The sequence below is a fragment of the Singulisphaera chitinilytica genome, assembly GCF_049331405.1.
Classification (GTDB): Bacteria; Planctomycetota; Planctomycetia; order Isosphaerales; family Isosphaeraceae; genus PoT.
Map to the genome: position 1 here is coordinate 2,587,439 of NZ_CP186274.1, position 57,671 is coordinate 2,645,109.

Consider the following 57,671-nt stretch of genomic DNA (forward strand, 5'->3'; position numbering starts at 1 on the left):
GCTCACTGTTTTCGTAAGCGTTGACGATGGCCTGGACCAGCGGGTGCCTCACGATATCCTTCTGATCGAGCCAGACGATCCCGACGCCCGGGACGTCGCGGAGTCGCTCGACCGCGTCGGCCAGGCCACTCTGCGTGGCCGGCGGCAGGTCGACCTGCGTCACGTCGCCCGTCACCACGATCCGGGCATTCTGCCCCATGCGCGTCAGGAACATCTTCATCTGCGGCACGGTGGCGTTCTGCCCCTCGTCGAGGATGATCACGGCGTCGTTCAAGGTCCGCCCACGCATGTAGGCGAGCGGAGCGATCTCGATCAGGTCGTTGCCCATGTAGCGACGGATCTGGTTGTAATCCATCAAATCATGCAAGGCATCGAGAAGCGGGCGTAGATAAGGATTGATTTTGGCTTCGAGGTCGCCGGGAAGGAAGCCCAGATGCTCCCCGGCCTCGACGGCTGGGCGGACGAGGACGATCTTCTTGATCTTGCCCCGGCGGATCTCCGAGACGGCCATGGCGACGGCAAGATAGGTCTTGCCCGTGCCGGCAGGGCCCACGCAGAAGACCAGTTCATGCTCGCGCAAGGCCCTGAGGTAACGGGCCTGGCCGTCGGTGCGGGGCCTGACCAGGCGGCTCCCTTCGCGGATTTCGACGTTCTCTAACCGGTCGGGGTCGTTCGAGCGTTGCATCGACTCGATGAGGTCGGCGACCTCTTCGGAGGAGATGACGCGTTTCTTGCGGTGACGAGCCCGGAGTTCCTCGAAGACCAGGCGAGCCTGTTCGACTCGGTCTTGTTCCCCTTCGACGCGGACCTCGCCATGGCGGGCGAGCACCTTGACGCCCAGCGAGTCGCGAATCTGCCGGAGGAATTGGTCGCGACTGCCGAAGACAGCCAGTTCTTCGTCCTGACCCTCGAGACTGATCGTAGCTTCCGACATGCCTCGCCTTTCGCCGACCTGAACCCTGACGGCCCGGTGATTCACATCCGTGAGACTGAGCAGAGCACCGAGTCGTCGGCCGGCAAGTTACTATTATGGAGCAGCGTGGCCGAAAAAGGCAATGTCCTCTCGCCTGACGAATCCACACACTGATCCGCAAATCCCACACCAATCCTTCATGGGGTTAGGGCCGACGGGTGCATCGGGCCTCGTCCCACACCGAAGAATTGAAGACACGTTCGCCGGGCGCAAGGTTCTCATCACGTCGAGGACGCCGGCTGAGGTCACATCACGACCGAGGCGAGACTCAGGGGCCGAAGGCCAGCCAGTAGGTGAAGGCGACTGGGGCGGCGAAAAGTAAGGAGTCGAGCACGTCGAGGACCCCGCCGAACCCGGGGACGGCGGAGGACGCATCCTTCTGGGCGCAATCCCGCTTGATCATCGACTCCATGAGGTCGCCGAGTTGGGCGGCCGTGCTCACGAGGAAGCCGAAGCCCGCCGCGGCCTGCCAGCTCAAGGTGGGGACCTGCAAAAGGTAGCGCGCAACCGCGGCGACGATCAGCGAGGCCCCGATCCCGGCGAAGAGTCCGCCGATCGCCCCCTCGATCGTCTTATTCGGGCTGATCTCGGGCCAGAGCTTGTGCCGACCCGCGATGCGGCCCACCGTGTAGGCGCCTGTGTCCGTCCCCTTGGCCGTGGCGATCATATAGGCGAGCGGGATGATCCCGTGATACTGGCCGTCGAACCAGCGCATCTGGATGATGAAGCTGCCGAGAATCCCCACATACGACACCGACAGGATGCTCCCCGCGATCGACGTCATCGTGCTGCCCGGCTTGCGGAACTGGACGCTCTGGATCAGAAATGCACCCATGATCACTCCTGCGTACGTAAGCAGCGGCCAGCCGATCGCGTTGATGGGCGTGAGCGGGTCGAACGTCAGCGGGGCGGGGAGTCGCGCGGGGTGGGTGAGTTGATGGGCGAGGTGAGGGGCCCAGTTCGCGATGATCAGGGCCATGATCCCGCCGAAGACCGTGTTCCCCGACGACCGCATCTCCGAGTTCGCCAGGAGCGCCACGAGCTCGAGCGAGGCGAGCCCGAGCGCGACGATCGCCAGCAGGAACCAGGCGGGATACCAGGGGAAGAACCACTCGTCGACGCAAAGGATGAAGAGGATCGCCCCGACCATGGTGAGGCCGATCGTCAGACGAGTGCTAAGCATGGTGGAGTGGCTCTTGGACGGAGGGGGACGCGTAATTGATGGTCGAGGCGGTTCGGCTCTGCGTCGAGGTCGTGTACATCTCCGGCGACCCGTCCATCAGACAGACAGCCTGCCTGACCGGCCGCCACTCGTTCGACATCCGAAGTCGTCCGCCAGTCGTCTTCGAGACTCAGTCGGACTGGGCCGTCAGCGAGGTCGCGGCGGCGGGCAGCCCTCCGAACTTGCGCTCTCGAGCCGCGAACGCCTGGCACCCCGCGAGCAGGTCGTCCCCCCGGAAGTCGGGCCAGAGGACGTCCGTCACCCAGATCTCGGAGTAGGAGACCTGCCAGAGGAGGAAGTTACTCAGTCTCATTTCGCTGGCGGTGCGGATCAAGAGGTCGGGATCCGACTGCCCGGCGGTCGACAGGTAAGAGGCGAAGAGGCTCTCGTCGACCGAGTCCGGCTGGACGACACCCGAGCGCACGTCCTCGGCAAGCTTGCGGGCGGCGTCGGCGATCTCCGTCCGGCCGCCATAATTGACGGCGAGGCAAAGGCACATCCCGGTGTTCCGGGACGTCTCGGCGGCCGTGCGATCGAACTCCTCGAGCACGTCCGGCGGCAGCCCCTCGCGCCGGCCGATCATGGTGAGGCGGACGTTCTGCTCCATGAGCTCCTGGCGTTCCACCACGAGGAAGTGGCGGAAGAGGCGGAGCAGGAACTTGAGCTCGCGCGGGGGCCGCTTCCAGTTCTCGACCGAGAGGCAGTAGAGCGTCAGTTGCTCGAGGCCGAGCCGGCAGCCTTCCTCGACCACCGCGCGGACGCTCTGGATCCCGCGACGATGGCCCACGATCCGGGGGAACCCTCGGTTCTGGGCCCAGCGGCCGTTCCCGTCCATGATGATGGCGACGTGCCTGGGCAGTTGCTCGGCCTTCAAACCGAGCGCAGCGATCCTCGCGCGACCTTCTTCGGTGATGGAGGCGTTCGTCATGGGCTCTCTGTCTATCCGTCGAAGAGGATTGGGCGGGGAATCGCCACACTTCGGGAAGGATCAGGTCACTTGCCGTCGCCTTCCTTCAGCACGATCGTCTGGCTCCGTTCCGGGCCGACGGAGACGATCGAGACCGGCACGCCGATCTGCTTGCCGAGGAACTTGACGTAGTTGCGGGCCGCTTCGGGCAAGTCCGACCACGAGCGGACGCCCGTCAGGTCGTCGTCCCAGCCGGGCATCGTCTCGAAGACCGGGCGGCAGCGCTCGAGGTTGGCGAGCTGGCCCGGCATGTCGTTGACGGCCTTGCCGTTCTCGTCCTCGTAGGCGACGGCCACGCGGACTTCTTTCAGGCCGCTGAGGACATCGAGCAGCATCACGGCGATCTCGGTCGAGCCGCTGACCCTGGCCGAGTAACGCGCCGCGACGGAGTCGAACCAGCCGCAACGGCGAGGACGCCCGGTCACGGTGCCGTACTCGCGGCCGATCCGCCGGATCCGCTCGCCGATTTCGTCATGCAGCTCGGTCGGGAAGGGCCCCCCGCCGACGCGAGTCGTGTAGGCCTTGACGATCCCGATCCAGCGGTCGATGTGGCGTGTCGGGATGCCCGAGCCGGCCGCGATCCCCGCCGCGCTGCTGTTCGAGCTGGTCACGTATGGATAGCTGCCGTGGTCGATGTCGAGGAGCGACCCCTGGGCCCCCTCGAAAAGCAGCCTTCGGTTGCTCTGGACCGCGTTGTGCAGCCAGCTCGTCGCGTCGCAGACATAAGGACGGAGCCGCTCGGCGTAGTCGAGATACTCATCCGCGACTGCATTCGCGTCCAACGGCTCGAAGTCGGGGAGCATCGCGGTGAGCAGGCGATTCTTGAACTCGACGATCCGCTCGAGGTGCTCGCGGAACTGGCGGGGATGGTAGAGGTCGCCGACCCTGACACCGTGGACCCGTCCCACCTTGTCGCGGTAGCAAGGCCCGATGCCGCGACGGGTCGTGCCGAGATGGTCCGCCGCCGAGGCCGACTCTTCCGTCAGACGTTCCTCGGCCAGGTGCCAGGGCATGATGACGTGGGCGCGGTCGCTGACGTGGAGCCGGTCGCCGAAGTCGACCCCTTGCTTCGACAGCGTCTCGACCTCGCGGAGCAGGGCGGGCGGATGAATGACCACGCCGTTGCCGATTACGCACGCGATGCCCGGCCGGAGGATCCCCGTAGGGATCAGCGAGAGCTTGTAGGTGATGGCGTCGACGACGACCGTATGGCCGGCGTTCGCGCCCCCCTGGTATCGAACCACGGTGTCATGCTGGTCACAGAGCAAGTCGACGATTTTGCCCTTGGCCTCGTCTCCCCATTGCAGTCCTACCACGCAAGTCGAAGCCACGGCGAGTCATCTCCAGGTCCGGGAACACGGCCGCGCTGACGACCGCTTTGGATTGCAAACTCAAAGTAACGAGCGATCAGGGCACCGTCAATCAGCGTGAAAGCTGAGACCCTGGGAAAAATGTAGCGACAATCAACCTAATAAACTTTGGTTGATCACTTCGAATCGAACCAACTTCACGGCGAGCAGAGTCGAGCAATGGAGCAAAAATAAGCCCGCTCCATCGCCAACGGCACGACCGACTTACGCCTCCGGACGGCTCTCAACCCATCAGGTTGCGGAACTCCTCGAAGAGGTAGTGGCTGTCATGCGGGCCCGCCGAAGCTTCCGGGTGATACTGCACGCTGAAAACAGGCAGCTTCGAGTGGCGGAGTCCTTCGAGCGTGTGGTCGTTCAGGTTCACGTGGCTCGCCACGACGTCACCGGGCAGGGTCGACGGATCGACGGCGAACCCGTGATTCTGCGTGGTGATCTCGACCCGACCACTCTGCTCGTTGCGGACCGGATGATTTGCGCCACGATGCCCGAACTTCAGCTTGAAAGTCTTGGCCCCGAAGGCCTGGCCAAGCAACTGGTGCCCCAGGCAGATGCCGAAGATGGGGGTCCCGTCCTTCTCTGCCGCCGACTTGATGAGGTGTCGGAGCGTCTCGGTTGCCTCGGCGAGTGCGCCGGGGTCGCCGGGGCCATTGGAGATGAAGATCCCGTCGGGATTGTGCTCGAGGATCGCTGCTGCAGGCGCGGAGCCCGGCATGACGGTGACCCGGCAGCCTTGGTCGACCAGGTGGCGCGGGATGTTCCACTTCATGCCGAAGTCGAGGGCCACGACGTGCGGAATCTTCTTGCCCTCGGCGGCCGTACGCCCCTTCGCGCTCTCGGGCGCGATGGCGTAGGTGACCTCGAGGCCCGGCTCCCAGGACTTCGATTCTTGCGGCATCACCTCGCGGGCGAGGTCGCGGCCGACAAGCCCAGGGCTCGCCTTGGCCTTGGCGACGAGGCTGGCGTCGTCGAGGTCCTTCGTCGACAGGATCCCCTTAAGGGCCCCGCGCTCACGCGTCAAGAGGACGAGCGCCCGGGTATCGATCCCCTCGATGCCGATGATCCCGTGTTCCTTGAGGTAGGACTGGAGCGAGGCCTGCGACCGATAGTTGCTCACCACTCGGCTCAGCTCTCGGATGACGAAGCCACGGACCCAGGGGTGGCTGCTCTCGGCATCCTCTGAGTTAACCCCGTAATTGCCGATCTGAGGGTAAGTCATGGCGACGATCTGACCGTGGTACGAAGGGTCTGTCAGGATCTCCTGATACCCGGTCATGCTCGTGTTGAAGACGACCTCGCCATCGATTTCACCCTTGGCCCCGAAGGCCCTGCCCGTAAAGACAGTGCCGTCTTCCAACGCAAGCTTCGCAAGTTCCATGGATGCGTCCAATTCTCCCCGGTGCAGAAGTCGAAATCGAAAGTGAGCCAGGATCGTCCTTTTTCAGGCGCAAAGCGCGCACGCCGAAACCCCTCGAATCTGCCTCTACTAGTATAGAGGAATACGAAGACGCGAAACTAGATTAGATCGAGGCCGAAGACCAAGTGAACGTGAAGAAATTCCCTACAAAGAGCCTCATAGGTGGATGCAAAAACTCCTACGAGATTCCGGGGAAGAGCGATAGAGGAAGCTCAGCGACCTTAATGCAAAGAAACAAAAAAAGCCGCCCCGGGTCACCTTTGGGGGTGACCGGGGCGGCTTGTGGGATTCCGGCGATGACCGACTTTCGCGCCAGGGGCACTATCATGGGCCTGACGGGCTTAACGGCCGTGTTCGGGATGGGAACGGGTGGGACCCCGTCAGTATGGTCGCCGGAAATTCATCCGCCCGGCGATGAAGCCGGACGGACGCGTTTCGGTGGATCGGGTCACGCGTCGAATGACTCGCAGCGGGCGGGCACACCCGAGGACCTCGACCACAGCGGATCCTTATAGATCCGTATGTCACATGGTCCGGGTGATGTGTGAAACACACTCCGGATCTCATCCTTCGCCTCCGACGCTCAACGTCGGGGGAGGCGGACGGATCGGGGTGGTCAAGCGGTCGGCTGTTAGGACCGGTCGGCTGCGGCGATCGCTCGCCGTGCACTCCCGGCCTATCGACCTGGTCGTCTTCCAGGAGCCTTCGCACTTTCGTGCCGGAAACCTCGTCTTGGAGGGGCTTCGCGCTTAGATGCCTTCAGCGCTTATCCGGTCCCGACCTGGCTACCCGGCGATGCCCCGAGCGGGACAGCCGGCACACCAGAGGTCGGTCCTCCCCAATCCTCTCGTACTAGGGGAGACGCTCCGCAAGTTTCCTACGCCCACGGCAGATAGGGACCGACCTGTCTCACGACGGTCTGAACCCAGCTCGCGTACCGCTTTCATTGGCGAACAGCCAAACCCTTGGGACCTTCTCCAGCCCCAGGATGCGATGAGCCGACATCGAGGTGCCAAACCTCCCCGCCGCTAGGGACGCTCGGGGGAGATCAGCCTGTTATCCCCGGAGTACCTTTTATCTGTTGAGCGACGGCCTTTCCATCCAGCACCGCCGGATCACTAACGCCGACTTTCGTCCCTGCTCGACTGATGGGTCTCGCAGTCAGGCACCCTTCTACGTTTGCGCTCGCGTTGCCCGATTGCCGACCGGGCCGAGGGTACCATTGCACTCCTCCGTTACTCTTTGGGAGGAGACCGCCCCAGTCAAACTGCCCGATGAGCATGGTCCCGGCCCGGGCTACGGACCGGTGAGGATCAGGGTCATTTCAGGGTGGTATTTCACCGATGGCTCACCGACGGCTGGCGCCGCCGTGTCGCAGCCTCCCACCTATGCTACACAGAAAGGACACTGACCCAATGCCAACCTGCAGTAAAGGTTCACGGGGTCTTTCCGTCTGACCGCGGGTACGTGGCATCTTCACCACGGCTACAGTTTCACCGGGTCCCTCGTGGAGACAGTGCTCCAGTCGTTACGCCATTCATGCAGGTCGGAACTTACCCGACAAGGAACTTCGCTACCTTAGGACCGTCATAGTTACGGCCGCCGTTTATCGGGGCTTCGGTCGGCAGCTTCGCTCTCGCTGACCGCCTTCCTCAACCTACCGACACCGAGCAGGCGTCAGACTCTATACGTCCTCTTGCGAGTTGGCAGAGTCCTGTGTTTTTGATAAACAGTCGCTAGAGCCGATTCTCTGCGGCTCACCTTGCGGTGAGCACCCCTTATACCGAAGGTACGGGGTCATTTTGCCGAGTTCCTTCACGAGGGTTCTCCCGAACGCCTTCGGATGCTCGCCTAGCACACCTGTGTCGGATTGCGGTACGGGCCGGTCATGTCGTCCCCGCGGGGCTTTTCGTGGCCGGGAATTCAAAGAGCTTCCAGATCGAATGCTGTCGGCCTTGCGGCACGGGGGTATCTAGCGCCCCGACTCTCCTCGTCCCGGCGTCCTCCGCGGCTCAACCTTCATGACGGGTGGCGGAATATTAACCGCCTGTCCATCGGCTACGCCCTTGGGCCTCGCCTTAGGTCCCGACTGACCCTGGGCGGATTGACCTTCCCCAGGAAACCTTGTGCTTTCGGCGGATGGGCTTCCCACCCATCTTATCGTTACTCGTTCCGGCATTCGCACTTGCCCGCGCTCCACCGGTCGTTTCCATCCGGCTTCGCGGCGGCGGGCAACGCTCTCCTACCATCGTTTCCGATCCGCGACTGCGGCGCGACGCTTAGTCCCCGTCATTTTCGGCGCGGGATGGCTCGACCGGTAAGCTGTTACGCACTTTTGAAATGGTGGCTGCTTCTAAGCCAACATCCCGGCTGTCACCGCGATCCCACTTCCTTTGCCACTGAGCGTCGACTTGGGGGCCTTGGTCGGCGGTCTGGGTTGTTTCCCTCTCGAACGTGAAGCTTATCCCCCACGTTCTGACTCCCGGGGTCCGCCCTGCGGTATTCGGAGTTGGGTTTCGGCGGGTAGGCGGGAAGCCCCCCGACCGAATTCCGTCGCTCTACCCCCGCAGGGTATGTCCCGAGGCTGGCCCTAAAGCCATTTCGGAGAGAACGAGCTATCTCCAGGTTTGATAAGACTTTGACTCCTCCCCACGGGTCCTCCCCCAGTTTTTCAACACTGGTGGGTTCGGTCCTCCACGGCCGGTTAGGGCCGCTTCAACCTGCCCATGGGTAGTTCACCTGGTTTCGCGTCTACTGCACTCGACTATGGCGCCCGATGAAGACTCGCTTTCGCTGCGGCTCCTCCCCTGAAGGGATTAACCTGGGGCCGAATACAGTAACTCGCCGGATCATTATGCAAAAGGCACGCGGTCAGGCTGGCCGAGGCCAATGCCCTCCCACCGCTCGTAGGCACGGGGTTTCAGGTTCAGTCTCCTCCCCTCATCGGGGTTCTTCCCACCGTTCGGTCGCCCTACTGGGTTCGCTATCGGTCGTCATCGAGTGCTTAGCCTTGCGGGATGGTCCCCGCCGATTCAGGCCGGGTTTCACGTGCCCGACCCTACTCGGGTACCGGATAGGGGAACTCGCATCGTCGCCTACGGGACTCTCACCCGCTACGGTGTCCAGTTCCAAGGAACTTCGGCTGACGCTCATTCATCCCACGACTCCGGCCCCACGACCCCGGGTGGTGTCCCACCCGGTTTAGGCTGGTCCCCGTTCGCTCGCCGCTACTGAGGGAGTCTCGGTTGATTTCCTTTCCTCCGGGTACTGAGATGTTTCAGTTCCCCGGGTCTCCTCGGGCATTCCGGGATCGACGCTCGTTCGGCAGCTCCCCCGGACATTTCGCAGCCTTCCACGCCCGAATCTCTGATGACGCCTAGGCATCCCCCCCGTGCCCTTAGGAGCTTGACCACGCCGATCCGGCCGCCGCACGGGTGCGACAGTCGATCCGGCATGGGTCACGTTCCCGCTTGGTGAGTCGGCGTCTCGCGACGCGGCTTCACCACCGTGTAACGATACTTGCGAGACCTGTCCGCCTCTCGGCGTGTCAGTCTCGCGATCCGTAAGGGTTCCACTGTTGTGGAGATACTTGGTATGCCACTACCATTGCTACGGTATTCTTGCGTGACCAAATCACCGAATTGTCAAGGAGCGATCGGCGCCCGGCAACCCGGGGCCTACCTGGCCGCTGGCCAGGGGGCGAAGCTGTCTGATGACAGCACCGCCCCGCACCCAGCGGGACTTCTGAATAAGCGATAGAGCAGAGGTGGGATGATCGCTCATCCCACCGTCACCCCATCAGATTTTCATCTGAGACGGTCGATCGTTCGTGGTGTTGCGTTACGGACCCGCGTGGGAAGCCGGCGTCAAGCGTCGAGAACTAGGGACGGTGCCGATGCGGCCTTTCCGACCGGACGACGCGAGATAACTCGCACCGCTTTGGCCCGGTCTCGGGCCGAGATTTTCCAAGGAAATCCTTAGAAAGGAGGTGATCCAACCGCAGGTTCCCCTACGGTTACCTTGTTACGACTTAGTCCCCATCACGGGTTTCATCTTCGGCGCTCGCCTTGCGGCTCCGGCGACTTCGGATGCCCCCCGCTTTGGTGGCTTGACGGGCGGTGTGTACAAGGCTCAGGAACACATTCACCGCGGCATGCTGATCCGCGATTACTAGCGATTCCAGCTTCATGCGGGCGGGTTGCAGCCCGCAATCCGAACTGAGGGGCGGTTTTTGCGATTAGCTTGTCCTTGCGAACTTGCGACGCTCTGTCCGCCCCATTGTAGTACGTGTGCAGCCCCAAGCATAAGGGCCATGAGGACTTGACGTCATCCCCGCCTTCCTCCGGCTTAACGCCGGCGGTCTGTCTAGAGTTCCCGCCATGACGCGCTGGCAACTAGACACAGGGGTTTCGCTCGTTAGGGGACTTAACCCAACACCTCACGGCACGAGCTGACGACAGCCATGCAGCACCTGTGCACGTTGTACCTTGCGGCCTCACCGGCGTTTCCGCCGGCTAATCCGTGCATGTCAAGCCTGGGATAAGGTTTTGCGCGTAGCCTCGAATTAAGCCACATACTCCACCGCTTGTGTGAGCCCCCGTCAATTCCTTTGAGTTTCAGCCTTGCGACCATACTCCCCAGGCGGGGCACTTCACGGTTTCCCTACGGCAGGGAGCCCATCGGCGAGCCCCCTACCCAGTGCCCATCGTTTACGGCCAGGACTACCGGGGTATCTAATCCCGTTCGCTCCCCTGGCTTTCGCGTCTCAGCGTCAGTAAACGTCCAGGACCTCGCTTTCGCCACGGGCGTTCCTTCCGATCTCAACGCATTTCACCGCTCCACCGGAAGTTCCAGGTCCCCCTACGTTCCTCCAGAAGAGTCGTATCCGCGCCCGTTCCACGGTTGAGCCGTGGGATTTCAGCGACGGACGTGCCCTCCCGCCTACACGCGCTTTAAGCCCAGTGATTCCGAATAACGTTCGCACGGTTCGTCTTACCGCGGCTGCTGGCACGAACTTAGCCCGTGCTTCCTCCAGGGTTCAGTCAACCTTTCGGCTTCTTCCCCCTCGACAGGAGTTTACAACCCGAAGGCCTTCGTCCTCCACGCGGCGTCGCTCGGTCAGGCTTGCGCCCATTGCCGAAGATTCTCGACTGCAGCCTCCCGTAGGAGTCTGGGCAGTGTCTCAGTCCCAGTGTGCCGGGCCACGCTCGCACGCCCGGTAGGCATCGCAGGCTTGGTGGGCCGTTACCCCGCCAACTACCTAATACCACGACGGCCCGTCCCGGAACGCCGGAGCTTTGGCGAGGCCTCGATGCCGAGTCCTCGCGTCGCTGGGGATTACCCGCAGTTTCCCGCGGCTATACCCATTTCCGGGGTTGGTTACCGTCGCCTTACTCACCCTGCGCCACTGGCCTTGCGGCCCGTACGACTTGCATGCCTAATCCACGCCGCCAACGTTCATTCTGAGCCAGGATCAAACCCTTCAAAATTGGTCCGATTCACCATCCGAAGATGGCGTCTCGATCCTCTCCCTTCGGGTCGAGGAAATAACTGACTGGTCGCAGACGATCCTCATTGGGATTTGCATCCCGGAATCGTATGCCGGTTGGTGCTGCCGTCCCTGCCGTACTCCTCCCCAACCGGGAGGGGACGACCCCGACGGCTTCACGCCGGCTTCCCTCGAGGGTCCACAACGATCCACCACGATCGACCGAATTGTCAAAGAGAGCCCCGACGATGTCAGCGGCCGGAGCGACCTGCCTCTTGGGGCGAGTCATTCCGGCCGAACACCAACGCAGGGATACGCGACCCACAGTTCAGTATCGATTGTCCGTTACCGTCCTGTCGGCCGGTCGTCGTCACCCGTGTTGTCACAGGCGACAGGGGTAATAGTACCGGGAAATCGTCCGGGGTCAACAGGCTACTAGGGAATTGGATGAGTTTTTTGCGAAGCCTCGATGTGGGGCGCTAATTCTTAACAGTGTGGATGCTCCACAAAGCCCTGTCATTTTCACTCGACTTGGTCGCCCAACTCTTCATCATTTTCGACTATAAGTCACCCCAGAGATTGATCTGCACATCGATCGGCTCTTCGATCCATGCTGCCACGGTTATTCGCGATCCCATTCATACCGCTGACCACTGGGAGGAGCGGCGAGGGGCGATTGGCCGGTGGAGCGGGCCTTGATGCTTCCCCGCTTGTTGTAAATCTGCTCCCTATTGGAATGCTTGCGATTCAATAGTGTTGTTATTGTTCCCTGCGACCTGAAAATGACCGAGCGTTCACCCGTCTCCGCGTCACGTCCTTCTTACTGACGCCACGAATACGGGTGAACGCTCGAGTTAACCGCCGATCATCCGACGCTGCCCGGATCAGTCTCGCCGCGAAATCCTGAGGACCTCAGCTCAGGCGAGGTCGAACAGCAGGACAGCCGAAGATTCCAGGCCCTCGACCTCGACGAGTTCCGTATCGCTGATCGCGAGGCCGTCACCCGCCTTCAACTCGACTCCGACCGCCTTCACCGATCCGGAGACAACCTGCAACCAAGCATGTCTCTCCTGACCCAACTCGTAACTGACCACTTCCGACGGATCCAGGAATGTCTGCGAGAGACTCGCGTCTTGGTGGATCGTCAGCGAGCCGTCACGAGCATCCCTTGAGGCGAGAGTCTGCCAACGGCCGCGAGCCTGCGTGCGGTCGAACTCCTTCTGCTCGTAGCTCGGAGTGATTCCCGCGCGGTCCGGGAAGATCCAGATCTGGAGCAGGTGGATCGGGTCCGTCTCCGAGGCGTTCGCCTCGCTGTGCAGGATGCCGGACCCGGCCGTCATCCTTTGCAGTTCGCCGGGACGGATCGTCGAGCCGTTCCCGAGGCTGTCCTGATGCTTCAGTTCCCCTTCGATCACGTAGGTGAGGATCTCCATGTCGCGATGGCCGTGCCTGGGGAATCCACCACCACCGGCGATGCGGTCCTCGTTGATAACTCGCAGCGATCGGAAACCCATGTGCCGCGGGTCGTGATACTCACTGAACGAGAACGTGTAGTGGGTATCCAGCCACTCATAGCGGGCATGACCACGTTCGGCCGACCTTCGGATGGCAAGCATCGGACATTCCTTTCAACTCGATCGCCTGAGGGGGCTTTCCCAATCGAGAAGGCACCTCGGACCCGTCACGCCGAGAGCAAGAGAAAGGGCTGATCGCCGTGTGATCGTCCTTACACCCTCGACTGAGATCATTGTAAGTCACAACGATTATTGTTGCAACAGGCAATCTACGAGATCTCGAAGGCGAATGTTCGTCGGCTTTCGGGTCCGACCGACGATCCCAACCTGGGGCCGGACGAATCATTCCCCAGACTCGACCTCGACATCGCCCGAGTGTGCTCGCCCGTGGGGTGGAAAACCAACGGGTCGGCGAACCAGTCGGAAATCCAAAATGAACCTGACTGCCCAGGTCATCTCATGAAAAATGAAGTCGATCAGAATGAAAATTCACATCTTTGATGCTGAGCAGCATGTTGCGATCATTTTTTCACCGAATGTGGCCATTCTTTCGACACTCGCCTGGTTGTTCATCCCTCACGGAAGTCTGCTCAAGGATCCGATGGTGGTTCGACATAAGTCATCGCATGATCAATCGGAATGAATCTTGCATTGAGGGGTGCGTCGCGCACTGCGGCCGACGATCCTGACTCCCGCTGCCGGGTCGTCGCGCGGAGGCTCGAACCTCTCCCGAACCGCGACGCTCGCGGCGTCCGCTTACGTCAGACTGGAAGCCGAGGCCGAGGCCCGGGTTCAATTCCCCCCCAAGAAACGAGTGTGACGATGTCGAGTCGACGACGTGGATTCACCCTGATCGAACTGCTGGTAGTCATCGCGATTATCGCCGTCCTGATTGCGCTCCTGCTGCCCGCCGTGCAGGCGGCTCGTGAAGCGGCCCGACGCATCCAGTGCACCAACAACATGAAGCAGTTGGGGCTCGCGATCCACAGCTACGAGCAGACGATCAACACGCTGCCGCCGCAGTTGCTCCTGACTGGCACGGGGACGACCGTGACCTGGTCGAACGGTTACGGGGCGCACGCCCGGATCATCCCGTTCGCGGAGCAGGGGCCGCTCTTCAACACCATCAACTTCGACGTGGACATGCAGACGCCCCCCAACACGTCGGTCGCCGCGGCGCTCATCGGCTTCCTCGTCTGCCCGAGCGAGGTGAAGCCGAGCACGCGAGCCCTGACCGATGGGACGCGCTACGGGATCGCCTCCTACGGCTTCGTCACGGGCGACTGGTTCGTCTGGGGCGGACTCGGCAGCAATCTGAAGGGGCGTTCGGCGTTCGGCCCGAATCTTTCCCGTCGCCTCTCCGAGTTCACCGACGGCCTCAGCAACACCCTCTTGATGTCAGAGGGCAAGGCCTTCGTGACCTACTACCGCGATTGTCCGACCCTCGCCAACATCCAAGATGCGTCGAACGTTCCCCCGCCCAACGCCGACCCCCACACGGTCGCGCCAGAGTACCTCGGAGGATGCGCCCTTCGCGTCGACGAGGGTCGCACACAGTGGTTCGAATCAGGCTCGCACCACACGGGGATCACGACCGCCTGGCCGCCGAACAAGCGGACCTCGGGAGGCCCCAACAAGCTGTACAGCGATGTCGACCTCACGAGCAGCCGCGAGAAGCTCGGCCGCCCGACCTTCGCGGCCGCCACGGCACGGAGCTACCACCCCGGCGGCGTCAACGCGCTGCTCGGCGACGGCTCCGTGCGGTTCATCAAGGATTCCATCAACGGCCTGAACTGGCGGGCGATCGGCACGGTGGCCGGCGGCGAAGTTCTGAGCTCGGACTCTTTCTGATCCGAGGCGGAAACTGGCTCGAAGAGGTGGGTTGGTCCACTCGATCGCTTCGGCCTGGATTGCGTCCCCATCCAGGCCGGAGTTCAAAGCCTCACTTCCTTGAGTCGCGGATCTGGTTGAGCGTCAGAAGGGCATAGGTGGTGATCATCACGGGGGAGGAGTGGGCCTGCTCGGGCGATTCCTGGGGATTCACCCAGCTGCCGTCTCCCTGCTGCCTGTCGGACAGCCTGAGGGCCAGTTCCTCGCGCCAGTCGTGTAGGACGCCCTGATCATCGCGGAAGTGATCAAGACCGAGCATCCTCATCAGCCTGGCGAATTCATAGTAATAGCGGTAGAGCCCCTGGTTCGTCGTGCTCATGCCGGGATGGACGTCGAGGCTGTAGTGACGCCTCAGCCATCCCAGCGCCCGCTGTATGCGCACGTCCTCGACGGCGACGCCCGAGCCAAGGAGGCTCGTCAGGCCCATGCAAGTGGCCACGCCATTCGGCTTCGTCTTCGTTGCTACCTCGCCCCGACCGGAAGCCTCTTTCAGAGCGGGCTCGACCAGGAATCCGCCCTCTTCCGGGTCATCATGCTTGGTCGACGCGTCGGGAGAGGAGGACTGGGATACTTTCTGGCAACGTGCGACGAACGTGATGGCCTTCTGCGCATAGGGATCGTCGGCGGGCAATCCGGCGGAGAGCAATACCTGGAGTGACTGCGCCGTGTGCAGCAGATCCGGGGCGGATCGTCCATCCTTGCCCGTCCCACCGAAGTAGCGATGCGAGTTGACGCAGCCTCGCGACTCGTTCCATTGCGACTCCCGCAGGATCGTCATGGTCTGCGACAGCCCCGGCTTATGACCTCCGGCCTGCGTGGGTTCGCCGATCGACAGCGCCATGCGGTGGACAGCGTCATCGGCTTCGCCACCATCTGTCGAACCGACGAAGGCCGCGGCCGATGGATCGGACTGAGGGGATCCGCCACACCCTGTGACAATCAAGGCGATGAGAAAGACGAGACTGGCGGACCGAGGCTGCCTTGGCGGAACGTCGCGCGTCATATCCATTGTCTCGTCTCCAGGCTTGAGCATCCCGAGGCCCAGCGAATCGGGCAACATGGCGGAATCGCTGGCTCTGCCTGAATTGACGACGGCGTGTCTTCCTATGCACCGCGAGCCAATGGGGGCAAAGCGGTCGCATCCCTATGCGAACGCCGTTCCCCGACTATTATCAAGGCGGATATCATTGGCAATAAGCAACTTACATCCAGGCGGCCTGGCCCGAAATGGACGTACTCGACGGCCAAAGAATCGTCGACCACGGACAATTTTCCGCCAACATGGGGTTATATCGAATGGCAGCACGGAGAGAGGGTTGTAGGGGGCTTTTTATCGCAACAATGATTTAGCTGTCGCCATGATAGCTTCAACCCGATCCGCACCCAGGCCAAACTAAACGGGATCGAGCACAAAAAAAAAGAGGACGGGAACAGAATCCCATCCTCCCAAAAACGCTCGGACAAGCCGACGAATTCACGGGCTCGTATCGGCGAAATCGCCCGTCGAGCCGTCGTTCTACCTCGATTGGGTAGAGTATGAATGAGAACAAATGCAATCATCAAGATGTGATGGCGTCGGAACACCTGGATCGGCGGTAGTAGACGCCTGCGGCGACGAACGCCATTCCGATGAGGATGGACGAAGGTTCCGGGACCGTATTCCCGTAGAAGCTGATCTCGTCGATGCTGAGGGTCGCCCCGCCCGTGAGCCCTCCGATGGGGGTGATCTTCACCGACGAGACAGGCGTGTTGGTGAAGGCCGAGAAGGACGAGAGATCGGACGCTCGGATGACCGAGTTGTCGGGGAGCGTCACGGGGGCCGGCACGATGTCGGCGGTCGCGATCAAGCTACCGGACTTGTCGAAGCCCTGGGCCTCGAACGCGCCGGAATTCGAGGCGGGAAGGTCCCCGTAGGAACCGTGAATCGGGAAGGTCATCGTCAGCCCGAGGGAAGGCTCGGCGAATTTGATCGTGATCGATTCCGTGGGGTCGATCGTCCCGCCGGTCCCGTCCATGCCGGGCAGTCCGCCGACCACGCTGAGCCCATTCTTTAAATCGAGGTTCAACGTTCCCGAGCCGGTGATGGTCGCCCCGTCGATACTGAGCGAGGAGACCTGCTCATTACCACGCGAGCTCAGGAACGTGTCAAACGCCGCAGCTTGTGCCTGCTCCGCCGTCCCGGCCAGGAGGATGAAGCCCGTAACGGCCAGCCACCTACGCCAATCCTTGGCCTTTTCATCCATGGAGAGTTTCAATCCTGAAGATCAATTTGTATGCAAGAGACGTACGAAATGGAGGTCAAACCTTAACGCGAGAAATCCTCGTCGTAAAGCGCAATCCTCAAACTCGAAATTTTCGGTTGTTCAATCGCAGTAACACGTTCGGATCGAGACGTGCCGATTACTCCGGGACCGAAGGGATGACAGGCGGCGAGGTGTGAACCTGGAGAATTGAGGATCGGATTGCAATCCCTCGGACTTGCGTGTTGAAGCATGAAAACCATGGTCGCAAGTCTTCATTTTGATCAGAGACCTGATCCGCGACGATCAAAATACGATCGATGCGAAAGCCCGAACGTCGGGTTGGTATTTCACAAGGAATCAATGAAGGTCGAGCACATTTCGAGCGGTTTGGAGTAGATATGGCGCAACGTCCGATCGAGCAGGTCAGAGATCTGGAAAAACCTCTACCTTAGCAAGGAGTCAAAGCCCTAAAAGTTGGCTGGAAGCAGTAGGGTATCAGAAGAAATGTCAATGGACGATCGAAGTGCATCAACGCAAAAAGCCCTGACGAATCAGGGCTTTACGTCGTTCAGAGGCGCCGCCCGGATTCGAACCGGGGGTGGAGGTTTTGCAGACCTCTGCCTTACCACTTGGCTACGGCGCCGATTGGAGAGGGGACGATACTACCGGGTAGGGACTTCCCAAGCAAGAGGGATTTCTCATTTCCTTCGGAGGACGGTCGGATATCGCGAAGACGCGATGAAAGACCCGGGAATGACGAAAAATGACTGAAGGCGACTCATGACATCGAGCCGTCACCAACCGGACACAGCAGCGGCGGGAACTTGGGTTCGAGTTTTTCTGAAATTTATGTCTTGCAAACGGGCTCGATCGGCTGATAATACTGTCGTCTGTGGTCGAGATTGACCTTATCTTGGCTCGAAGTGTATTCGACATGGCGTCATTCCTCCATCTCATCTCCTGTATCGCCTTGCTGCTGCCCAGCATGGGTACGTGGGGAATGGACGCGCCTTTGAATTCGCACCCGAGCGAGTTACGTCTCTCTTCATCCCCGACTGGGGGTGAGCTCCTCTACTGTCCTGTCGAATATCCTTCACCTTCCACTCCGTTCGTCAAATCGATCGACGAGACGGCGTTTGAAGGGGAAGATACGGACGGAGAAGAGGATTCGACGCGCTTCGGTAGCTCGGCTCTCCTGTCCTGCAATTTCTCGGCTTTCCCGCTCTTCGTCACCAGTCCCACCTTTGTTCCGACCTCTCTCGGAACAGCCTCTCTGCAGCGGATCAATTCGCCTATTCTCCGCTGCTGAGTTTCCCTCCGACATCGATGCCCGCTTTCCCCTAGCATTCCCTCAGGTTATCCTGAGAATGCCATGAGGGTTGGCCGGGTACTCACCGTCTCACGCACAAGCGTGTCGGGGATGATCTCATCCGCTCTCGATGTATCGGCACTTGCTGGAGTCATCGAACTGTGATCGGTCGATCTCCAACTCGATACTCCTGTGCGCCAAGACGATCGATGACGTCGTTGTCGTCACGAATGGAATATTCGCGACGCGTGTCGGCTTCCGCATGGCGACCTGAGGATCCCAGCCTAGGTGTAGACCCATGTTCCCGGGGGGGAAGGCATTGGCCTACTTTAGGTTGGGATCCCCGGGCCGCCGGGGAAGATCGGCAGAGGGAGTTTCTTCGCGATGATCGCGGGGTCCGAGGATCCCGGCCTACTGTTCGCTTTGTGTTCCCGGGGGGGAAGACACGATTCAAACGTAGGCCGGGATCCCCGGATCTCGCGAAGGGCGAAGTCCTGATTAAGCTCGCTGGAGCCTGGAATATGGGGTGTCAGCGGTCTGAGGAACCCGGCCTGCGGAGGGTCGATGTTCCCGGGGGGGAAGACATCGTCCCTCTGCGGGGTGGGTTCCCCGGATCGCTCCACCCGGATGGGAGGGTCGCCGACTGATGTCCCGGTTCAAGTCGGTCCGAGGACCCCGGCCCAAGGTAAGTTCCACGCCCCCGGGGGGGAAGGCGTGGGGTTTGTCTGGGCCGGGGTCCCCGGGCCGCGGAGGACCGGCATCCGTCGAGGCCTTGGAGCTAGAGGATGGCTCGAGGACCCCAACCTGAGTGAAGGTTGATGTCCCCGGGGGGGAAGGCACCAGTCTTCTCTCGGGTGGGGGTCCCCGGGCCATCCTCGAACAATCCGCTCGGCTCCGACACCGTCGAGGTCGCTGAAGCTTTGCGGCCCGAGGTTCCCGGCCTACATGTAGGTTCATGTCCCCGGGGGGGAAGGCATGAATCAACTGTAGGCCGGGAGCCCCGGGCCGCTCTGTTTCACATCCTGAGACGAACCGATCACAGCCGACATGAAAACAATTTCATATCGTTGCTGAACACGGAAGTCACGCCTCAACACATGGAGCTGTTCCAGCTCCCGATCGTGGCGTCGTTATTCCCAGACTCCCTCATAGAGGGGTCGGTTCGTGCGGTCGGACTTCTCGAGGTGGAGGGCCTTGAGGAGGGCGGCGTGGGCGCGGGCGTCTTCGTGGGGGTCCAACTCCATGTCAAGGTCGTCGGAGGCTTCGCGACCGCCGATGAGGACTAACTCGGCGCCTTCGTAGTCGAGGAATTCGGGGGGCTCGGCCGGGGTCCAGCGTCGGTCGCCGAACCGTTCGAGTAGTTCCTCGGGGAAATCGGCTCGACGGCTGTCCTCCAACCCGGAGCCGGAAGGGGAGTCGGCGGCGGGATTCTTGACCGAGATCACGAACTGACCCTCGCGTTCGACGTGGAAGGCATGCTGGACCTCGCCCATCTCCTTGGGCAGGTCGAGGGCATAGGCGAGAACCGTGCTCCGGCCGTGTCGGGCGAGGGCGTAGATCCCCTCCCCGACGGGCCTAGCCCGGGGGAGCTGACGCTCGCCGAGGGTCTCGGTCTCATATCTGGCGCCGTCGAGAGTGTCGCGCAATTCGTCGGGCGAGTGGAAGACTCGCTCCACGAAGGCCCAATAGCTGCGGCCTTCCTCGGCGGCCTCGGGGAGTTGCTTCCGCCCGACGGTGATCAGCCTGAGGATATCCTTACCCTCGGGACGAAGGACCAGATGAAAGCGCCTGACATCGAGCAGTCCCTCGGGCGAGGTCTCGTCGACGTCCGGACGATAGAAGAAGAGGAGGTCGCCGCGTTCTAGCACGGTGGAGGTTCTTTCCTCCACGCTTCGAGCCTGAAGACTCGGCTTACTCGCCTTCTTCACCTTGGGTTTGGGGGCGGCTTGCTTCTTTCGGCCCTGCGGGGATCGGGTCGCCATGACGGCCTCGCTCCTGGTGAGTGACACATGGATTCGCAAGGATACTGAACTTTTGTATCCAGCAAGTCGCGTGCCCGGATTGCAGGATGCGAGGCATCGAATTCAGGCGGGGCAGAGTTGGGGAGGGACAGATGCGGGAGGCGTTGCGTTAACAGAGAGGGACACGTTCATCTGCCAAGGGATGGCGTGAGCGGGGTTGGAGAGGAAAAGACGGCGTCACTCGCCTTCGGCTTCGAGGGCCTCGACGGCTTCGCGCAATCCGTCGTTGTAAGGCTGGAGGCGGAGGGCGCGGCGGAAGGTCTTGAGGGCTTCGGGACGATGACCGAGGCGGAGCTGGCACTGGGCGAGGCCGGAGAGGGCGCCGAAGTGATACGGGTTGTGCTCAAGGACCAGGCGACAATCCTCCGCGCTCTCCTCGTAGCGTTCCTGGGCGAAGTGGGCGATCGCCCGCTGATTGTAGGCCTCGGCGAACTTGGGCGCCTTCTCCAGGAGCTTGGTGGCGAGTTCGACGGCCTGTGCATGACGCTGGCGGCCGATGAGCTGGCTTACTTCCTCAAGGACCTTGTTGTTCTCGGGGCTGTCGGCGCGGAACCAGATGGCCCAGAGGGCGTCGCCCGCGAGGCGGCGGACGGTCAGGTCGGTGTCCCGGAGGCCCTTCGCGACGGAGGCGTTGACCTCATACGAGCCGAAGAGGCCCAGGGCGAGGACGGCCGCGCGGCGGGCCTGCGTGTTGCCCGATTCGATCAGGCGGGCGAGGGTCCCCTCCGTGTAGCGGGCCGAGACGTGCTGCCGGAAGCTATCGATGTCCTGATCTCGGAGGAATGCCTCGTAGTAGTCGACGAGTAAGGACCCGGTGTGAGGTTCCAGCATGCCGGGGGCTCCGAAGCGGGGGGCGACGAGGGAGGTGCCTGCCTCGGCCGGATGATTGGTGGCCGCGGCCAGGCAAAGGACTAGGGGCAGGGTTCGGGCAAGTCTTCGGGAACGGATCGCGCCTCGCAGGGACCGAGACGCATGCGTGGAAGCAGTCAACTCGGCCTTGCCAGCCAGGGATCTCCGGACCGAGAGGCGATCCATGGGTTGGTCTCCGAAAGCAGGCGGGATGACCCCTCTGGCCCTGGAATCTGCGCCTTGGCGGAGCCCGGCAGAGGTGTCATTTCTGAGGCGAGTCTATCAGGAGCCAGGCGCGGAGGACAACAGTTTCGTCCGCATCTTGTTCGAATCTACCTCGAACGCTCGAACGAATAAACGCGATGGTCGTCGCCGAGGGCCAACTCTGCGGTTCATCCCCGAGTTTGATGGATCTGAACGGGCCGGGCGAGCCGCGTTCAGGCGGGGGGTGCGACGGCGTCGGGAGCCTGGCCGGCGAGCGCGTCGTCCTTGACGGCGAGGGAGAGGATCCGCTCACCGGGGAGCCGGATCGGCCCCGACGGGGAGTCGAGGGTGGCCCCAACCAGGAGGTCGAGGTCTTCGAGCCGGCCTTCGAATGTGCCGTCGGTGGTGTTCGCCCGGACGAGCCGGCCGAGGTGCTCGCTGCGATCGCGCCAGGGGCGGTTCAACGTCTCGGGCCCGGATTCGAGGCCGAGGCCGTACCAGTGATCCATGCGTCGGATCAGGTCGCGGGCGACCTCCGAACGATCGACAGTGCCGTTCGCGAGGATCCGGATCGAGGTGGCCGTGGTTTGCAAATCGAGGGGAAGATCCGAGGCGGCGAGGTTGACGTTGAGGCCGATCCCCACGACCGCGCCGAGGTTCCGCTCGACGAGGATCCCGGCGATCTTGCGGCCCGAGACGCGGACGTCGTTCGGCCACTTGATCTGCGCGGCCTGCCCCGTCCACTTCGCGACGACCTCGGCCGTCGCCACGGCGCCGAGTGCGGTCAGCCAGCCGGTCTCCGCGAGGCGAGCCGGAGGGAAGAGGAGGAACGAGATCAGGAGCGAGGTCGAAGGGGGGGCCGTCCAGACTCGGCCACGGCTCCCGCGCCCGGCCGTCTGCTCCTCGGCCATGATGACGAGCCCCTCGTTGGCCGTAGACGAGGCCGCCCGTGCGGCGAGGTCGTTGGTGCTCCCCACGCGGTTCCAGACCGTGATCCTGCGGCCGATGTGCACAGTCCCGAGTTCGTGCTCGATCTGGTCGGGGCAGAGCCGCCAGGCCGGCCCCCGATAGGCGACGCCTCGATAAGGGTGATGCTCCAGCGCGAAGCCGAAGCCCTCGAGTTCGGCCAACTCCTTGCGGACGAGGCCCACGTCGGCGCCGAGGGCTTCGAGCGGGACGAAATCCCCCTCGGCGGAACGGAGACGATGGAGCAGGCCAATATTCATCGTTGGGATGCTGGATCGACCTCGGGATGGGACTCGACGCGTCCTGAACTGGACCGTCCCGCTGAGAGATCGGTTCAGGCCGAATCGTCGCCGTAATCCAGACCAATGTCGAGCGCGGGGGCCGAGTGGGTCAAGGCGCCGACGCTGATTCGGTCGACGCCCGTCAGCGCGAGGGCCCCGACCGTCGCCAGCGTGATGCCCCCCGAGGCTTCGAGCAAGAGGCCCGGGCGCCGATCATTCCGACGCCGGACGGCCTCGGCCAGAACGTCGGGGCCCAGGTTGTCGACGAGGATGACGTCGGGGGCGCATTCGAGGGCCCGGTCGAACTGCTCGAGCGAGTCGACCTCGAGCACGACCATTGTGCCGGCCGGGGAGTGCTTGCGGGCCGCCTCGACCGCCACGCCGATCGGGTCGTGGCCCGAGGCGAGCCAGGCCAGGTGGTTGTCCTTGATCATGATCGCGTCGTAGAGCCCGAAGCGATGGTTGCGGCCGCCGCCGCAGCGCACGGCGTACTTCTCGAGGGAGCGCCAGCCGGGGGTCGTCTTCCTCGTGTCGAGGATCGCCGCGCGGGTCCCCGCGACGGCCTGGACGTAGCGCGAGGTCAAGGTCGCCACGCCGCTGAGGCGTTGGAGGAAGTTCAGGGCCGTCCGCTCCATCGCCAGGAGGGCCCGCATGGAGCCCTCGACCCGGGCGATCTCCGACTTCGGTTCCAGGCGATCGCCGTCGTGGAGCAGGCCTCGCCAGCCGCTGTGGAGGCCGAAGTGATGGGCGAGCAGCTCCACAACGGGCAGGCCGGCGAGGACCCCTTGCGACCTCGCGACGAAGCGGACCTTGCCCCGCGCCGACTCGGGGATCGTGGCGTTCCCCGTGAGGTCGCCGATCGTCCCCAGGTCCTCGTCCAGGGCCATGCGGATCAGGGCCTGGGCGTTGCCGATTTCAGCCGATCCGAATCCATGTGTTTGCATGAGTCTCGGTCACAGTCTCGCGGGTCGTGATGCGATGAGCGGCTTGCTTTGTCGAGTACGGCGGATCAGTTCGGCTTGGGGCGTCTCTGGCCTTTCTTCCCTCCGCCGGCCTTGGCCTTGTCGCGGGCGCTGGTGGCCTGCGGGCTCGCGGGGCCCCGGGCCTTGCCCCCGCCGGCGCCGGAACGCAACTGCATGATCCGGTCGCGGAGGGCGGCGGCACGCTCGAATTCGAGGTTCTCGGCGGCGACGAGCATCTCGGCCTCGAGTTCGTTGAGGTATTCCTCCGAGGCGTCGGTCTCCTCGTCGCGGCCGACGGCCTTGCGGGCCTCGGATTTGGCCTGGACCTCCTCCTCGATGCCGCGGCGGATCGCCTTCACGACCGACTCGGGCGTGATGTTATGTTCCTGGTTGTAGGCGAGCTGGAGGGCCCGTCGACGCAGGGTCTCGTCGAGCGCCTTCTGCATCGACTTCGTGACGTTGTCGGCATAGAGCACGACCTGGGCGTTGACGTGCCTCGCCGCGCGGCCGATCGTCTGGATCAGCGAGGTCTCGCTCCGCAGGAAGCCTTCCTTGTCGGCATCGAGGATGCAAACCATCGAGACTTCGGGCAGGTCGAGCCCTTCACGCAGGAGGTTCACGCCGACGAGTGCGTCGAACAAGCCTTCGCGAAGCTCTCGCAGGATCGTCACGCGCTCGATGGCATCGAGTTCGGAGTGGAGCCACTTGCAGCGTAGCCCTTGCTCCTTGAGGAACCGCGAGAGGTCCTCGGCCAGCCGCTTGGTCAGGGTGGTGATGAGGACGCGCTCGCCGATCTCGGCCCGCTTCCTCACCTCGGCGAGGAGCGCGGGGACCTGGCCCCGGGCCGGCTCGATGCGGACCTCGGGGTCGAGGAGGCCGGTCGGCCGGATGACCTGCTCGACGACCTCGCCCCCCGACATCTCGACCTCGTAGTCGCTGGGGGTCGCCGAGACGTAGAGCCGCTGGCCGAGCTTCTTCTCCCACTCGTCGAACCGCAGGGGGCGATTGTCGAGGGCACTCGGGAGGCGGAACCCGTGCTCGACCAGGGTGCTCTTGCGGCTGAAGTCCCCCGCGAACATCCCGCGCACCTGCGGGATCGAGACGTGCGACTCGTCGATGAAGAGCAGGCTCTTGGCCGGGAAGAAGTCGAGCAGGGTGTTCGGCGTCTCGCCGGGCTTCCGCCCCGAGAGGTGGCGGCTGTAGTTCTCGATCCCCGAGCAGTAGCCGGCCTCGAGCAGCATCTCGATGTCGTATCGGGTTCGGGCCTGGAGCCGCTGGGCCTCGAGCAATTTCCCCTGATCCTTGAGGGTCTTGAGCCGCTCGTCCAGCTCCTCCTGGATCGACTCGACCGCCCCCTTGATGCGCTCCTCCGGCAGGACGAAGTGCTTCGCCGGATAAATATACATATCCAGCTTCTTCTCGAGGACGGAGCCGGTCAGCGGGTCGATGACGGCGAGGGTCTCGATCTCGTCGCCGAAGAGCTCGATCCGGTAGGCGACTTCCTCGTAGGCCGCCCAGACCTCGACCACGTCGCCGCGGACCCGGAACTTCCCGCGCTCGAAGGCGACGTCGTTGCGGTCGTACTGGATGTCGACGAGCTTGAGCAGCATCTCGTCGCGGTCGATCGACTCCCCCACCTTGAGGGGGACCATCATCTTCTTGTAGTCCTCGGGCGAGCCGAGGCCGTAGATGCTCGACACGCTGGAGACCACGATGACGTCGTTGCGGCTGACCAGGGCGCTCGTCGTGGCGAGGCGGAGGCGCTCGATCTCGTCGTTGATCGACGCATCCTTCTCGATGTAGATGTCACGCTGGGGGATGTAGGCCTCGGGCTGGTAGTAGTCGTAATAGCTGACGAAGTAGCGGACGGCGTTGTGCGGGAAGAACTCCTTGAACTCCCCGTAGAGCTGGGCGGCGAGGGTCTTGTTGTGCGACATCACCAGCGTCGGCCGGTTGAGCCGGGCGATGACGTTGGCCATCGTGAAGGTCTTGCCCGAGCCGGTGACGCCGAGGAGCGTCTGATGGGGCCGCCCTTCGCGCAGGGCCTCGGTGAGTTGCTCGATGGCCTTGGGCTGATCGCCGGCCGGTTCGTACGGGGCTACCAATTGAAAGTCGGGCATATTCGAGCGGTCCGCTCAGCCTTCGTTCGGAGTCTCGCCGGGAGGGGTGGGGCCGGACGCAGGCTCCCTCTCCCCCTCGACGGTGTCGATCCGCAGATATGGGCGTAGTGTCTCGAGGGTCGCCGGCCCGATCCCTCGGACCCTCCCCTCGAGTTCGTCGACCGATCGGAACGGGCTTTCCTCGCGCGCCTCGAGGATTCTGGCCACGAGCGCGGGCCCGACCTTGGGCAGGGCACCGAGCACCTCGGGCCGCGCCGTGTTCGGATCCAGGACGAGGCCGCTCGGCAACTCCGCCGGAGGCTCGTCCCTCGGCGCGAGCGTCAACAATGCCAGGGTCCCGGACGCCGCCAGGACGATCAGGACGCCCCTGACGGCCGAGGTCCACCCCCAGTGGGAATGGGGCGAGATCGAGGGCATTGAAGTCCTCCCTGACACCCGGATTTGGGAGTCACGTGTTCACTCTAACCTCTAGGATAACCCAGCCCCGCCACCCCACTCAAGTGCGCAACCGCGATACCCGCCACCGCCATTCGGGGAGAAATTAGGCAAATTACATCAACTCGTTCTAGAGTTGGGTGCTGCTCATCCAGGACAAGGTACGAGGAAATCTCTGCGCGAATTTGCATTATTCTGATAAATTAGGTAATTTAGAGGACTGTTACGGCGGTATGTGACGAGTGAGTTCGTGCCGAAGGCGATAGCATCCGGATCAAGAATCCCGAGTGTTTCACGAACCTGGATGCGTAAAGATAAGCAAGGGGCCGATCTCGGCAGCCTGGCGAGCCTGCCCGTAACGTGGTGGTTCGAGGAGCGCATCGATGAAGCGGCTTGGGATGTGGATCATCGGTGGCCTCCTCCTGATCGGGGCCATCGGCTTCTTGCTCAAGAATTTCTCGGGGACGGGGAAGCCGATCGTCGTCGGCATCCTGCACTCGCAGACCGGCCCGATGGAGATCAGTGAGAAGTCGATGATCGACGCCGAGGTGATGGCGCTCGAGGAGATCAACGCCCAGGGGGGGCTCCTCGGGCGCAAGGTCGAGTGGGTCATCGCCGACGGGCGTTCGGACTGGCAGTACTACGCCCAGCAGGCCGAGAGGCTGATCAAGGAAGACCACGTGGCGGTGATCTTCGGCTGCTGGACCTCGGCCAGCCGGAAGATGGTGATGCCGGTGGTCGAGGCGAACAACCACCTCCTGATGTATCCGATGGCATACGAAGGGCTGGAGCAATCCCCCAACATCGTCTACACCGGCGCCGCCCCGAATCAGCAGATCATCCCGACGGTGAAGTGGAGCTACGACACGCTGAAGGCCAGGAAATTCTTCCTGGTCGGCTCCGACTACGTCTGGCCGCGCGCGGTGAACGCCATCGTCAAGGACCAGCTCAAGGCCCTGGGGGCAGAGCTCGTCGGCGAGGAATACATCTTCTTCGGCAGTTCCGACGTCGACGACGTCATCGCCAAGATCAAGGCGGCCAAGCCCGACGTGATCCTGAGCGCGGTGGTGGGCGAGACGAACCTGCCTTTCTATGACCACCTCCGACGCGCCGGCATCCGGCCCGAGCAGACCCCGGTGATCTCCTTCAGCATGGCCGAGGATGAGCTCCGGAAGATGTCGAAGAAGGACATGGTCGGGAACTACTCGGCCTGGAACTACTTCCAGAGCATCGAACGCAAGGAGAATCAGGAGTTCGTCAAGCGGTTCCAGAAGCGATATGGCGCCGACCGCGTGACGAGCGACGTGATCACGGCCGCCTACAATAGCGTGCTCCTCTGGGCCCAGGCCGTGCGAGAGGCGGAGACGGACGACATCAAGACCGTGCGTCGTTTCATCCTCCGCCAGAGCCTGAACGCCCCCGAGGGGGTCGTCTCAGTGGACCCCGAGACTCAGCACACCTGGCGGCCGGTCTACATCGCCAGGATCGGCTCCGACGGCCAGTTCGAGATCGTCTGGACCTCGGAGAAGCCGGTCCGCCCGATCCCCTATCCGATCTCCCGCTCGAAGTCGGAGTGGGAGCAGTTCCTGAACGACATGCATAAGGAATGGGGCGGTTGGGCCAACCCCAAGAAGTCTGTGAGCCCCTTGCCGGGTTCGACCCCAGCCCCGGCCTCGACGCCCCCGGCTACCTCGACTCCGCCCGCTCCGACGCCGGCGCCTGCCGGCTGATCGATCGGTTCACCATCGACCGCTCCAGACCCAGAACGACCCCCATGCTCTCGATGCGGTGGAACGAACACCCATGATGACTCCGCGGCAGTGGCTCACCCATCGTACGATCGTCGGCCGGCTCCTTTTCTGGTTCCTGGCGATCGCCCTGGTCCCCTGCGGCATCCTGACAGGGGTGCTCACCTGGCTCTCCAGCGGAGTGCTGGAACGCTCGATCCGCCGGGAACTCATGGTGATCTCCGAGGCGAGGGCCGCGTCCCTCGAGAGCTTCGCCGTCGAGCGGATCCGGGGCGTGACGGCGCTGGCCCGCTCGAGGACGATGCTCCTGGCGAGCACCGACTTCGCCGAGGCGATCAAGGGTGGGGTCAATTCCCCGGCCTATCAGAAGGTCGAGGCCGAATACCGGCCGGTCCTGACCTATATGGCTGATGCCTTCGAATATCCCAACTTCTACCTCTTCACCCCCGACGGCGACCTGCTCTTCCGGCTCCACGAGGACCTGGACGTCGGCCAGTCGCTCCGCACGGGCCCCTTGAAGGATACCGAGTTCGCCGCGGTCTTCGACCGCTCCCGGACCCTGCTCCAGTCGGACATGTCCGACTATCAGCAGTATCCCGGCCTGAAGGATCCGGCCATCTTCATCGCGAGCCCGGTGCTGGATCCTTCCGGCAAGGTCCTCGGTGTGATCGTCTATCAGATCAACAACGAGCAGATCTACCAGACGATGGATGACTACACCGGCCTGGGAGAGACCGGGGAATGCGTGGTCGCCACGCGGGCCGATAACGCGGTGACGATCGCCACACCGACCCGCTTCGACCGGGGCGCGGCCTTCCATCGAACCATCATCATGGGGGACGAAAAGTCCCAGGGCCTCCAGCTGGGGTCGCAAGGGCAGAGGGGCTACGGCCTCTCCATCGATTACCGGGGGGTCGAGACCGTGGCCGTCTGGACCTATATCCCCTCCTTCCGCTGGGGGATGGTCGTCAAGCAGGACCTGAGCGAGGCCTATCAGCCGATCGCCCGCCAGCGCGGGGCGGGGATCGCGCTGCTGATCATCGGCGGGCTCACGGTCATCTTCGTGGCCAGGTCCGTGGCCAGGACGCTCTCGAGGCCCGTCCAGGACGCCGCCCAGGTGGCGATCCGGGTCGCGGCCGGCGACCTGACCGCCCAGATCAGCGAGAAGGCCACGGGCGAGCCGGGGCAATTGCTCGAGGCCATCGACACCATGACCGAGTACCTGCGTTCGCTGATCGGCCGGATCCAGAAGTCGAGCGTAGGCCTGATGTCGACCGCGACCGAAATCGCGGCGACGTCGAGGCAGCAGGAGCAGACCGTCAACGAGTATGGCGCCTCGATGCACCAGGCGGTGGCGGCCGTCCGGCAGATCTCGGCGACGAGCCAGGAGCTGCTCAAGACGATGAACGCCGTCAGCTCGGTCGCCGAGCAAACCGCGGGGATGGCCTCTTCCGGCCAGGAAAGCCTATCCGGCATGGACAGGACGATGCGGAACCTCGCCGACTCGACCAGCTCGATCGGATCGAAGCTCTCGGTCATCAGCGAGCGGGCCGGGAACATCAACCTGGTGGTGACCACGATCACCAAGGTGGCCGACCAGACGAACCTCCTCTCCATCAATGCGGCGATCGAGGCCGAGAAGGCCGGCGAATATGGCCTAGGCTTCCTTGTCGTCGCCCGAGAAATCCGACGCCTGGCCGACCAGACGGCCGTCGCAACGCTCGACATCGAGCGTATGGTCAAGGAGATGCAGTACAGCGTCTCGGCCGGCGTGATGGAGATGGACAAGTTCAGCGAGCAGGTCCGGCAAGGCGTGGGAGAGGTGCATCACATCAGCGAGCAGCTCGGCCAGATCATTACGGCCGTCCAGGCGCTCACCTCCCGGTTCGACCAGGTGAACGAAGGGATGAGAGCCCAGTCGCAGGGGGCCGAGCAGATCCGCGAGGCGATGGTCCGCCTCAGCGAAGGTGCCAACCAGACCGCCAGCTCGCTCCGCGAGTTCAACGAGGCGAACGCGCATTTGCGGGAGGCGGTCCACGGTTTGAAAGAAGAAGTCTCCGGCTTCACGCTCCCCTCGAACGATTCCGGCCGGCCGTACGGGGACGAGAGCTGATCCGAGGATGAGCAGGGCAGGGCGGAGTGGTTACAAAGCCGCCGGACCGATCGGGATCGTCTTCATCGCGAGGATTGCATGCTCTTGCTGACCTTCCGAGTCGCCAAAGACGCCTACGCCGTCGACGCCTCGCAGGTCGTCGAGGTCGTGCCCAGGGTGAGCCTGCGGGCCGTACCGCATTCGCCCCCGTACCTCGCGGGCATGTTCCACTATCGAGACACGATCGCGCCGGTGGTCGACCTGAGCGTGCTCATGGGGGCGGGGCGTTGCTCCAACCGCCTGAGCACGCGGATCATCCTCGTCCAGGCCCCCGTGGCCGGGCGGGCCCAGGCACTGCTCGGCCTGATGGCAGAGCGGGTCGACGACCTGAGGTCGGTCACGAAGGAGCAGGCCGTCTTCCCGGCGATGCCCATGCCCGACGCCCCTTACCTCGGGCCGATCATCCAGTCGGACGACCTGCTCGTCCAGATGATTGCCGTCGATCGCGTCATCCCCGATACCCTTCGCAATGCGCTCGTCGTCGAGACGTCGGAGGCACGATGATGTGGCAGGAAGACTTCGAGGGGGTGTTGCGCGACGCGATCGGGCTAGACCCCGAGACCGTGGGCGCCGGCGTCATCCGCAAGGCGTATGAGACGCGGATGGCCGACCTGGGCCTCAAGGACGTCGGCAGCTACCTCACCCTCGTCCGACAGCCCGGGGATGAGCTCCAGGCCCTGATCGAGGAGGTAGTCATACCCGAGAGCTGGTTCTTCCGCGACAGCCAGCCATTCTCGCTCCTCCAGCGCCTCGCCAGGGAGCGCTGGCTCCATACACCGAACGCGGCGACCCTCCGGGTCCTCAGCCTCCCATGCGCGCGAGGGGAGGAACCCTACTCGGTCGCGATGGCCCTGCTCGAGATCGGGATGGAGCCGGGACGCTTCGAGATCGACGCCGTCGACGTCAGCCAGCGCAGCGTCGATCGCGCCCGACGCGGGATTTATGGGGTCAACGCCTTCCGGGGGAACGACCAGCCGTTCCGCAAGCGTTATTTCCGCCCGCTCGGCACAGGCTTCGAGATCGATCCAGCGGTCAAGGCGGCCGTCCGGTTCCACTGCGGCAACCTCGTCGATCCGCTGCTCCTGGGCGGCTGCGTCCCTTACGACTTCATCTTCTTCCGCAACCTCCTGATCTATCTCGACGTCCCGACCCGGAAGCAGGCGATCCGGACGCTCGACCGCCTGCTCGGGGCCTCGGGGATCCTCTTCTCGGGGCACGCCGAGTCCCTGTCCGGTTACTGGCCGGCGCTCGTCCCCATGGCCGACGTCGGGACGTTCGCCTATCGACGCATGACCGAGCAGGATCGCGTCGTCCCTTTCCATGACCTGCTCGATCCCCCTCGGATCAAGGCCATCCCCGCCCCGGCAAGGCCCCGAGAGATCCGCTTCACCCCGGGCCCGGCCCCCGTGGCGCCGCCGGCCGCCTTGACGTCGAGGCCGCACGTCGCGATCACGACCACCGCCCCACCAACCCCGGCCCGGCGGACGACCCCCGCGCCTTGCCCGCTCCTGGAGCGGGCGTCGGAGCTCGCCAATCAGAGGCAATACGACGCGGCGATCTCGCTCTGCGAGCGCGCCCAGCGTGAGTCGGGGCAGACGGCCGATTCTTACTACCTGATGGGCATGATCCAGCAGGCGGCGAGCCGTCCGGCCCTGGCAGAGGTCGCCTTCAACAAGGCGGTCTATCTCGACGGCCAGCACGACGAGGCGCTCCTGGCCCTGGCGCTGCTGGCCCAGCGCCGGGGGGATGTCGCCGCGGCCGAGGGCCTGCGCAAGCGGGCTGATCGCGCCTCGCAGAGGAAGGGCAAGTCATGAGCACGGCCAACGCCAACTCCCTGACCTCGCTGCCGATGGCGGACGACTGCTGGCGCAAGATCGGGATCAGCGGCGATCGATCATGCCCCGAGCTCCAGACCTACATCCACTGCCGGAGCTGCCCCGTCTATTCCAGGGCGGCGCGGACGTTCTTCGATCGCGAGGCCCCCGAGGGCTACCTCGAGGAGTGGACGCGCCTGCTCTCCCGCGAGAAGCAGGTCGTCGATTCCGACTCGCTATCCGTCCTGATCTTCCGGCTCTCGGGGGAATGGCTGGCGCTGCCGACTCGCCTGATGTCGGAGGTGACGCACCCCCGGCCCGTCCATCGGGTCCCGCATCGGAGCAACGAGAGCCTGCTCGGCCTGGTTAGCATCCGGGGCCAGTTGCAGCTCTGCGTCTCGATGCACGGCATGCTCGGCGTGGCCCCGCTTGCCGGCAATGAGGCCGACGCCTTGCCGGGCGACGTTACGGGCAAGATGATCCACCCCAGGCTGATCGTGCTCGAAAGAAAAGGACAGCGGTGGGTCTTCCCGGCCGATGATGTTCGTGGGGTCGCGAGGATCCCTCGCGGCGAGTTCCAGACCGTCCCGTCGACCCTGACCAGGGTGAGCAGCTTCAGTCAGGCCGTCTTCCCCTGGAACACGCATATCGTGGGCCTGCTGGACGACGAACGAGTCCTCTTGGCCCTCCGGAGCCTGGGATTGTGAGCGACGACCTCTCCGGCTTCTCGATGATGGAGCTGTTCCGAGCCGAGGTTGAAGGGCAGGCGTCCGTCCTATCGTCGGGCCTGCTCGCCCTCGAGAGCGGGGACAGCACCCCCTCGAACCTCGAAGGGATGATGCGCGCCGCCCACTCGATCAAGGGGGCCGCGCGGATCGTCGGGCTCGAGGCCGGCGTGCGCGTGGCCCACGTCCTCGAGGATTGCTTCGTCGCCGCCCAGAAGAGCAAGATCACGATCCTGCCGACGCACATCGACATCCTCCTCCGCGGCGTCGACCTGCTCGTGCGAAGCTCGGAGGTCTCCGAGTCGGAGGCGGAGGACTGGCTCCTCGCCAACGAATCCGAGATCGCCGCCCTCGTCGACGACATCAACGGGATCATCAGCGGGGAGACCCCCGTCCCGAAGGCCGAGGTCGTCGAGGCCAACGCCGCAGAGCCGGAAGCCGTCGTGATCCAGCCCTCGACCCCCGAGCCGGTCGGGGTGCCGACGCCCGCCCCGGAACCCGAGCCGGTTCCAGAGCCCGAGCCGGAACCGACGCCAAGAGCCGTTCCCGTTCCCGTCGCGAGCCAACCCGAGCCGCCGAAGCCCTCGCAGCCACCGGTTCCCCCGGCCGCCGTCGCGGACGTGTCGGAGCAGGTCGAGCGCGTGGTCCGGGTCACGGCCGACAGCCTGACGCAACTGATGGGCCTGGCCGGCGAGTCGCTCGTCGAGGCCAGGCGGTTCCGCCCCTTCCTCGACTCTCTGCTGGCGCTCAAGAAGAATCAGACGATGCTCTGGGAGAGCCTCCAGGCGATCGAGGACCGCTGGGGCGAGGCCCGCTCCGAGGTCTCGGCCCGAGAGCGAGAGGGGATCGTCCAGGCCAAGCAGCAGGCCGGGCGCTGCCGCCAGTTATTGAGCGACAAGCTCGAAGAGCTGGAAGACTTCGGCCGTCGGATCGAGGACCTCTCGGGACGCCTGCACCACGAGGTGCTCGCCAGCCGCGTCCGGCCACTGGCCGACGGGATGGCCGGGTTCCCCAGGCTGGTCCGCGACATCTCCAGGCAGCTCGGCAAGAAGGTCCGCTACGAGCTCCGCGGGGAGAAGACGGGGGTCGACCGCGACATCCTCGAGAAGCTCGAGGCCCCGATCAACCACCTGATCCGTAACTCGCTCGACCACGGCCTCGAGATGCCCGACGACCGGATCGCGGCGGGTAAGCCCGCGACGGGGACGATCCGGCTCGAAGGCCGACACCGGGCGGGCCGATTGCAGATCATGGTCTGGGACGACGGCCGCGGCATCAACCCCGACCGCGTCAAGCGCAGGATCGTCGAGCGAGGGCTCGTCACCGAGGCCATCGCCGAGCAGCTCAGCGAGGCCGAGATCCTCGAGTTTTTGTTCCTCCCCGGCTTCTCGACCAAGGACGAGGTGACCGACCTCTCCGGCCGGGGCGTCGGGCTGGACGTGGTGCAGAGCATGGTCCGCGAGGTCGGGGGCTCGGTGCGGGTCACGTCCCAACCCGGCCGCGAGACCTGCTTCATCCTCCACCTGCCGATCACCATGTCGGTGATCCGCGCCCTGCTCGTGCGGATCAGCGGCGAGCCCTACGCCTTCCCGCTGACCCGGATCGACCGCATCCTGATCCTCCATCGCTCGAATATCCAGGTGCTCGAAGGGAGGGAGCATTTCCTGCTCGACGGCCAGCCGGTGGGCCTGGTTTCGGCGAGCCAGGTCCTCGAACTCCCCTCGGATCGGAAGGAAGAATCGGAGGTCCCCGTCGTCGTCGTAAGCGACCGCGGCCAGCGGTTCGGCATGGTCGTCGACGAGTTCCTGGGAGAGCGTGACCTCCAGGTCCGGCCGCTCGACGCGAGGCTCGGCAAGGTCCCCGACGTCAGCAGCGCCTCGGTCCTGGAAGACGGCTGGCCGGTCCTCATCATCGACGTCGAGGATCTGGTGCGATCCATCGATAACCTCCTGGCGGGCAGGCGGCTCAAGCGTCTCGAGGCCGCGGGTACGAACGTCAAGCAGAAGGTCGTGAAGCGGATCCTCGTCGTCGACGACTCGATCACCGTCCGGGAGCTCGAGCGCCAGTTGCTCGAGAGCCGAGGCTACATGGTCGACACGGCCGTCGACGGCATGGATGGCTGGAATACCGTCCGCGCCGGGCGCTACGAGCTGATCGTGAGTGATGTGGACATGCCTCGCATGGATGGCATCGAATTCGTTCGACGCATCAAGCAGGACCCCTTGCTACGCGCCGTCCCCGTGGTCATCATCTCGTATAAGGATCGTGAAGAAGATCGAATGAGAGGCCTCGACGCCGGGGCGAACGCCTACCTCACCAAGAGTAGCTTCCACGATCAGACGTTCCTCACGACGGTTGTCGACCTGATCGGTGAGGCAGTGGAATGAGGATCGGGATCGTCAATGACATGCCGATGGCCCGGGAAGCCCTCCGCCGCGTGGTGGAAGCGGTCCCGGACAACCGGGTCTGCTGGATGGCCCGCGACGGCGAGGAAGCCGTCGCGCTCGCGCGGACCGACCCGGCCGACGTCATCCTGATGGACCTCATCATGCCGGGGACGGACGGCGCCGAGGCCACGCGCCGGATCATGAACGAGAGCCCCTGCGCGATCCTCGTCGTGACGGCCACCGTCAGCGGCCACATGAGCAAGGTGTATGAGGCCATGGGCCACGGGGCGCTCGACGCCGTCGACACCCCCGCGCTCGGCCCCAAAGGCCAGCTCAAGGGGGGCAACGCCCTCCTCGACAAGATCGCCACGATCAGCAAGCTGATCAGCAAGTCGAGCGGGTCCACTCGCGTCGCCCCTCCCGCGCCGAAGGAGGCCCCGCCGAGCAGCCCCGCGGGCAACCTCGTCCTCCTCGGCGCCTCGACCGGCGGCCCCAAGGCCCTGGCCGACATCCTGAGCGGCCTGCCGAAGAACTGGGAGGCGAGCGTCATCATCGTCCAGCACGTCGACGTGGCCTTCGCCCCGAGCATGGGCCACTGGCTGGGCGAACACACCGGCCTGAAGGTCGGCCTGATCCGGGAAGGGCAGAAGCCCGAGCCGGGGCAAGTCCTCCTCGCCGCCACGAATGATCTCTTGATCATGTCGGCCGACGGCAAGCTCCATTACACGGCCGAGCCTCGCGAGATCAATTACCGGCCCTCGCTCGACGTCTTCTACACGAGCGTCGCCGCGCACTGGCCAGACCGCGGGGTCGCCGTCCTGCTGACCGGCATGGGTCGCGACGGCGCCGAGGGGCTGCTCAGGCTCCGCCGCGCCGGCTGGCACACCATCGCCCAGGACGAGCGGACGAGCGTGGTCTGGGGGATGCCCAGGGTCGCCGCCGAGATCGGCGCGGCGGTCCGGGTCCTGCCCATCGGTCGAATTGCCGAGGAAATCACACGTCACGTCTCCGGGCCGGGTGGCCCGTTGAGGAGATCCGTCGGATGAGCACGCAGCCTGAATTGACCGAGCACAAGATCACGGTCCTCCTCATCGACGACCAGCCGATGATCGGCGAGGCCGTGAGGCGGATGCTCCTGGGAGAGACGGATCTCACCTTCCACTACTGCAGGGACGCGGCGAAGGCGGTCGAGACGGCGAACAACCTCGCCCCCACCGTCATCCTGCAAGACCTGGTCATGCCCGAGATCGACGGGCTCGACCTCGTCAATCACTTCCGGGCCAACGAAGCGACGAAAGAGACCCCCCTGATCGTCCTCTCCACCAAGGAAGAGCCGACGACCAAGGCCGAGGCCTTCTCCCGCGGAGCCAACGACTACCTCGTCAAGCTCCCCGATAAGCTCGAACTCGTCGCGCGTATCCGCTATCACTCCAAGGGCTATATCAACTTACTCCAGCGTAATGAAGCCTATCGGGCCCTCAAGGAAAGTCAGAGGGTCCTGGCCGAGGACGTAGCGCAGGCCGCGAAATATCTGCAATCGTTGCTCCCCGAAAAGCTCAAACGGGGTCCCGTCCGGGCCGACTGGCGGTTCATCCCGTCGGCGGCGCTCGGCGGCGACTGCTTCGGCTACCATGCCCTCGACGATGAGCACTTCGTCCTCTACCTGCTCGACGTCTGCGGCCACGGGGTCGGTGCGGCCCTGCTGTCCGTCTCGGCGCTCAACGCCCTGCGGTCGCAGTCCTTGCCGCAGACCGATTTCCGGAAGCCGGATCAGGTGCTCAACGCCCTGAACCGGGCCTTCCCGATGGAACAGCAGAACGGTAAGTTCTTCACGATTTGGTATGGAGTTTACAATACCAAGACCCGACAGCTCGACCACGCCGGCGGCGGCCACCCACCCGTCCTGCTCGTCAGCGGTCCGGCTGAAGACCAGCTCGAGGTGAAGCAACTCGAATCCCAGGGGCCGATGATCGGCGCCGTGGAAGACCTCGAGTTCCGCTCGGAGACGATCCAGGTTGGGCCCTGCGCCAAGCTCTTTCTCTATAGCGACGGCATCTACGAGATTGAGCAGAAGGACGGCCGGATGTGGCCGTTCGATGACTTCGTCAAGGTCTTGGGGGAAGGGGCCAGGCCCGGCACCTCCGACCTGGACCGATTCGTCGCCCAGGTCCGTTCAATCGGAGGTCGCGACGACTTCGTGGATGACTTCTCGATCGTCGAGTTCGACTTCCCCACGTCGAACTGAATTCGGTCGCTGACGACCTTCGAAACTCGAACGAGCGAGCCCGCGGAATACGCGTGGTCGCTCGTTCGTTTGGAATCTCGATCGAAATCTCGCGTCAGGCGATCACCACCACCGGGCACCTCGGCCACCATACCAACCCCGGTAGGGGCCGTACGGACGAGGTCCGTAGCCGAAGCCACCGTAACCGTAAGCGGGCCGGTAAACCGAGTAAGGCCTCACAACGGGGTAAGCCGGAACCACGGGGGCATATCCATAAGCAGGCGCATAACCGGGGAGCACTCCGTAGCCGTAGCTCGGGTAGAGACCGACCCCCGGAACACCGATGCCCACGGTGGTCCCCGGAGTACTCACAACGAGCTGAGCCTGGGCCTTGTTGGTCTCGGACAGGAAAAGAGTGACCGTCAGGGCGGCACCCACGAACGCCAATGTCCTCATTCTCGGTCGCATGGTTCAGTTCTTCCTTCTGCCTTTGCCCGCGGTCTCGATGGTTGGGACGCAACCTTGAGGGCTGGCCGGGCCGTATCGTGCTGGGCTCTCATCGAATGACGCTTCGCAATGGCGAGGGTTCCCGGCGTCCCGAGACGACCTTTCGGAAGTGTCCCCAGGCCAAAGCCTCTGGTTTCCTTACATGCGAAGACTGTGCCACGCGACGAGTTTCCCGATTCAACCCTGATGCGCATCCTCTTCCCGAAACTACGCGACAAGGCTGCCGACTGTTTGAACTTACCGAGAAACGCCTCGCCCAAGGTCGCATGAATGGGGGCTCGCCTGCTCGAGCGGGCCTCGGCGAGATGCACTCATGGTTGTCGACCCTAATCCAGTCGATGTCAGGGACTTGGCACGCCGACCGGCCGGAGGCTATAGTGGGATGACAGGAGTCGTAACGACTCTGACGAGCCAGGACCGACGATGGATTGAGGATGCCGACACGGAAGGGGGCATGGCAATGCGTAACACGAACCGGAATCGAGCCGCCTTGCTCTGCTCGGCTCTCGTGTTGTGCGGCTTCGGTGCGGCCTCGGCCTTCGCACAGACCGAGGCGGAATCCCTCTCCACGAGCTTCCGGACGGCCGCCAGGCGTGTCCTGCCCGGCGTGGTCAGCGTCCGGACGGTCGGGGGGCTCCGGGGCTTCGACGCCCCTCCCGTCATCAGGCCGTTCGGCTTCGGCAACCGCGACTTCAATCCCTCCGAGATGATGCCGAAGGCACCGCAATCGAGCGGCTCCGGTTTCGTCATCAATGCCTCCAAGGGGTTCATCCTGACCAACGACCACGTGGTCCAGGATGCGGCCCGCGTCGTGGTCGTGCTTCACGATGGGCGAGAGCGGCCGGTCTCGCAGATCAGGCGCGACCCCAAGAGCGACCTCGCCCTGCTGATCATCGACCCCAAGGGGCTCACGCAGGTCGACTGGGGCGATTCGAACGCCCTGGACACCGGCGACTGGGTCCTGGCGATCGGCCAGCCTTTCGGCCTCTCCGGCACGGTCACGGCCGGGATCGTCAGCGGCAAGGGACGCGAGATCGGCATGGCCATGTACGAGGACCTGATCCAGACCGACGCCGCCATCAACCCGGGGAACTCGGGCGGTCCGCTCGTGAACCTCAAGGGGGAGGTCGTCGGGATCAACACGGCCATGAAGTCGACCAAGGGGGGGAACGAGGGGATCGGCTTCGCCATCCCCGCCGCCCGCGCCCAGAGGGTCATGGCCGACCTCGCCGAGTCCGGCTCGGTCCGTCGCTCCTACATCGGCGTGAACATCGGGCCCCTCGATCGCCAGAGCGAGGGCCGGGTCGACCAGCCCGGCGCGGTGATGGTGACCGGCCTGAGCGAGAATAGCCCCGCCACGGAAGCCGGCCTGCGCGTCGGCGACATCCTGCTCCAGCTCGACGGCAAGCCGATCGAGGGCTCGAACTGGCTCCAGAGCACCATCGAGATCACGCCGGTCGGGCAGCCCGTGACATTGAGCATCGACCGCGGCGGCGAACGCCTCGACGTGAAGGTCGTCCCCAAGGCCCAGCCCGAATTCTTCGGCCTCCCCAACCGCGAGCCGTTCCCGGGGTTCCGGCCCTTCCGGGACGGCCGCCAGATCCTCCCGCCGGGCATGCCCAGGCAGCCCGCCCCGCCCGACGAACCCGCCCTCGAATCCACGGAGAACTTGCGAGAGACCTCGCTCCGGACGACGGATGTCTGGTTCCCGCAACTCGGCCTGAGGCTTAGTGAGCCCTCTCAGGGGCTCGCCCGACGTTTCAAGCTCGGCCGCACCACGCCAGGTCTGGTCGTCGTGGGGATCGACCCCGAGGGGCCGGCCGACAAGGCCCGGATCAAGATCGGCATGGTCGTCACCGACGTCGACCAGCGTCACGTCGAGACGCTCGACGGGTTCCGCGAGGCCGTGGCGCATTGCCCCACGGATCGCGACCTCGTGGTGCGTGTGATGAAGGACTCTCACGCGGAATTCTTGACCATTTCCAAACCCAGGCAGGATCAGGAAAGCCAGGAATCATCGAAGAAGGCTTCGGAAGGGCCCGCGCAGGAATCGACGCGGCCCGTGGAACCGAAGTGATCGTTGACGTGGGGCAAGCGCCGTAGTCGAGCTCTCGAAATCATCGGCCCCCGTCCAAGGAATGGACCACGACCTCAAGATGAGCAACGATGGAAGGGCCCGATCGATGAAGCGCCGTATTTTGGTAGTGGATGACACGCCGCTCATCCGCGAGCACTTGCGGGTCATCCTGGAGATGGACGGCTACGAGGTGGAGACGGCCAACGACGGCCGCTCGGCCCTGGCCGCGGTCCGCGAGCGTCTCTTCCACCTGGTCATCACCGACTTGCGCATGCCGGACATGAGCGGCATCGAGCTGCTCCAATCCGTCCGCGCCGAGAAACTGCCGTTCGGCGTCATCGTCCTGACCGGGCACGGCGACACCCAGGTCGCCCTCGACGTGATGAAGGCCGGGGCCGACGACTTCGTCACCAAGCCTTATGAGCCCGATCACCTCCGCTTCCTCGTCCAGCGCATCCTCGAGCGCCGCCGCCTGATCGACGAGCTCCAGCAGCTCCAGAAGCAGATGAGCGAGGATTACAGCTTCCACAACATCGTCTCGAAGAGCCCGAAGATGCGCCGGATCTTCGACCTCATCGAGCAGATCGGGCCGATCGGCTCGACGGTCCTCATCTTCGGGGAGACGGGCACCGGCAAGGAGCTCGTCGCCCACGCGATCCATGCGGCCGACAGCCAGAGGAAAGGCCCGTTCATCGCCCTGAACTGCGCCGCGCTCCACGAGTCCCTGCTCGAGAGCGAGCTCTTCGGCCACGAGAAGGGGGCGTTCACGGGGGCCGACCGCCGCAAGAAGGGGCGGTTCGAACTCGCCGACGGCGGTACCTTCTTCCTCGACGAGGTGGGCGACGTCTCGCCGGCGATGCAGGCCAAGCTGCTGCGCGTCCTCCAATCGGGCACCTTCGAGCGGGTCGGCGGGACCGAGACGCTCAAGGTCGACGTCCGGATCGTCGCCGCGAGCAACAAGCGTCTCGAGGACGAGGTGAAGGCCGGGCGATTCCGCTCCGACCTCTTCTACCGCCTCAACGTGATCCGGATCGACCTGCCTCCGCTCCGGGACCGTGCAGAGGACGTCCCGCTCCTGGCCATGCACTTCATCGAGAAGTTCAAGCCGATGAGCACGCCCCCCGTCACCGAGATCGACCCCGACGCGATGCAGGCGCTCATCGACCACACCTGGCCGGGGCACATCCGCGAGCTCGAGAACGCGATCAAGGCGGCCGTCGCCATGGCCGAGGGCTCGGTCATCCACCGCGACGCGCTGCCGGCCACCGTCGCGCCTCGGGCCCGCAAGGCCGCGACCTCGTCTACGCTGATCGATATCGAGCGACCGTTGCCCGACCTGACCACCGACCTGATCGGGCGCGTCGAGCGCGACTACTTCACACGGCTCCTCGCCCAGTACAAGGGGAACGTCGCCCGTTGTGCCAAGCACAGCGGCCTCTCGCGCCGGAGCGTGACGCAGAAGCTCCAGAAGTACGAGCTCGACCGCACCCGCTTCAAGGACGCCGCCTTCGTCGACCCTTCCGAGGGTTGAGCACTCACTCAAACGAACCAAGGTCCCACCCCCCGATGTTCGTCGAGGGGCAGGGGCCTCGCCTGCATCAGGGGAGCGGCACGTCCTTGAACTCGAACTCGAGCGGGATGGTCAGCACCTTGCTCGGGGTCTCGTAGACGAGCTGGTAATCCTCGGGCTTGCCGGGGGCGTCGACGAAGAGGTACTCGAAGCCGAGTTTGCCCTGATCCGACGACGTGTTCGAGAACCCGCCGTTGTGCTCGAACCGGGAGCCGTCCTTCTTCTGGAGCCAGATCCGGTTGTTGAAGAGGCCCTGGCGATAACTCTCGAAGGCCTCGCCGCCTCCGGGGTATTCCAGGACGACGTTGACCTTCCAGACCTGCTCGTCGACCTCGGTCCCTTCCAGCGTCATGCTGATGTCGCCGGCCTTCATGGTCACGTTCTCCTTCGCGAGGCTCGGGAACCGGAAGGTCTTGAGCCCGGCGGGGACGGTGACATCGGCCTTCACCTTCAAGGAGGCGAGATTCTTCGCCGTGCGCTCGGGGGCGACGAGGTTCACGTTCATCTCGGCGGCCGGGTTCTCGGGCCGGAGGACGACGTCGGTCGACTCCATCATCACCTGTGGCTCGACCTTCCTCCCCTGGTCGTCGACGATCTTCAGCTCATCGGCCTTCAAGGCCAGGAGCATGGGACGCAAACGAGGCTCCCAGGCCACCTCGAACTGGGTATTCGCCGTGCTCGTACCCGCCTGGAGGTCGCGGACCGAGCTGACCTGCTTGAAGGCGATACGGAAGGGCCCCGCGTACTGGACGAGCCCCTTCTCGGGCGGCTTGCCCGCCATCAGGCCGACCGAGCCGTCGCCGGTGTAATAGTTGGGGGTCACTTCCGCCTGCCTGGCGACCTCGTCGAGGGCCTGGAAGAAGGGGACGTCCTGGAGGTCGAGGTCGAGCCCCGGGTTCGTCACCTCGGAGCCTTCCGACTCCCGGAGGTCGGAGATCATGTTGCCCGACTGGCTCTGCAGCTTCTGCAGGACCTCGGTGAGCCGGATTCCCTTGCCCTGGAGGGTGATCTTCGATGCGCCCAGGTTCGTCTGGTCGAGGGCCTCGCGGAGCGCCTCGCGGATCCGCTCGATCTGCTTCTCCTTCTCGCCGTCCCCCCCCTTCGACTCGGGCAGCAAGGGGAGGATGCGCGGGCCGAGCTTGATGAGGGCATCCTCGGCCGACTTCCTCGCCTCGGGCTTGGGGGCCTCGAGCTTGGTCAGCAACTGATCGACGCGATCGCGCAGGGCGGCGTCGGTCGCCTGGCCCCTCGCCGTCCCGACCATCGTCAAAGCGGCGAGCATCGCGACGAGCGCCAACCTCTCAACGTTTCGCATGGCGAGACCTCCCGTGGACCATTGAGCCTTCATACTTTCATAAAATTCGGACGTGATTCGACGCGGGCCGGCCGCTCTTGGCGACTTCGACCCGCCCTCGAGCTTCGAAGAATCAGGGGACGAGCCAGCGGCCGTCCTCCATGACGACGCGTCCGTCGGCCGTGATCCGGCCCCCGCGCCTGGTGTCGACGATCAGGTCCCAGTGCAGGGCCGACTCGTTGGTCCCCCCCGTCTCCGGGTAGCTCTGCCCGAGCGCGAGGTGGACTGTCCCGCCGATCTTCTCATCATAGAGGATGCTGCCGGTGAACCGGTCGATCCCGAGGTTCAATCCGATGCCGAGCTCGCCGAGCCGACGCGCACCGGCGTCGAGGTCGAGCATGGCCTTGAGGTACTCCTCCCCCTCGTCTGCCTTCGCGTCGACCACGACCCCGTCTCGGAATTCGAGCTCGATGCCGACGACCTCGCGGCCCCCCCGGCAGACCGGGAACCCGCAGCGCAGCCGGCCGTTGACGCTCGTCTCGACTGGCCCGGTGAAGATCTCGCCCGAGGGCATGTTGCGCCGGCCGTCGGAGTTGATCCAGGTCCTCCCGGCCACGGAGAGGGTCAGGTCGGTCCCTTCCGCCTCGATGCGGAGGTCCCTGGCCGTCGTCATGTACCCGACGAGCCCGGCCTGATGCTTCCCGAGGTCCTGCCAGGCCGCCACCGGATCCTCGCGGTCGAGGAACATGGCCGAGGCGACGTAGGCGGTGTAGTCGTCGATGGCCATCTTGGCGTCGTCGGCATAGGCCTGCGTCGGGTACTGCGTGAGCACCCAGCGCTTCTTGCTCGCGGCCTTGCGGATCGGCTCGCTCGCCCGGCTCAACCTCGCCTGCCGCGCGGGGTCGACCTTCTTCATCGACCTCGTGTCGCTCTCGGCCGAGATCCGGATCCGCCCGTCGACGGTCTCGGCCTCGAAGAGCGCGACCGGCGGCACGTGGGAAAGCTGGGCCTCGGTGGCATTCTGGACGTAGAACTCGCTCAGGCCCGGCAGCTCCAGGCGGACGATCGGATGCGCCCCGCGCAGGACGACGGCCCGGTAACAGGCCTCGACCAATGGCCGGCCTTCCCACTCCGAGGCGATCAGGATCGTCTCCCCCGCCTGGACGCGGAGGCAGTAGTCCACCAGCAAGTCGGCCCAACGCCCGATGAGTTCATCCGTCACGAGTTTCGACCTTCATTCCGTTGTGAGGACAACTGTCAAACACCGAGAGAATTCAGCTTAACCCGCCCCCGACCCGCTGGCAATTCTGGGCCTCCCAGAAACGGAGTTTCCGGGATTTCCCGGAGCTGGGATTCCGGCGACGACGCCCGGATCCTGGCCTCGCTCCGCCAAGTTGAGCAGAGTCGCCGACCATCGTCAAACACAACGGGCGACCCCCGGCAGACTTTCGGCGTCGGCCGAAGTTCGAGCATCGCCGGAGTCCAAGAGCGACGGATCATTGACCGCGACGGGCCAGGGCTCGAGGGCAGGGCACGCTGTCGCCGGGAGCCACCTTGCCGCTGCACGGGGGCCCGAATCCGGGGGAATCCCGGGCCTTCGCATGAACGAATGCCTCGACAAAAAGCCATCGAAGTGAAGGGGTGCATCTTGCGGGTGCGGGGTATCGGGCGTAAAATTCCCTGTGAGAAGGAAATCGGAGTCGCCAATGTGCCATCGTGCGACGACGACCGTGTTTCGAGCGGATTTGGGCCGGGTCCAGCCTCGGCCCCGACCGTCGAACTTCCCGCCTCGATGAGCATGGGCGAGGGGCCTTCTCCGGATGGGAAAACGCGGAGCCCCCGGCTCGACCTGCATCCTCGCGGCGCCGAATGCCGAGGGGACCCGGACGCGGCGTTGTTTCGAGGCACGGCCCAGGACCGAAAGCCAACGACGAAGGTTCTCTTGATTTAACGACATCCACGTTCTCGAAGGCCGTGGATGGGTTAACCTCCTTGAGTGCTCGAGGAAACCGAAGAGACCCTTCATGCACGCGTTCTACCTGGCCGTCGCGATCCTCTCCGAGGTCCTCGCGACGGTGGCCCTGAAGGCATCCGAGTCGTTCACCAAGCCGCTGCCGAGCCTGGTCGTCCTGGCGGGTTATGGTTCGGCCTTCTACTTCCTGTCCCTCTGCCTGAGGAAGATCAGCCTGGGGACGGCCTACGCGGTTTGGTCCGGAGTCGGTATCGTTCTGATCTCGGTCGCGGGTGCGGTCGTCTACAAGCAGCACCTGGACCGGGCCGCCGTCCTGGGGATCTCATTGATCGTGGCCGGCGTGCTGGTGCTCAACCTGTTCTCCAAGGGCGCCGCGCACTGACCCCTCCCTCGATAATCATGACGATGCCCGCCTGATAACTACTTCCCCCGAAATCCTCCCGGTCAGCTTGGCCATGCCCGGCCTGGAACCGTCCACATGCAAAATGCAGCTCGCCTCTCCCTCGGGTTCGGATTCAAGTTCGAGGATCTCTACAGTCGCGCAGGCATCGTCGCGCTCGACACGACCTTCCTGAAGCGCCTGGCCGAACGCTCGCCAGACCTCCACGCGCAGCTCGAGGCCGCGAGGCGAGAGCCCGGGGCGGCCCCCCGCAAGCAAGAATCCGAGCTGATCGTCGAGCTCGCCCCCCATGTGGAAGACTTCGTCGCCGAGCTGTTCGGCATCGAGGCCGAGCTCCGCTCGCTCCAGGCCGATCACTCGGCCCTGGCGCCGCTCTACACGGTCAAGCGCAAATTCGTCCAGCGCAAGCTGACCGGCAAGACGGTCGAGCAGGCCCTGGCGATCGACGCGACGGCCGTCGTCGCCGAGCTCGAGTCGCTCTTCCACGCCCCCTTGACCGAGATGGTCTACGCGACCCACGTCGCCAACTGGCTCGAGTCCGAGGCCGACAACTCCCTGCCGCTCCAGCTCGCGACCGACTACGCCATCTGGGCGGTCCTCTCTCCCGAGGGGAAGAAGAAGCACCACGCGGGGGTCCTCTTCCGGCTCCCCGAGAAGCTCGTGATGGAGCACCTCGTGCCGATCGAGGTGCTCCAGATCCACGGGATCGACCAGATCACGCTCGGGGGCGAGCACCATCGGCATCGCGAGGGGTTCCACCTCACGGATCCGGGGACGGACCTCACCGGGGCGCTCGAGCAGACGAACTACTGCATCAAGTGCCACAACCAGGGGAAGGATTCCTGCTCGACCGGCCTCCGTGAAAAGACGGGGGCCTTCAAGTCGAGCCACTTCGGCGTCCCTCTCGCCGGCTGCCCGCTCGACGAGAAGATCTCGGAGATGAACCTGGTGAAGGGACAGGGGAACCCGATCGGGGCCCTGGCCGTCATCACCGTCGACAACCCCATGGCCGCCGCCACCGGGCACCGCATCTGCAACGACTGCATGAAGTCATGCATCTACCAGAAGCAGAGCCCGGTCGACATCCCGCAGGCCGAGACCCGCTCGCTCAAGGACGTGCTCGAGCTCCCCTGGGGCTTCGAGATCTACAGCCTGCTGACGCGATGGAACCCGCTCAACCTCTCGAGGCCCGTGCCTCGCGAGTCGACCGGCAAGAAGGTCCTTGTCGTCGGCCTCGGCCCGGCCGGGTTCACGCTCTCGCACCACCTCATGAATGACGGTCACACCGTCATCGGGGTCGACGGGCTCAAGATCGAACCGCTGCCCGAGTCGCTCTCCGGCGTCGATGCCTACGGCAAGCGGCACGCCTTCGAACCTTTGCGCGACATCGCGGAGATCTACGAACGGCTCGACGCCCGCGTCATGGCCGGGTTCGGCGGCGTGGCCGAGTACGGTATCACCGCCCGATGGAACAAGAACTTCCTCAAGGTGATCCGGCTCCTGCTCGAGCGCCGCAACGAGTTCTCGATGTTCGGCGGCGTGCGGTTCGGCGGCACGATCACGGTCGATAGCGCCTTCGAGATGGGCTTCGACCACATCGCCCTCTGCATGGGGGCGGGCCGGCCGACGGTCATCCCGATGAAGAACGGGCTGTCTCGCGGCGTCCGCCAGGCGTCCGACTTCCTCATGGCCCTCCAGCTCACCGGCGCGGCCAAGGCCGAGTCGCTGGCCAATCTTCAGGTGCGCATGCCGATCGTCGTGGTCGGCGGCGGCCTCACGGCCATCGACACCGCCACGGAGTCACTCGCCTACTACGTCGTGCAGGTCGAGAAGTTCCTCCGCCGGTATGAGGATCTCGTCCAGGCCGACGGAGAGGCCTCGGTCCACTCGCACTGGAACCCCGAAGAGGCCGAGATCGCCGAGGAATTCCTCGCCCACGCCAGGGCCATCCGGGCCGAGCGAGAGCTCGCGGCCAGGGAAGGGCGGCCCCCTCGCCTCGTCGACCTGCTGAACGAGTGGGGGGGCGTGACCGTCGCCTACCGCCGCCGCTTCATCGATGCGCCGAGCTACACGCTCAACCACGAGGAAGTCCTCAAGGCCCTCGAGGAAGGCATCCGGTTCGCCGAGTGCCTCACCCCCGTCGAGGTCGAGGTCGACACCTGGGGCGCGGCGAAGGCCCTCAAGCTCGACATCCAGAAGATGGACGAGGCCAGCGGCAAGCTCGTCCACACGGGCGAGTCGGTCGTCCTCCCCGCCCGCTCGATCCTGATCGCGGCCGGCACGCAGCCGAATACGGTGCTCGCCCGCGAGGACGAGCATAACGTCAAGATCGACGGCCGATTCTTCCAGGCGATCGACGAGGCCGGCGAGCCCGTCAAGCCGGACCGGATCGCCAAGCCGAGCGCGGTGCATGTCCTGATGTCGAGGCGTCCCGACGGCAAGGCCATCAGCTTCTTCGGCGACCTCCACCCGTCATTCGCCGGCAACGTCGTCAAGGCGATGGCGAGCGCCAAGAAGGGGTATCCCACCGTCACGCGCGTCCTCGCCGAAGCCGAGCCGTCGAGCCCGCCGGCCGAGGAGTTCGTGGAGAAGCTCAACGACGAGCTTCGATCGGTCGTCCACGACATCATCCGCCTGACCCCCAATATCGTCGAGGTGGTCGTCCGGGCCCCGATCGCCGCCAGGGCCTTCCAGCCCGGCCAGTTCTACCGGCTCCAGAACTTCGAGACCCTGGCCCGCCAGTCGTGCGGCACGAACCTCACGATGGAAGGCCTCGCGTTGACGGGGGCCTCGGTCGACGTGGAGCGCGGCCTGCTCTCGACGATCGTGCTCGAGATGGGGGGGTCGTCGAACCTCTGCGCCCTCCTCAAGCCGGGCGAGCCGGTGAGCCTGATGGGCCCGACCGGGACCCCCACCGAGATCCCCAGCCAGGAGACGGTGCTGCTCGTCGGCGGCGGCCTCGGCAACGCGGTGCTCTTCTCGATCGGCCAGAAGCTCCGGGCCCAGGGCTCCCGTGTCCTCTACTTCGCCGGCTACAAGAAGCTCATCGACCGCTACAAGGTCGAGGAGATCGAGAAGGCCGCCGACGTCGTGACCTGGTGCTGCGACGAGGCCCCCGGCTTCACCCCGAGCCGCGTGCAGGACTGCTCGTTCGTCGGCAACATCGTCGAGGCCATGGCCGCTTACGGCCGGGGCGAGCTCGGCGAGGTGACGCTCCCCCTGAGCGCGGCGAACCGGATCGTGGTGATCGGCTCCGACGGCATGATGCGAGGGGTCCAGCAGGCCCGAAGCGGCATCCTCCGGCCGTACCTCGACCCGGGGCACCACGCGATCGGCAGCATCAACTCGCCGATGCAGTGCATGATGAAGGAGATCTGCGCCCAGTGCCTGCAGCTCCACGTCGACCCCGTGACGGGCAAGGAGTCGGTGGTCTTCTCCTGCTTCAACCAGGACCAGCACCTCGACCACGTCAAGTTCGACAACCTCCGCAGCCGCCTCTCTCAGAACGGCACGCAGGAGAAGTTGACGAAGCTCTGGATCCAGAAATGCTTGCAGAGTCTCGACGAGGAGCCCGCCGAGCTGGCCTCGGTCTGATTCGTCAGGTCGGATCTCGAGGGTCGCCGAGCCGGGCTCGCTTCCGACTCACAGGGGTCAACGCCGAAGACCGCGACCCCGCCAGCCGGACCCAGGCTGGCGGAGTCCGAGCGAGGTACCTGATCATCGGCGTCCGTTCCTGGTGTCGCCGATCGGCCGGCCCCTCGAGACCCATCGCATGCAGATCCCCGGACAGGAAAGCCTCTTCATCGCCTCCCTGTTCACGGCGCTCGACATCATCGTCAGCGTCGTGGCCTCCGGGCACGTCCTCCTCCACAAGCGTGACACGCGCGCCTCGATCGGGTGGATCGGCCTGATCTGGCTCTCCCCCATGCTGGGTTCGGTCTTGTATGTCCTGCTCGGCGTGAATCGCATCCACCGCAAGGCGAAGAGACTGAGCCGGGAGCGTCCGAGGATCGAGACGGGCCCGCCGCTGGTCTGCGACGTCGGGGGCTTTGAGAACGCCATCGGCCCCGACCACGAGAACTTCAAGGCGATCGCCAGACTCGGCGACCACGTCTCCCCCTGGCCGCTCATGCCGGGCAACGACATCCTGCCATTGTTCGGTGGTGACGAGGCCTACCCGGCAATGCTCCGGGCCATCGACGAGGCCAGGGAGACCATTTCGCTCGGGACCTACATCTTCGACCGCGATCGCGTGGGGCTCCTCTTCATGGACGCCCTCGAGAAGGCGAAGGCCCGAGGGGTCGAGGTCCGGGTCCTGATCGATGACTTCGGCTCGAGACACACCTGGCGCCCGGTGATCCGCCCCTTGCGTAAAGCCGGAATCGCCGTGGCCAGCTATCACCCGACCCTGGCGCCCGGCTGGCTCCCGTACCTCAACCTGCGGAACCACCGGAAGATCCTGGTCATCGACGGCGTCGTCGGGTTCACGGGGGGGCTCAACATCCTCGAGGACTATTCCTGGGCGACGTCGCCCGCCTCGCCCAAGATGGACGTCCACTTCCAGCTCAGGGGGTCGGTCGTCGCCCACCTCCAGGAGGTCTTCGCCGACGACTGGTTCGTCTGCTCGGGGGAGATCCTCGAGGGCGATCCCTGGTTCCCGACCATCCCGGGAGACGGCGAGATCCTGGCCAGGGGGATCGTCGACGGCCCCGACGACGATCAGGATCACTTGCTCCGGGTCATCCTGGGGGCGATCGCCTGCGCCGACTCGACCGTGGCCGTCGTCAACCCGTATTTCCTGCCCGATTCCCGCCTGATCTCGGCGCTCGAGGTTGCCGCCCTGCGCGGGGTCCAGGTCGATATCCTGCTCCCCAGCGAGAACAACCATATCCTGATCCAGTGGGCGTCGATGGCGCTCCTGCGCGAGCTCATCGAGAGCGGCTGCCGTATCTGGTTCTCGCCGCCGCCGTTCGACCACACGAAGCTCATGGTCGTCGACAGCGCCTGGTCGTTCATCGGCTCGGCCAACCTCGACCCGCGCAGCCTCCGGCTCAACTTCGAGTTCAATGTCGAGTGCTATGGGAAGGACCTCGCGATCCAGCTCGATGAATACATCGACCAGCGAATCGCGAATGCCTCGCCGGTGACGACGGCCTTCCTCGATCGCCGGAGCCTCGCGGTTAAGCTGCGCGACGGCGCCGCGAGGCTGCTCTCGCCCTATTTGTGATCCCAGTCGCCCTCATCGCCGAACTCCAGGAACCCGCGGCTTGACGGGGGTGGAGCGAGGCCCGAAAATCGTCGTTTTGACGGCGAGGGAGTAGGACCGCGACCGGGCGATTCCGCGTCCTGAGATTCCCCGGTCCTCGAGTATCAGAAGGAATACCGGCATGCGTCTATGCGAACGTTGGGGAGGGCTGCGGGGAGGCCTGCCGCTGGCCCTCGCGGCCTGGTCGAGCCTGGCCGGTTTCGCCCGCGCCGAGGAGTACGTCCCGGGCCCGGCGGAGGTCCGGATTCGCGGAGACGTGTCGTTCCTGGCCGATGACAAGCGCGCCGGTCGCGCCCCCGGAACAGACGGGATCGAGGCGGCCGCCGACTACATCGCGACGGCCTTCAAGGACCTCGGCCTCAAGCCCGCGCCCGGCGCCCAGGGCTACTTCCAGCCGTTCACGATCAGCGGCTTCCCGTCGCTCGGCCCGACCCAGGAACTGGCCCTCTCCGGGCCCGACGGCAAGAGCCTCGGCGGAGAGGTCCGCAAGGACTTCACCCCCCTGGCGATCGGCGTCTCGGGCAGCTTCGAGAACGCCCCGATCGTCTTCGCCGGCTACGGCATCACGGCCTCGGATCCTTCGAAGAAGCTCGACTACGACGACTACGCCGGAGTCGACGTGAAGGGCAAAGTCGTCCTGCTCCTCCGCAGGGAGCCGCAGCAGGACAAGGACGACAGCCCCTTCGACGGCAAGCGCAACTCCCCCTTCGCCGCCTTCCGCCACAAGGCCACCAACGCCTTCCAGCACGGCGCCGCGGCGATCCTGCTCGTCAACGACCATTACGGGCTCCAGGGCAAGACCGACACCCTGCTGAAGGTCGGCGAGGCGGGGGACGAGGCCAACTCGACCATCCCGTTCATCTCGGTGACGCGGGCCTTCGCCGACAAGCTCCTCGCCGACGCGGGGGAGCCGAACCTGGAACAGCTCGAGTCGCAAATCGACGCCCAGCTCAAGCCGAAGACGCGCGAGCTCAAAGGGTGGACGGCCAAAGGTAAGGTCGAGATCCAGCGCAAGGCGATCGAGACCAAGAACGTCATCGGCGTCCTCGAAGGCTCGGGGCCGCTCGCCGACGAGACCATCGTCATCGGCGCCCATTATGACCACCTCGGCCACGGCGGCCTGATGTCCGGCTCGCTCGCCTTCCTCTCGACCGACATCCACAACGGGGCCGACGACAACGCCTCGGGCACCGCGATGGTCGTCGAGATGGCCAGGCGCCTCAGCAAGCGGGCCGACCCCCTTCCGCGCCGGGTCGTCTTCATGGCCTTCTCGGGCGAGGAACGCGGGCTCCTCGGCTCGAAATACTACGTCGAGCACCCGCTCATCCCGCTCTCGTCGACGGTCATGATGGTCAACTTCGACATGGTCGGCCGGCTCAATGAGAAGCAGGAGCTGACGGTCTACGGCACCGGAACAACCCCCGGGATCGACGCCCTGGTCGACGCCCTGGGCAAGTCCTCCGGCTTCACGATCAAGAAGATTGCCGAAGGCCTCGGGCCGAGCGACCAGCAGTCGTTCTACCTCAAGAACATCCCGGTCCTCTTCGCCTTCACCGGCACCCATCGCGACTACCACCGACCGAGCGATGACACCGAGCGGATCAACTTCGCCGGGATGTCGCGCATCGCCGACTTCGCCGAGCTCGTCCTCCTCGACATCGTCAGGCGTCCCCAGCGCCCCGAGTTCACCAAGGTCGTCCGCCAGGGGAGTAGCGGCGGTCACGGCGATTCCGACCCGGGACGCGTCTCCATCTCCGCTTATCTCGGCTCCATCCCCGACTACGACGACAGCGTCAAGGGCGTGAAGCTCTCGGGCGTCCGCGAGGGGAGCCCGGCCGAGAAGGGGGGCCTCAAGGGGGGCGACATTGTCATCGGGTTCGGCGGCAAGCCGGTCGCGACGATCTACGACTACACCGAGAGCCTCGGCCGCTACAAGCCCGGCGACGTCGTCGACGTGGTCGTCCAGCGCGACGGCAAGGAGACGACCCTCAAGATCACCCTCGGCTCTCGCCCCAGCGAGACCCCTTGAGGATCATCGCCCCGGGGCCACGCGATTCCCTCGGTCCTCGAGACGCGGAGGCGTCGTTCCAGCACGGTGGCGCGGGCGGGCTTTCCCGCTCGCGCCGCCCCTTTTCGTCGAGCACGGTCGTGGCCGAGGATCGCCGATCTCTCCGGTATAACAACGTGAAAGCCCTCTCAAGACATCAACTGTGGTTGCTTTGCGCCCTGGCCTTCGTCCCCATCGGGGTCGCCGGCTGCTCCAGGTCGTCGGGGCGCGACGAGGGGTTGGTCATCGCCACCCCCTGGGACGAGCCGAGGCGTGCGGAGCTCCTCGACGAGTTCGGGCGATGGATGGCCGCGAAGCATGAGCCCGAGCCGACTCCCAAGGGGGGGTGGATCCGCTGGGTGACGATCCCGCCGAACTCCGACCTCGCCTTCCTCGAGAAGTCGTACCCCCGCCTCTTCAGCCCGGGGACGGGACGCGTCGACGTCGTGATCGGCGTCGACAACCGGCACCTGTCCGCGCTCGAGGGCAAGGGGTGGCTCTTCCTCGACGAGGAGTCGGGGCATTCCCCCTGGTTCATCGTCCGCAGGCTCCCGGTCGGCCTGGCGGTCCTCGCCCCCGGGAGTCTGTCGGCCAAGGTCGGCCGCAAGGCGGCTGAGAAACCGTCTGCGACGACGGCTTCGGATCGACGCAGGCTCGCGTTCGACGACCCCCGCCACGACGCCCTGGCCCTGGCCTGGGCGAAGCAGGCCCTGCAAGAAACAACCTGGGCCGACGGGTATGCCCGACTCGTGCGCGACGCGGGCGAGGCCTGCCGTGTCGGCCGGCGCTCGGGCTCGGCGCTGGCCGCCGTCCTCCAGGGCGAGGCCCAAAGCACCCCGGCGACGGGCGAGAGCATCGCGAACGCCGGCAAGGCCGTTCGGCTCGAGCCTCCCCAGGGGTCGGGCCCCGGTACCTACGGAGAGAGCGGGGCCATCATCGAAGGGACGTCCAGGCTCCGCCTCGCCCGCTTCTTCCGGGAATTCCTCCGCGAGAAGGACGAAGCCAATCGCTTCGTCTCGACTGACGAGGACGCCGACGACCTCCTGTGCGACCTCCTCGGCGCGACGCTCGTCGACGCCCAGGACGAGCTCTGGGACGCCTGGAACATGCTCGAGCGTTCGGGACATCCCAAACGCCCGTCGATGTGGATGTCCCTCGCCCCGCCCTGGCCACCGGCCTCGATCACCAAGCTCTCGGAGAAGGATCCGTCGGGCTCGTTGGTGCAGACGCTCGCCGCCGAGATCGCACCCGACCCCGACATCAGGGCCTGGCTCCTGCGCGACTGGCTCGGCCCGCCCAGGCTGATCGACGAGCACGTGCTGGCCCAGATCGCCACCGCCGTCGACGGCCGCCTCTTCCGGGAGCCGAGGTTCCGGGCCTGGCTCCGGGCCGAGTGGACGGCATGGGCCCGCCAGCGGTATCGTCGCGTGGCGAGGATGGCCAAGGAATGGACGGAATCATGACGAGTTCACGCGCCCCCTTTCGAAGACCCCAGACTCAGGTTCGACTCCCGCTCGCACGGCTCGGGGGGTGCGAGCGATGATCCGCGTCACGCTCGATGGCCTCGTCAAGCGCTTCGACCGCGAGTCGGTCGTCGACGGGGCCTCGCTCGAGATCCCCCCCGGCGAGTTGACCTTCCTCCTCGGCCCATCGGGCGCGGGGAAGACCGTGCTGGCCCGCCTGATCGCGGGCCTGGATCGGCTCGACGCCGGCGAGATCTACTTCGACCAGCGCCTCGTCCACAACCTGCCCCCGGCCTCGAGACGCGTGGGGCTCGTCTTCCAGGACGACGCCCTCTGGCCCCTGATGACGGTGGCCGACAACGTCGCGTACCCGCTGCGTTTGCTGGGTCAGACCCGGCTCGAACGGCGCGACCGGGTCGCCGAGATGCTGAGCGTCATGCGAATCGACAGCCTGGCCGCGAAGCTGCCGGGGCAATTGTCCCCCCTACAACGCCAGCGCGTGGCCCTGGCCCGCGCCCTCGTCACCAGGCCGGAGTTGCTGATCCTCGACGAACCCCTCGGACGCCTCGAGAACCGGGTCCGCGACGAGTTCCGCGAGGAGATCCGCCGGGTCCACGCCGAGGAGGACATCTCGACCCTCGTCCTGACCAACGACGCCCGCGAGGCCCTCGGCCTGGCCGAGCGCCTGGCCGTGATGGACCTCGGGCGGATCGTGCAGGTCGGCACGCCGCAGGAGGTCTACAACCGGCCGCTCGACGCCTTCGTCGCCCGCTTCCTCGGCCAGACGAACCTGCTGCAAGGGCACGTGGAGTCGGCCGACTCGAAGGGGGAGATGGTCGTGCGGACCCCCTTCGGGCGCATGGTGGGCCAGGCCGTGCACGGCGCGATCGCTCCAGGAGCCCCGGTGACGGTGGCGATCCGGCCGGAGTCGATCGCCCTCGGCCCGGGACTCCCCGCCAACGCGAACCGGTTCGCCGCGACGATCGAGCGGCTCGTCTTCCAGGGAGAGGTCCGGCAGATCCACCTCAGGGGCCCCGGCGACTGGCCGGTCATCGCCACGGCGCTCCAGAGTCAGTCGAACCAGTTGCGCGAGGGGCAGAGCCTCACGATCGGGATCCCCCCGTCGCTCGTCGTCATCCTGGTGGGGAAGTACGCGATGCCGAAGAGCTGAGGCCGACGCCGACGCCGCCCCGCGATATGATACGATGCCTGCGACAACGGCTCCGACGATGAGGTGGATGGGCATGGGGTTCTTCCGACGACTGGGGCGCTGGGCCGGGGTAGGGCTCTGGCTGGGGGTCCCCCTGATCGCGTTCGCCTTGCTGCCGGCCGCCGTGCTCGACCGCGGGCCGGCGGGGGAGGTCAGGCCGACCCTCTTCCCGGTCGCGCTCGTGACGCTCGACCCGTTCCTCTGGGCCTGCGCGCAGAACAGCTTCGTCGTGGCCTCGCTCGTCACGCTCATCTCGCTGGTGCTGGGCCTGGCGATGGCCCATCTCGTGACACACCGACGCTTCTGGGGCCGGCCGCTCCTCGTGGCGTTGGGCGTCGCCCCCCTGGTCGTCCCGCCTGTCGTCGGGGCCCTCGGACTCAGGTTGATGCTCGGCCCCTGGCTCGACACCTGGGCCTCGAGCGGCAACGGCCGCTGGTTCGGCTGGTCGTGCTGGGCCTGGGTCGCATCCGCGGTCGGGACGCCGGTCGTCGGCCTGGCCACAGCCTCGGCACTCGCGAGGCTCGAACCGGGCTGGGCCGACGCCGCACGCCTCGCCGGGGCGAGTCGCATCCGCGCCTGGCGGAAGATGGTCTGGCCGTTCATCCGGCCCTCGGTGGCGAGCGCGGCGGCGACCGTCTTCACCCTCACGCTCTTGGAGCCGGGAGCCCCGATCCTCCTCGGCCTGCGACGGACCCTCGCGTATCAGGCGATCGAGGCACTCGGCTCCGACGCCCCGTTCCCGCGCGCGGCGATCCTCGCGTTGATGTCGGTGGCCCTCGCGATGATCGCCCGGCTCCTCCTCCGCTGGTGGGGAGGCCCTGGGGTGGCCTTGCCGCCTCCGAGGCAGGAGGGGCATGCCGAGACGTTATCCTGGAGCCTGGCCATCCCCGCGATGGCGGTCCTCGCAGTCGCGGTCGCGCTCTCCTGGCTCCCGGCCCTGGCGGTCCTGGCCTTCACGCTCCGCCCCTCGGCGGCGGGCCGCGTCGACGGCCTCGAAGTCCCCCGCGCCCTCGCCGCCTACGAGGCCTGGCACATGGTGGGCAAGTCGATCGCGGTCGGGCTCACGGTCGTCGCCCTGCAGTTGCTCATGGTCGCCGGCCTGGCCGCGAATCGGGGGAGCCCCCGACGCCTGCCCCGATACTTCGTCAACTGGCCCGAGGCCTTCCCACCCCTGGCCCTGGGCATCGGTGCCCTGTCGCTTCCCTGGCTCCTGCGGCTCGCCGTGGCGACGCTCCAGGGCCGCGGTCAGATCGGCGTCCTCGGCCGGCTCCTGCGCTGGCTCGAGTTCGTGCTGACGCCGAGCGGTTACGTCGAGATCCTGTTGGCCGTCGCCGTCGCCGTCTCGCTGCAACCCTTGCTCGCCGGTGCGCTGGGCGTGGGCCGGGGCGGGTTCGATCCCACGCTTTATCAGGTAGCACTGAGCCACGGAGCGACCCGTCGCCGGGCGCGTCGGCTTGCGACGGGCCTGGCCTTCGCCAATTCCCCGGGCCTGATCTGCCTGGTCTTCAGCCTGGCCGCCACCAACCTCGCCCCGGCGCTCGTGCTGACCTCGAGGTCCACGAGTCGGACGATCGGCCCCGGCCTGATCGACCTCGTGGATCAACCGGGTGGCGGCTGGGTCGCGGCCTCTCGGCTCGGGACCCTGATCCTGATCGCCAACATCTCCACGCTCGCCTTCGCCATCCGCGGCTGGCACCGATCGGCTGGCCGTTGGCTTCGCCCTGCACCCTAGCGGAAGACGTCGATCGGGCAGGATGCCAATGCAAATGCGGGATGGCCTCGAGCAACTCGACGCCATCCCGCATGCTCATATCGCGACCGGATCGGGCTCGATCAGGAAATCGGGCAGGGCTCCATGAGCGGCGTGCTGCTGTCTTCCCCGAGGGTCGTTCCCATCTGGATCGGGCTCGGGGACGAGGCGACCGGCTTGGGATACTTCAGGTTATACGCCAGGCCGAAGGAGGAAAGGCATCGGATGACCATGTAAGTCATATCGACTTCCCATTTCTTCAGGCCGTGCCGCACCGAGGTCTGGAAGGCGTGGTGGTTGTTGTGCCACCCCTCGCCGAAGGTGAGTAGGGCGACCCACCAGAGGTTGGTCGAGCGATCACGCGTCTGGTACGTGCGATAGCCCCACATATGCGCGGCCGAGTTGACCAGCCAGGTCGTGTGCAAGACCAGGACGGTCCGCACGAACCCGCCCCAGATCAGCCAGGGGAGCCCGCCGATCGCGTAGAGGCCGACCATCAGGAGGATGGGAAACACCAGGTGATAGTTGTCGAGGAAGCGCTGGACGGGGTCCCGATAGAGGTCGGGCGCCCATCTCTTGAGATATTCGGGGGTATGCTCGGTCCAGTCGTCTGGCTTCACCCACCACATGAGATGGGCCCAGAGCATGCCCCTGACCGGGCTATGGACGTCCCACTCGCTATCCGAATGCGCGTGGTGATTGCGATGGTCGGCGACCCATCCGACCGGCCCACCCTCCGACGCGCAGCAACCGATAATCGTCAGCGGATACTCGAGCCACCTCGGGCGAAGGGCGAAGCTCCGATGGGTCAGGAGGCGATGGTAGGTCATGCAGATC

At 65.0% G+C, this 57,671-nt stretch carries 36 protein-coding genes, 1 tRNA gene and 3 rRNA genes (2 of these 40 running past the window's edge); 18 read left to right on the top strand and 22 right to left on the bottom strand.

The window, feature by feature from the left end; all coding sequences use genetic code 11:
* From ACOYYX_RS10340 to ACOYYX_RS10380, 9 genes are all read right to left on the bottom strand, one after another.
* A protein-coding gene (locus ACOYYX_RS10340) for a PhoH family protein (RefSeq protein WP_422929847.1) crosses the window boundary here: on the bottom strand, nt 1-934 show its 5' portion. 83 nt of this gene lie to the left of the window's left edge; only the first 934 of its 1,017 coding nucleotides appear in the window; it begins with the start codon at nt 932-934; its stop codon lies beyond the left edge, outside the window.
* 307 nt (nt 935-1,241) lie between these two features.
* Nucleotides 1,242-2,156, bottom strand: coding sequence for a phosphatidate cytidylyltransferase (locus ACOYYX_RS10345; protein ID WP_422929848.1), 915 nt, complete (start codon nt 2,154-2,156; stop codon nt 1,242-1,244).
* A gap of 169 nt (nt 2,157-2,325) precedes the next feature.
* Nucleotides 2,326-3,123 (bottom strand): isoprenyl transferase, encoded by a 798-nt coding sequence (locus ACOYYX_RS10350; protein WP_422929849.1) that lies wholly within the window; start codon nt 3,121-3,123, stop codon nt 2,326-2,328.
* Nucleotides 3,124-3,188: 65 nt separating this feature from the next.
* Complete coding sequence (locus ACOYYX_RS10355) at nt 3,189-4,493, bottom strand: adenylosuccinate synthase (protein WP_422929850.1); 1,305 nt, start codon at nt 4,491-4,493, stop codon at nt 3,189-3,191.
* 262 nt (nt 4,494-4,755) lie between these two features.
* A complete protein-coding gene (gene carA, locus ACOYYX_RS10360) occupies nt 4,756-5,907 on the bottom strand; it encodes a glutamine-hydrolyzing carbamoyl-phosphate synthase small subunit (protein WP_422929851.1) in 1,152 nt (383 codons plus the stop codon).
* Nucleotides 5,908-6,234: 327 nt separating this feature from the next.
* Nucleotides 6,235-6,343, bottom strand: a 5S ribosomal RNA gene (gene rrf, locus ACOYYX_RS10365).
* A gap of 215 nt (nt 6,344-6,558) precedes the next feature.
* Nucleotides 6,559-9,357 (bottom strand): 23S ribosomal RNA (locus tag ACOYYX_RS10370).
* A gap of 570 nt (nt 9,358-9,927) precedes the next feature.
* A 16S ribosomal RNA gene (locus ACOYYX_RS10375) occupies nt 9,928-11,435 on the bottom strand.
* The 16S, 23S and 5S rRNA genes sit together here, the layout of an rRNA operon.
* 916 nt (nt 11,436-12,351) lie before the next feature.
* Nucleotides 12,352-13,050 (bottom strand): pirin family protein, encoded by a 699-nt coding sequence (locus ACOYYX_RS10380; RefSeq protein WP_422929852.1) that lies wholly within the window; start codon nt 13,048-13,050, stop codon nt 12,352-12,354.
* Nucleotides 13,051-13,770: 720 nt separating this feature from the next.
* Between ACOYYX_RS10380 and ACOYYX_RS10385 the strand changes: the two genes are divergently transcribed.
* Complete coding sequence (locus ACOYYX_RS10385; RefSeq protein WP_422929853.1) at nt 13,771-14,799, top strand: DUF1559 domain-containing protein; 1,029 nt, start codon at nt 13,771-13,773, stop codon at nt 14,797-14,799.
* A gap of 91 nt (nt 14,800-14,890) precedes the next feature.
* Here ACOYYX_RS10385 and ACOYYX_RS10390 read toward each other — a convergent pair whose 3' ends face one another.
* From ACOYYX_RS10390 to ACOYYX_RS10430, 9 genes are all read right to left on the bottom strand, one after another.
* Entirely contained in the window at nt 14,891-15,679 is a 789-nt protein-coding gene (locus ACOYYX_RS10390; RefSeq protein ID WP_422929854.1) for a hypothetical protein, read from the bottom strand.
* 718 nt (nt 15,680-16,397) lie between these two features.
* Nucleotides 16,398-17,081, bottom strand: coding sequence for a hypothetical protein (locus ACOYYX_RS10395; protein WP_422929855.1), 684 nt, complete (start codon nt 17,079-17,081; stop codon nt 16,398-16,400).
* A 572-nt stretch (nt 17,082-17,653) separates the two neighbouring features.
* A tRNA-Cys gene (locus ACOYYX_RS10400) sits at nt 17,654-17,724 on the bottom strand.
* 1,796 nt (nt 17,725-19,520) lie between these two features.
* Entirely contained in the window at nt 19,521-20,372 is an 852-nt protein-coding gene (locus ACOYYX_RS10405) for a hypothetical protein (protein ID WP_422929856.1), read from the bottom strand.
* Between the two features lie 216 nt (nt 20,373-20,588).
* Nucleotides 20,589-21,242 carry a tetratricopeptide repeat protein gene (locus tag ACOYYX_RS10410; protein WP_422929857.1) on the bottom strand — a complete coding sequence of 218 codons (654 nt, stop codon included), beginning with the start codon at nt 21,240-21,242 and terminating at the stop codon, nt 20,589-20,591.
* Between the two features lie 455 nt (nt 21,243-21,697).
* Nucleotides 21,698-22,690, bottom strand: coding sequence for a biotin--[acetyl-CoA-carboxylase] ligase (locus ACOYYX_RS10415; RefSeq protein WP_422929858.1), 993 nt, complete (start codon nt 22,688-22,690; stop codon nt 21,698-21,700).
* Between the two features lie 74 nt (nt 22,691-22,764).
* The gene (nadC, locus tag ACOYYX_RS10420; protein ID WP_422929859.1) at nt 22,765-23,655 is read right to left on the bottom strand and encodes a carboxylating nicotinate-nucleotide diphosphorylase; all 891 of its coding nucleotides are present in this window, start codon (nt 23,653-23,655) and stop codon (nt 22,765-22,767) included.
* Between the two features lie 65 nt (nt 23,656-23,720).
* Entirely contained in the window at nt 23,721-25,793 is a 2,073-nt protein-coding gene (gene uvrB, locus ACOYYX_RS10425; protein ID WP_422929860.1) for an excinuclease ABC subunit UvrB, read from the bottom strand.
* Between the two features lie 15 nt (nt 25,794-25,808).
* Complete coding sequence (locus tag ACOYYX_RS10430; protein WP_422929861.1) at nt 25,809-26,210, bottom strand: ComEA family DNA-binding protein; 402 nt, start codon at nt 26,208-26,210, stop codon at nt 25,809-25,811.
* Between the two features lie 401 nt (nt 26,211-26,611).
* Between ACOYYX_RS10430 and ACOYYX_RS10435 the strand changes: the two genes are divergently transcribed.
* The 8 genes from ACOYYX_RS10435 to ACOYYX_RS10470 all read left to right on the top strand — a co-directional run bounded on the left by ACOYYX_RS10435 (nt 26,612) and on the right by ACOYYX_RS10470 (nt 37,299).
* Nucleotides 26,612-27,958: an urea ABC transporter substrate-binding protein gene (locus ACOYYX_RS10435; protein ID WP_422929862.1), complete on the top strand. Its 1,347-nt coding sequence runs from the start codon at nt 26,612-26,614 to the stop codon at nt 27,956-27,958.
* 73 nt (nt 27,959-28,031) lie between these two features.
* Entirely contained in the window at nt 28,032-30,089 is a 2,058-nt protein-coding gene (locus ACOYYX_RS10440) for a methyl-accepting chemotaxis protein (RefSeq protein WP_422929863.1), read from the top strand.
* A gap of 78 nt (nt 30,090-30,167) precedes the next feature.
* On the top strand, nt 30,168-30,632 hold the full coding sequence (locus ACOYYX_RS10445) for a chemotaxis protein CheW (protein ID WP_422929864.1): 465 nt from the start codon (nt 30,168-30,170) through the stop codon (nt 30,630-30,632).
* A complete protein-coding gene (locus ACOYYX_RS10450) occupies nt 30,629-31,942 on the top strand; it encodes a CheR family methyltransferase (protein WP_422929865.1) in 1,314 nt (437 codons plus the stop codon). Before ACOYYX_RS10445 ends, ACOYYX_RS10450 begins: the two co-directional genes overlap by 4 nt.
* Nucleotides 31,939-32,649, top strand: coding sequence for a chemotaxis protein CheW (locus ACOYYX_RS10455; RefSeq protein WP_422929866.1), 711 nt, complete (start codon nt 31,939-31,941; stop codon nt 32,647-32,649). Before ACOYYX_RS10450 ends, ACOYYX_RS10455 begins: the two co-directional genes overlap by 4 nt.
* Nucleotides 32,646-35,054: a hybrid sensor histidine kinase/response regulator gene (locus ACOYYX_RS10460; protein ID WP_422929867.1), complete on the top strand. Its 2,409-nt coding sequence runs from the start codon at nt 32,646-32,648 to the stop codon at nt 35,052-35,054. The genes ACOYYX_RS10455 and ACOYYX_RS10460 overlap by 4 nt, the downstream gene beginning before the upstream one ends.
* Nucleotides 35,051-36,100 carry a chemotaxis response regulator protein-glutamate methylesterase gene (locus ACOYYX_RS10465; protein WP_422929868.1) on the top strand — a complete coding sequence of 350 codons (1,050 nt, stop codon included), beginning with the start codon at nt 35,051-35,053 and terminating at the stop codon, nt 36,098-36,100. The genes ACOYYX_RS10460 and ACOYYX_RS10465 overlap by 4 nt, the downstream gene beginning before the upstream one ends.
* Nucleotides 36,097-37,299, top strand: a complete 1,203-nt coding sequence (locus ACOYYX_RS10470) for a SpoIIE family protein phosphatase (protein WP_422929869.1) — start codon at nt 36,097-36,099, stop codon at nt 37,297-37,299. The genes ACOYYX_RS10465 and ACOYYX_RS10470 overlap by 4 nt, the downstream gene beginning before the upstream one ends.
* Before the next feature lie 102 nt (nt 37,300-37,401).
* Here ACOYYX_RS10470 and ACOYYX_RS10475 read toward each other — a convergent pair whose 3' ends face one another.
* Entirely contained in the window at nt 37,402-37,746 is a 345-nt protein-coding gene (locus tag ACOYYX_RS10475; protein ID WP_422929870.1) for a hypothetical protein, read from the bottom strand.
* Nucleotides 37,747-38,239: 493 nt separating this feature from the next.
* Here ACOYYX_RS10475 and ACOYYX_RS10480 point away from each other — a divergent pair, with 493 nt between their 5' ends.
* Both ACOYYX_RS10480 and ACOYYX_RS10485 read left to right on the top strand, forming a co-directional pair.
* Nucleotides 38,240-39,862 (top strand): trypsin-like peptidase domain-containing protein, encoded by a 1,623-nt coding sequence (locus tag ACOYYX_RS10480; RefSeq protein ID WP_422929871.1) that lies wholly within the window; start codon nt 38,240-38,242, stop codon nt 39,860-39,862.
* A gap of 106 nt (nt 39,863-39,968) precedes the next feature.
* Nucleotides 39,969-41,393, top strand: coding sequence for a sigma-54-dependent transcriptional regulator (locus ACOYYX_RS10485; protein WP_422929872.1), 1,425 nt, complete (start codon nt 39,969-39,971; stop codon nt 41,391-41,393).
* Between the two features lie 67 nt (nt 41,394-41,460).
* Here the strand turns inward: ACOYYX_RS10485 and ACOYYX_RS10490 are convergent, their stop codons facing one another.
* Nucleotides 41,461-42,747: a hypothetical protein gene (locus tag ACOYYX_RS10490; RefSeq protein WP_422929873.1), complete on the bottom strand. Its 1,287-nt coding sequence runs from the start codon at nt 42,745-42,747 to the stop codon at nt 41,461-41,463.
* Between the two features lie 112 nt (nt 42,748-42,859).
* Nucleotides 42,860-43,948, bottom strand: coding sequence for an aminopeptidase (locus ACOYYX_RS10495; protein ID WP_422929874.1), 1,089 nt, complete (start codon nt 43,946-43,948; stop codon nt 42,860-42,862).
* A gap of 802 nt (nt 43,949-44,750) precedes the next feature.
* Between ACOYYX_RS10495 and ACOYYX_RS10500 the strand changes: the two genes are divergently transcribed.
* From ACOYYX_RS10500 to ACOYYX_RS10530, 7 genes are all read left to right on the top strand, one after another.
* Nucleotides 44,751-45,080, top strand: a complete 330-nt coding sequence (locus tag ACOYYX_RS10500; protein WP_422929875.1) for a DMT family transporter — start codon at nt 44,751-44,753, stop codon at nt 45,078-45,080.
* A gap of 96 nt (nt 45,081-45,176) precedes the next feature.
* Entirely contained in the window at nt 45,177-48,692 is a 3,516-nt protein-coding gene (locus ACOYYX_RS10505) for an FAD-dependent oxidoreductase (RefSeq protein WP_422929876.1), read from the top strand.
* A gap of 178 nt (nt 48,693-48,870) precedes the next feature.
* Nucleotides 48,871-50,325, top strand: coding sequence for a phospholipase D-like domain-containing protein (locus tag ACOYYX_RS10510; protein WP_422929877.1), 1,455 nt, complete (start codon nt 48,871-48,873; stop codon nt 50,323-50,325).
* A 160-nt stretch (nt 50,326-50,485) separates the two neighbouring features.
* On the top strand, nt 50,486-52,393 hold the full coding sequence (locus ACOYYX_RS10515) for a M20/M25/M40 family metallo-hydrolase (protein WP_422929878.1): 1,908 nt from the start codon (nt 50,486-50,488) through the stop codon (nt 52,391-52,393).
* Nucleotides 52,394-52,578: 185 nt separating this feature from the next.
* Nucleotides 52,579-53,874 (top strand): hypothetical protein, encoded by a 1,296-nt coding sequence (locus tag ACOYYX_RS10520; protein WP_422929879.1) that lies wholly within the window; start codon nt 52,579-52,581, stop codon nt 53,872-53,874.
* Between the two features lie 76 nt (nt 53,875-53,950).
* On the top strand, nt 53,951-55,045 hold the full coding sequence (locus tag ACOYYX_RS10525; protein ID WP_422929880.1) for an ABC transporter ATP-binding protein: 1,095 nt from the start codon (nt 53,951-53,953) through the stop codon (nt 55,043-55,045).
* A gap of 73 nt (nt 55,046-55,118) precedes the next feature.
* Nucleotides 55,119-56,816, top strand: a complete 1,698-nt coding sequence (locus ACOYYX_RS10530) for an ABC transporter permease subunit (protein ID WP_422929881.1) — start codon at nt 55,119-55,121, stop codon at nt 56,814-56,816.
* Nucleotides 56,817-56,917: 101 nt separating this feature from the next.
* On the opposite strand, the gene ACOYYX_RS10535 is transcribed toward ACOYYX_RS10530, so the two are convergent.
* On the bottom strand, nt 56,918-57,671 hold the 3' portion of the coding sequence (locus ACOYYX_RS10535; protein WP_422929882.1) for an acyl-CoA desaturase. It continues 170 nt past the right edge of the window; only the last 754 of its 924 coding nucleotides appear in the window; its start codon lies beyond the right edge, outside the window; its stop codon occupies nt 56,918-56,920.

Excerpts from the sequence above, each read along its gene's own strand:
- ACOYYX_RS10345 (WP_422929848.1), bottom strand. The coding sequence starts at position 2,156 with ATGCTTAGCACTCGTCTGACGATCGGCCTCACCATGGTCGGGGCGATC.
- ACOYYX_RS10350 (WP_422929849.1), bottom strand. The coding sequence starts at position 3,123 with ATGACGAACGCCTCCATCACCGAAGAAGGTCGCGCGAGGATCGCTGCG.
- carA (WP_422929851.1), bottom strand. The coding sequence starts at position 5,907 with ATGGAACTTGCGAAGCTTGCGTTGGAAGACGGCACTGTCTTTACGGGC.
- ACOYYX_RS10380 (WP_422929852.1), bottom strand. The coding sequence starts at position 13,050 with ATGCTTGCCATCCGAAGGTCGGCCGAACGTGGTCATGCCCGCTATGAG.
- ACOYYX_RS10385 (WP_422929853.1), top strand. The coding sequence starts at position 13,771 with ATGTCGAGTCGACGACGTGGATTCACCCTGATCGAACTGCTGGTAGTC.
- ACOYYX_RS10390 (WP_422929854.1), bottom strand. The coding sequence starts at position 15,679 with ATGGCGCTGTCGATCGGCGAACCCACGCAGGCCGGAGGTCATAAGCCG.
- ACOYYX_RS10395 (WP_422929855.1), bottom strand. The coding sequence starts at position 17,081 with ATGGATGAAAAGGCCAAGGATTGGCGTAGGTGGCTGGCCGTTACGGGC.
- ACOYYX_RS10405 (WP_422929856.1), bottom strand. The coding sequence starts at position 20,372 with ATGGCGACCCGATCCCCGCAGGGCCGAAAGAAGCAAGCCGCCCCCAAA.
- ACOYYX_RS10410 (WP_422929857.1), bottom strand. The coding sequence starts at position 21,242 with ATGCTGGAACCTCACACCGGGTCCTTACTCGTCGACTACTACGAGGCA.
- ACOYYX_RS10415 (WP_422929858.1), bottom strand. The coding sequence starts at position 22,690 with ATGAATATTGGCCTGCTCCATCGTCTCCGTTCCGCCGAGGGGGATTTC.
- nadC (WP_422929859.1), bottom strand. The coding sequence starts at position 23,655 with ATGCAAACACATGGATTCGGATCGGCTGAAATCGGCAACGCCCAGGCC.
- uvrB (WP_422929860.1), bottom strand. The coding sequence starts at position 25,793 with ATGCCCGACTTTCAATTGGTAGCCCCGTACGAACCGGCCGGCGATCAG.
- ACOYYX_RS10430 (WP_422929861.1), bottom strand. The coding sequence starts at position 26,210 with ATGCCCTCGATCTCGCCCCATTCCCACTGGGGGTGGACCTCGGCCGTC.
- ACOYYX_RS10435 (WP_422929862.1), top strand. The coding sequence starts at position 26,612 with ATGAAGCGGCTTGGGATGTGGATCATCGGTGGCCTCCTCCTGATCGGG.
- ACOYYX_RS10440 (WP_422929863.1), top strand. The coding sequence starts at position 28,032 with ATGATGACTCCGCGGCAGTGGCTCACCCATCGTACGATCGTCGGCCGG.
- ACOYYX_RS10445 (WP_422929864.1), top strand. The coding sequence starts at position 30,168 with ATGCTCTTGCTGACCTTCCGAGTCGCCAAAGACGCCTACGCCGTCGAC.
- ACOYYX_RS10450 (WP_422929865.1), top strand. The coding sequence starts at position 30,629 with ATGATGTGGCAGGAAGACTTCGAGGGGGTGTTGCGCGACGCGATCGGG.
- ACOYYX_RS10455 (WP_422929866.1), top strand. The coding sequence starts at position 31,939 with ATGAGCACGGCCAACGCCAACTCCCTGACCTCGCTGCCGATGGCGGAC.
- ACOYYX_RS10465 (WP_422929868.1), top strand. The coding sequence starts at position 35,051 with ATGAGGATCGGGATCGTCAATGACATGCCGATGGCCCGGGAAGCCCTC.
- ACOYYX_RS10470 (WP_422929869.1), top strand. The coding sequence starts at position 36,097 with ATGAGCACGCAGCCTGAATTGACCGAGCACAAGATCACGGTCCTCCTC.
- ACOYYX_RS10475 (WP_422929870.1), bottom strand. The coding sequence starts at position 37,746 with ATGCGACCGAGAATGAGGACATTGGCGTTCGTGGGTGCCGCCCTGACG.
- ACOYYX_RS10480 (WP_422929871.1), top strand. The coding sequence starts at position 38,240 with ATGGCAATGCGTAACACGAACCGGAATCGAGCCGCCTTGCTCTGCTCG.
- ACOYYX_RS10485 (WP_422929872.1), top strand. The coding sequence starts at position 39,969 with ATGAAGCGCCGTATTTTGGTAGTGGATGACACGCCGCTCATCCGCGAG.
- ACOYYX_RS10490 (WP_422929873.1), bottom strand. The coding sequence starts at position 42,747 with ATGCGAAACGTTGAGAGGTTGGCGCTCGTCGCGATGCTCGCCGCTTTG.
- ACOYYX_RS10500 (WP_422929875.1), top strand. The coding sequence starts at position 44,751 with ATGCACGCGTTCTACCTGGCCGTCGCGATCCTCTCCGAGGTCCTCGCG.
- ACOYYX_RS10505 (WP_422929876.1), top strand. The coding sequence starts at position 45,177 with ATGCAAAATGCAGCTCGCCTCTCCCTCGGGTTCGGATTCAAGTTCGAG.
- ACOYYX_RS10510 (WP_422929877.1), top strand. The coding sequence starts at position 48,871 with ATGCAGATCCCCGGACAGGAAAGCCTCTTCATCGCCTCCCTGTTCACG.
- ACOYYX_RS10515 (WP_422929878.1), top strand. The coding sequence starts at position 50,486 with ATGCGTCTATGCGAACGTTGGGGAGGGCTGCGGGGAGGCCTGCCGCTG.
- ACOYYX_RS10525 (WP_422929880.1), top strand. The coding sequence starts at position 53,951 with ATGATCCGCGTCACGCTCGATGGCCTCGTCAAGCGCTTCGACCGCGAG.
- ACOYYX_RS10530 (WP_422929881.1), top strand. The coding sequence starts at position 55,119 with ATGGGGTTCTTCCGACGACTGGGGCGCTGGGCCGGGGTAGGGCTCTGG.